This window comes from Devosia psychrophila (assembly GCF_000971275.1).
GTDB lineage: Bacteria > Pseudomonadota > Alphaproteobacteria > Rhizobiales > Devosiaceae > Devosia > Devosia psychrophila.
In genome coordinates, this window is sequence record NZ_LAPV01000129.1 from 114,865 (window position 1) to 168,809 (window position 53,945).

The 53,945-nt window shown below is 60.8% G+C and carries 62 protein-coding genes and 1 pseudogene (2 of these 63 only partly in view); 23 read left to right on the plus strand and 40 right to left on the minus strand.

Annotated elements, in window-relative coordinates:
* A protein-coding gene (locus tag WH91_RS12755; protein ID WP_046171386.1) for a transglycosylase domain-containing protein crosses the window boundary here: on the plus strand, nucleotides 1-162 show its 3' end. Its footprint begins 555 nt before the window's first position; only the last 162 of its 717 coding nucleotides appear in the window; its start codon lies beyond the left edge, outside the window; the stop codon is at nucleotides 160-162.
* Here WH91_RS12755 and WH91_RS12760 read toward each other — a convergent pair.
* Nucleotides 159-686, minus strand: coding sequence for a gamma-glutamylcyclotransferase (locus WH91_RS12760; protein WP_244542351.1), 528 nt, complete (start codon nucleotides 684-686; stop codon nucleotides 159-161). The two genes, WH91_RS12755 and WH91_RS12760, sit on opposite strands and share 4 nt — an antisense overlap.
* A gap of 184 nt (nucleotides 687-870) precedes the next feature.
* Here WH91_RS12760 and WH91_RS12765 point away from each other — a divergent pair, with 184 nt between their 5' ends.
* Complete coding sequence (locus tag WH91_RS12765; protein WP_046171388.1) at nucleotides 871-1,842, plus strand: DUF2125 domain-containing protein; 972 nt, start codon at nucleotides 871-873, stop codon at nucleotides 1,840-1,842.
* A 187-nt stretch (nucleotides 1,843-2,029) separates the two neighbouring features.
* Here the strand turns inward: WH91_RS12765 and WH91_RS12770 are convergent, their stop codons facing one another.
* The 3 genes from WH91_RS12770 to WH91_RS12780 all read right to left on the minus strand — a co-directional run bounded on the left by WH91_RS12770 (nucleotide 2,030) and on the right by WH91_RS12780 (nucleotide 5,059).
* Nucleotides 2,030-3,001 carry a prephenate/arogenate dehydrogenase family protein gene (locus tag WH91_RS12770; protein WP_046171389.1) on the minus strand — a complete coding sequence of 324 codons (972 nt, stop codon included), beginning with the start codon at nucleotides 2,999-3,001 and terminating at the stop codon, nucleotides 2,030-2,032.
* Nucleotides 2,998-4,098 carry a histidinol-phosphate transaminase gene (hisC, locus tag WH91_RS12775; RefSeq protein WP_046171451.1) on the minus strand — a complete coding sequence of 367 codons (1,101 nt, stop codon included), beginning with the start codon at nucleotides 4,096-4,098 and terminating at the stop codon, nucleotides 2,998-3,000. Before hisC ends, WH91_RS12770 begins: the two co-directional genes overlap by 4 nt.
* A gap of 229 nt (nucleotides 4,099-4,327) precedes the next feature.
* Complete coding sequence (locus tag WH91_RS12780) at nucleotides 4,328-5,059, minus strand: class I SAM-dependent methyltransferase (RefSeq protein ID WP_046171390.1); 732 nt, start codon at nucleotides 5,057-5,059, stop codon at nucleotides 4,328-4,330.
* A gap of 104 nt (nucleotides 5,060-5,163) precedes the next feature.
* Between WH91_RS12780 and gloB the strand changes: the two genes are divergently transcribed.
* A complete protein-coding gene (gloB, locus tag WH91_RS12785) occupies nucleotides 5,164-5,931 on the plus strand; it encodes a hydroxyacylglutathione hydrolase (RefSeq protein WP_046171391.1) in 768 nt (255 codons plus the stop codon).
* A gap of 157 nt (nucleotides 5,932-6,088) precedes the next feature.
* Nucleotides 6,089-6,340: a hypothetical protein gene (locus tag WH91_RS12790; protein WP_046171392.1), complete on the plus strand. Its 252-nt coding sequence runs from the start codon at nucleotides 6,089-6,091 to the stop codon at nucleotides 6,338-6,340.
* Between the two features lie 98 nt (nucleotides 6,341-6,438).
* On the opposite strand, the gene WH91_RS12795 is transcribed toward WH91_RS12790, so the two are convergent.
* Nucleotides 6,439-6,891 (minus strand): hypothetical protein, encoded by a 453-nt coding sequence (locus tag WH91_RS12795; RefSeq protein WP_244542352.1) that lies wholly within the window; start codon nucleotides 6,889-6,891, stop codon nucleotides 6,439-6,441.
* A gap of 116 nt (nucleotides 6,892-7,007) precedes the next feature.
* On the opposite strand from WH91_RS12795, the pseudogene WH91_RS26140 reads away from it, so the two are divergent.
* Nucleotides 7,008-7,277, plus strand: a pseudogene (locus tag WH91_RS26140) (IS30 family transposase); the annotation flags it as partial.
* 172 nt (nucleotides 7,278-7,449) lie between these two features.
* Here the strand turns inward: WH91_RS26140 and fumC are convergent.
* The 6 genes from fumC to ftsE form a co-directional block, all read right to left on the minus strand.
* Nucleotides 7,450-8,850, minus strand: coding sequence for a class II fumarate hydratase (fumC, locus tag WH91_RS12805; RefSeq protein WP_046171394.1), 1,401 nt, complete (start codon nucleotides 8,848-8,850; stop codon nucleotides 7,450-7,452).
* Nucleotides 8,851-8,970: 120 nt separating this feature from the next.
* On the minus strand, nucleotides 8,971-9,150 hold the full coding sequence (gene rpmF, locus WH91_RS12810) for a 50S ribosomal protein L32 (protein ID WP_046171453.1): 180 nt from the start codon (nucleotides 9,148-9,150) through the stop codon (nucleotides 8,971-8,973).
* Between the two features lie 340 nt (nucleotides 9,151-9,490).
* Nucleotides 9,491-9,829 (minus strand): hypothetical protein, encoded by a 339-nt coding sequence (locus WH91_RS12815; RefSeq protein WP_046171395.1) that lies wholly within the window; start codon nucleotides 9,827-9,829, stop codon nucleotides 9,491-9,493.
* A gap of 129 nt (nucleotides 9,830-9,958) precedes the next feature.
* Entirely contained in the window at nucleotides 9,959-10,768 is an 810-nt protein-coding gene (locus WH91_RS12820; RefSeq protein WP_046171396.1) for a lysophospholipid acyltransferase family protein, read from the minus strand.
* Nucleotides 10,769-10,988: 220 nt separating this feature from the next.
* Nucleotides 10,989-11,918: a cell division protein FtsX gene (locus WH91_RS12825; protein WP_046171397.1), complete on the minus strand. Its 930-nt coding sequence runs from the start codon at nucleotides 11,916-11,918 to the stop codon at nucleotides 10,989-10,991.
* Nucleotides 11,911-12,573: a cell division ATP-binding protein FtsE gene (ftsE, locus tag WH91_RS12830; protein WP_046171398.1), complete on the minus strand. Its 663-nt coding sequence runs from the start codon at nucleotides 12,571-12,573 to the stop codon at nucleotides 11,911-11,913. Before ftsE ends, WH91_RS12825 begins: the two co-directional genes overlap by 8 nt.
* A gap of 228 nt (nucleotides 12,574-12,801) precedes the next feature.
* Between ftsE and WH91_RS12835 the strand changes: the two genes are divergently transcribed.
* Both WH91_RS12835 and WH91_RS12840 read left to right on the plus strand, forming a co-directional pair.
* Nucleotides 12,802-13,785, plus strand: a complete 984-nt coding sequence (locus WH91_RS12835; protein WP_046171399.1) for an MJ0042-type zinc finger domain-containing protein — start codon at nucleotides 12,802-12,804, stop codon at nucleotides 13,783-13,785.
* Entirely contained in the window at nucleotides 13,785-14,195 is a 411-nt protein-coding gene (locus WH91_RS12840) for a response regulator (RefSeq protein WP_046171400.1), read from the plus strand. The genes WH91_RS12835 and WH91_RS12840 overlap by 1 nt, the downstream gene beginning before the upstream one ends.
* 40 nt (nucleotides 14,196-14,235) lie before the next feature.
* On the opposite strand, the gene lysA is transcribed toward WH91_RS12840, so the two are convergent.
* The 3 genes from lysA to argH form a co-directional block, all read right to left on the minus strand.
* Nucleotides 14,236-15,495, minus strand: a complete 1,260-nt coding sequence (gene lysA, locus WH91_RS12845) for a diaminopimelate decarboxylase (RefSeq protein WP_046171401.1) — start codon at nucleotides 15,493-15,495, stop codon at nucleotides 14,236-14,238.
* Nucleotides 15,496-15,674: 179 nt separating this feature from the next.
* A complete protein-coding gene (locus WH91_RS12850; protein WP_158409561.1) occupies nucleotides 15,675-16,394 on the minus strand; it encodes a gamma-glutamylcyclotransferase in 720 nt (239 codons plus the stop codon).
* Between the two features lie 82 nt (nucleotides 16,395-16,476).
* The gene (argH, locus tag WH91_RS12855; protein ID WP_046171402.1) at nucleotides 16,477-17,925 is read right to left on the minus strand and encodes an argininosuccinate lyase; all 1,449 of its coding nucleotides are present in this window, start codon (nucleotides 17,923-17,925) and stop codon (nucleotides 16,477-16,479) included.
* Between the two features lie 22 nt (nucleotides 17,926-17,947).
* Here argH and WH91_RS12860 point away from each other — a divergent pair, with 22 nt between their 5' ends.
* A complete protein-coding gene (locus WH91_RS12860; protein ID WP_046171403.1) occupies nucleotides 17,948-18,610 on the plus strand; it encodes a TlpA family protein disulfide reductase in 663 nt (220 codons plus the stop codon).
* On the opposite strand, the gene WH91_RS12865 is transcribed toward WH91_RS12860, so the two are convergent.
* Together WH91_RS12865 and WH91_RS12870 are read right to left on the minus strand one after the other, a co-directional pair.
* Nucleotides 18,607-18,828: a hypothetical protein gene (locus WH91_RS12865; protein ID WP_046171404.1), complete on the minus strand. Its 222-nt coding sequence runs from the start codon at nucleotides 18,826-18,828 to the stop codon at nucleotides 18,607-18,609. The genes WH91_RS12860 and WH91_RS12865 overlap by 4 nt on opposite strands.
* A 17-nt stretch (nucleotides 18,829-18,845) precedes the next feature.
* Nucleotides 18,846-19,028 (minus strand): putative motility protein, encoded by a 183-nt coding sequence (locus WH91_RS12870; protein ID WP_046171405.1) that lies wholly within the window; start codon nucleotides 19,026-19,028, stop codon nucleotides 18,846-18,848.
* A 205-nt stretch (nucleotides 19,029-19,233) separates the two neighbouring features.
* Here WH91_RS12870 and WH91_RS12875 point away from each other — a divergent pair, with 205 nt between their 5' ends.
* Entirely contained in the window at nucleotides 19,234-20,364 is a 1,131-nt protein-coding gene (locus WH91_RS12875) for a GGDEF domain-containing protein (protein WP_046171406.1), read from the plus strand.
* Nucleotides 20,365-20,389: 25 nt separating this feature from the next.
* On the opposite strand, the gene WH91_RS12880 is transcribed toward WH91_RS12875, so the two are convergent.
* Genes WH91_RS12880 through WH91_RS12890 form a run of 3 tightly spaced genes read right to left on the minus strand, consistent with a single transcriptional unit; the run spans nucleotide 20,390 to nucleotide 22,291 of the window.
* Complete coding sequence (locus WH91_RS12880; RefSeq protein ID WP_046171407.1) at nucleotides 20,390-20,986, minus strand: cob(I)yrinic acid a,c-diamide adenosyltransferase; 597 nt, start codon at nucleotides 20,984-20,986, stop codon at nucleotides 20,390-20,392.
* Nucleotides 20,987-21,040: 54 nt separating this feature from the next.
* The gene (locus tag WH91_RS12885; protein WP_046171408.1) at nucleotides 21,041-21,241 is read right to left on the minus strand and encodes a twin transmembrane helix small protein; all 201 of its coding nucleotides are present in this window, start codon (nucleotides 21,239-21,241) and stop codon (nucleotides 21,041-21,043) included.
* Between the two features lie 6 nt (nucleotides 21,242-21,247).
* Nucleotides 21,248-22,291, minus strand: coding sequence for a LysR substrate-binding domain-containing protein (locus WH91_RS12890; RefSeq protein ID WP_143078083.1), 1,044 nt, complete (start codon nucleotides 22,289-22,291; stop codon nucleotides 21,248-21,250).
* Between WH91_RS12890 and WH91_RS12895 the strand changes: the two genes are divergently transcribed.
* Nucleotides 22,238-23,185, plus strand: coding sequence for an NAD-dependent epimerase/dehydratase family protein (locus tag WH91_RS12895; protein WP_046171410.1), 948 nt, complete (start codon nucleotides 22,238-22,240; stop codon nucleotides 23,183-23,185). The genes WH91_RS12890 and WH91_RS12895 overlap by 54 nt on opposite strands.
* On the opposite strand, the gene gluQRS is transcribed toward WH91_RS12895, so the two are convergent.
* Nucleotides 23,182-24,039 carry a tRNA glutamyl-Q(34) synthetase GluQRS gene (gene gluQRS, locus WH91_RS12900; protein ID WP_046171411.1) on the minus strand — a complete coding sequence of 286 codons (858 nt, stop codon included), beginning with the start codon at nucleotides 24,037-24,039 and terminating at the stop codon, nucleotides 23,182-23,184. The two genes, WH91_RS12895 and gluQRS, sit on opposite strands and share 4 nt — an antisense overlap.
* Before the next feature lie 13 nt (nucleotides 24,040-24,052).
* On the opposite strand from gluQRS, the gene WH91_RS25420 reads away from it, so the two are divergent.
* From WH91_RS25420 to WH91_RS23485, 6 genes are all read left to right on the plus strand, one after another.
* Entirely contained in the window at nucleotides 24,053-24,232 is a 180-nt protein-coding gene (locus WH91_RS25420; protein WP_244542353.1) for a hypothetical protein, read from the plus strand.
* The gene (locus WH91_RS12905; protein WP_244542354.1) at nucleotides 24,233-24,712 is read left to right on the plus strand and encodes a DNA-3-methyladenine glycosylase family protein; all 480 of its coding nucleotides are present in this window, start codon (nucleotides 24,233-24,235) and stop codon (nucleotides 24,710-24,712) included.
* Nucleotides 24,709-25,368: an alpha/beta hydrolase gene (locus WH91_RS12910; RefSeq protein WP_046171412.1), complete on the plus strand. Its 660-nt coding sequence runs from the start codon at nucleotides 24,709-24,711 to the stop codon at nucleotides 25,366-25,368. Before WH91_RS12905 ends, WH91_RS12910 begins: the two co-directional genes overlap by 4 nt.
* Nucleotides 25,369-25,456: 88 nt before the next feature.
* Nucleotides 25,457-26,014 (plus strand): HNH endonuclease, encoded by a 558-nt coding sequence (locus WH91_RS12915; RefSeq protein ID WP_046171413.1) that lies wholly within the window; start codon nucleotides 25,457-25,459, stop codon nucleotides 26,012-26,014.
* A 61-nt stretch (nucleotides 26,015-26,075) separates the two neighbouring features.
* Nucleotides 26,076-26,330, plus strand: coding sequence for a type II toxin-antitoxin system ParD family antitoxin (locus tag WH91_RS12920; protein WP_046171455.1), 255 nt, complete (start codon nucleotides 26,076-26,078; stop codon nucleotides 26,328-26,330).
* Nucleotides 26,330-26,620 (plus strand): type II toxin-antitoxin system RelE/ParE family toxin, encoded by a 291-nt coding sequence (locus WH91_RS23485; RefSeq protein WP_074797412.1) that lies wholly within the window; start codon nucleotides 26,330-26,332, stop codon nucleotides 26,618-26,620. Before WH91_RS12920 ends, WH91_RS23485 begins: the two co-directional genes overlap by 1 nt.
* On the opposite strand, the gene WH91_RS12925 is transcribed toward WH91_RS23485, so the two are convergent.
* The 12 genes from WH91_RS12925 to WH91_RS12980 form a co-directional block, all read right to left on the minus strand.
* Complete coding sequence (locus tag WH91_RS12925) at nucleotides 26,617-27,126, minus strand: disulfide bond formation protein B (protein ID WP_052952820.1); 510 nt, start codon at nucleotides 27,124-27,126, stop codon at nucleotides 26,617-26,619. The two genes, WH91_RS23485 and WH91_RS12925, sit on opposite strands and share 4 nt — an antisense overlap.
* A 76-nt stretch (nucleotides 27,127-27,202) precedes the next feature.
* Nucleotides 27,203-28,039: a DUF72 domain-containing protein gene (locus tag WH91_RS12930; RefSeq protein WP_046171414.1), complete on the minus strand. Its 837-nt coding sequence runs from the start codon at nucleotides 28,037-28,039 to the stop codon at nucleotides 27,203-27,205.
* 24 nt (nucleotides 28,040-28,063) lie between these two features.
* Nucleotides 28,064-28,354, minus strand: coding sequence for a DUF6958 family protein (locus WH91_RS12935; protein WP_046171415.1), 291 nt, complete (start codon nucleotides 28,352-28,354; stop codon nucleotides 28,064-28,066).
* 529 nt (nucleotides 28,355-28,883) lie between these two features.
* Nucleotides 28,884-30,044 carry a transposase gene (locus tag WH91_RS26145; RefSeq protein WP_158409562.1) on the minus strand — a complete coding sequence of 387 codons (1,161 nt, stop codon included), beginning with the start codon at nucleotides 30,042-30,044 and terminating at the stop codon, nucleotides 28,884-28,886.
* 246 nt (nucleotides 30,045-30,290) lie between these two features.
* On the minus strand, nucleotides 30,291-32,063 hold the full coding sequence (locus WH91_RS12945) for an ABC transporter ATP-binding protein (RefSeq protein WP_244542355.1): 1,773 nt from the start codon (nucleotides 32,061-32,063) through the stop codon (nucleotides 30,291-30,293).
* A complete protein-coding gene (locus WH91_RS12950) occupies nucleotides 32,060-33,004 on the minus strand; it encodes an acetamidase/formamidase family protein (RefSeq protein ID WP_046171416.1) in 945 nt (314 codons plus the stop codon). Before WH91_RS12950 ends, WH91_RS12945 begins: the two co-directional genes overlap by 4 nt.
* Nucleotides 32,994-34,610, minus strand: coding sequence for an ABC transporter substrate-binding protein (locus tag WH91_RS12955; RefSeq protein ID WP_046171417.1), 1,617 nt, complete (start codon nucleotides 34,608-34,610; stop codon nucleotides 32,994-32,996). Before WH91_RS12955 ends, WH91_RS12950 begins: the two co-directional genes overlap by 11 nt.
* Nucleotides 34,611-34,636: 26 nt before the next feature.
* Nucleotides 34,637-35,557, minus strand: a complete 921-nt coding sequence (locus WH91_RS12960; protein ID WP_046171418.1) for an ABC transporter permease — start codon at nucleotides 35,555-35,557, stop codon at nucleotides 34,637-34,639.
* The gene (locus WH91_RS12965; protein ID WP_074797415.1) at nucleotides 35,554-36,465 is read right to left on the minus strand and encodes an ABC transporter permease; all 912 of its coding nucleotides are present in this window, start codon (nucleotides 36,463-36,465) and stop codon (nucleotides 35,554-35,556) included. The genes WH91_RS12960 and WH91_RS12965 overlap by 4 nt, the downstream gene beginning before the upstream one ends.
* Nucleotides 36,446-37,048, minus strand: coding sequence for an ANTAR domain-containing response regulator (locus WH91_RS12970; protein ID WP_046171419.1), 603 nt, complete (start codon nucleotides 37,046-37,048; stop codon nucleotides 36,446-36,448). The genes WH91_RS12965 and WH91_RS12970 overlap by 20 nt, the downstream gene beginning before the upstream one ends.
* Nucleotides 37,045-38,271, minus strand: a complete 1,227-nt coding sequence (locus WH91_RS12975; protein ID WP_248305820.1) for a transporter substrate-binding domain-containing protein — start codon at nucleotides 38,269-38,271, stop codon at nucleotides 37,045-37,047. Before WH91_RS12975 ends, WH91_RS12970 begins: the two co-directional genes overlap by 4 nt.
* A 399-nt stretch (nucleotides 38,272-38,670) precedes the next feature.
* Nucleotides 38,671-39,708 carry a helix-turn-helix transcriptional regulator gene (locus WH91_RS12980; protein ID WP_046171421.1) on the minus strand — a complete coding sequence of 346 codons (1,038 nt, stop codon included), beginning with the start codon at nucleotides 39,706-39,708 and terminating at the stop codon, nucleotides 38,671-38,673.
* 298 nt (nucleotides 39,709-40,006) lie between these two features.
* Here WH91_RS12980 and WH91_RS12985 point away from each other — a divergent pair, with 298 nt between their 5' ends.
* The 6 genes from WH91_RS12985 to WH91_RS13010 all read left to right on the plus strand — a co-directional run bounded on the left by WH91_RS12985 (nucleotide 40,007) and on the right by WH91_RS13010 (nucleotide 46,154).
* Entirely contained in the window at nucleotides 40,007-40,861 is an 855-nt protein-coding gene (locus WH91_RS12985; RefSeq protein WP_046171422.1) for a sugar phosphate isomerase/epimerase family protein, read from the plus strand.
* Nucleotides 40,858-42,369, plus strand: a complete 1,512-nt coding sequence (locus WH91_RS12990) for a sugar ABC transporter ATP-binding protein (RefSeq protein WP_046171423.1) — start codon at nucleotides 40,858-40,860, stop codon at nucleotides 42,367-42,369. Before WH91_RS12985 ends, WH91_RS12990 begins: the two co-directional genes overlap by 4 nt.
* Nucleotides 42,366-43,346, plus strand: a complete 981-nt coding sequence (locus WH91_RS12995; protein ID WP_046171424.1) for an ABC transporter permease — start codon at nucleotides 42,366-42,368, stop codon at nucleotides 43,344-43,346. The genes WH91_RS12990 and WH91_RS12995 overlap by 4 nt, the downstream gene beginning before the upstream one ends.
* Nucleotides 43,343-44,329 (plus strand): ABC transporter permease, encoded by a 987-nt coding sequence (locus WH91_RS13000; RefSeq protein WP_046171425.1) that lies wholly within the window; start codon nucleotides 43,343-43,345, stop codon nucleotides 44,327-44,329. Before WH91_RS12995 ends, WH91_RS13000 begins: the two co-directional genes overlap by 4 nt.
* 76 nt (nucleotides 44,330-44,405) lie before the next feature.
* Nucleotides 44,406-45,533 (plus strand): substrate-binding domain-containing protein, encoded by a 1,128-nt coding sequence (locus tag WH91_RS13005; RefSeq protein ID WP_046171426.1) that lies wholly within the window; start codon nucleotides 44,406-44,408, stop codon nucleotides 45,531-45,533.
* A gap of 57 nt (nucleotides 45,534-45,590) precedes the next feature.
* A complete protein-coding gene (locus WH91_RS13010) occupies nucleotides 45,591-46,154 on the plus strand; it encodes a cupin domain-containing protein (protein WP_046171427.1) in 564 nt (187 codons plus the stop codon).
* Between the two features lie 238 nt (nucleotides 46,155-46,392).
* Here WH91_RS13010 and WH91_RS13015 read toward each other — a convergent pair whose 3' ends face one another.
* The 8 genes from WH91_RS13015 to WH91_RS13050 form a co-directional block, all read right to left on the minus strand.
* Nucleotides 46,393-46,992, minus strand: coding sequence for a hypothetical protein (locus WH91_RS13015; protein WP_046171428.1), 600 nt, complete (start codon nucleotides 46,990-46,992; stop codon nucleotides 46,393-46,395).
* Nucleotide 46,993: 1 nt separating this feature from the next.
* On the minus strand, nucleotides 46,994-47,473 hold the full coding sequence (locus WH91_RS13020; RefSeq protein ID WP_046171429.1) for a heme-degrading domain-containing protein: 480 nt from the start codon (nucleotides 47,471-47,473) through the stop codon (nucleotides 46,994-46,996).
* 2 nt (nucleotides 47,474-47,475) lie between these two features.
* A complete protein-coding gene (locus tag WH91_RS13025; protein WP_046171430.1) occupies nucleotides 47,476-48,234 on the minus strand; it encodes a sugar phosphate isomerase/epimerase family protein in 759 nt (252 codons plus the stop codon).
* A 27-nt stretch (nucleotides 48,235-48,261) separates the two neighbouring features.
* Nucleotides 48,262-48,741, minus strand: a complete 480-nt coding sequence (locus tag WH91_RS13030; protein ID WP_046171431.1) for a VOC family protein — start codon at nucleotides 48,739-48,741, stop codon at nucleotides 48,262-48,264.
* 70 nt (nucleotides 48,742-48,811) lie between these two features.
* Nucleotides 48,812-50,059 carry an ABC transporter substrate-binding protein gene (locus tag WH91_RS13035; protein WP_046171432.1) on the minus strand — a complete coding sequence of 416 codons (1,248 nt, stop codon included), beginning with the start codon at nucleotides 50,057-50,059 and terminating at the stop codon, nucleotides 48,812-48,814.
* Nucleotides 50,060-50,081: 22 nt separating this feature from the next.
* A complete protein-coding gene (locus tag WH91_RS13040) occupies nucleotides 50,082-51,176 on the minus strand; it encodes an ABC transporter ATP-binding protein (protein ID WP_046171460.1) in 1,095 nt (364 codons plus the stop codon).
* Between the two features lie 5 nt (nucleotides 51,177-51,181).
* Complete coding sequence (locus WH91_RS13045) at nucleotides 51,182-52,114, minus strand: carbohydrate ABC transporter permease (protein WP_046171433.1); 933 nt, start codon at nucleotides 52,112-52,114, stop codon at nucleotides 51,182-51,184.
* Nucleotides 52,111-53,004, minus strand: a complete 894-nt coding sequence (locus WH91_RS13050) for a carbohydrate ABC transporter permease (RefSeq protein WP_046171434.1) — start codon at nucleotides 53,002-53,004, stop codon at nucleotides 52,111-52,113. The genes WH91_RS13045 and WH91_RS13050 overlap by 4 nt, the downstream gene beginning before the upstream one ends.
* Before the next feature lie 188 nt (nucleotides 53,005-53,192).
* Between WH91_RS13050 and WH91_RS13055 the strand changes: the two genes are divergently transcribed.
* Nucleotides 53,193-53,945 carry the 5' portion of an aldo/keto reductase gene (locus WH91_RS13055; RefSeq protein ID WP_046171435.1) on the plus strand. Its footprint extends 63 nt past the window's final position, so 753 of the gene's 816 nt are visible here — the first part of the coding sequence; it begins with the start codon at nucleotides 53,193-53,195; its stop codon lies off the right edge, out of view.

A 53,945-nucleotide genomic window follows, 5' to 3' on the forward strand; every position in this document is an offset into this window, starting at 1 on the left:
AGGGCGACGCTGCTTGTGACGGCTCTGCCCAATCCGATGTTGCGGCAGCCGGGGCGGCCATCGCAGGGCATGCTGCGTATCGCTGGGATCATCGAGGGGCGGGTCGGCGAGTTTGGCCAGCGGGCGAGTTGTGTCGGAGAGAGTGGGCGGCTGTCGCTCTAGGCCGCTTCGTCCTTGGCCAGCAGATCGGCCAAGGCCATCAATTGCCGATCGCGAATGCCCAACTCGCTCAGATGTTTGGCGGTATTCAGTACATAGTCGATATTGCGGCCGGACAGGCCTACGCCGGCACGGACCATAGCGAGTTGCTGGTCGAGATCGAGGCGGCCGGCGAATTGTTCGTGGCGTTCGTCGACGAGGAAGGCCAACGCGCTGATGGTCCTGCCATCGGCGAGACGGACCGGGCGCATCACGTCGCGATAAACCGCGGTGACCTGTTCGCGCTGCTGCAGGTATGCGCGAACCTGGGCCCAATGGCTATCTGCGACTTCGAACACCATGCCGCGGCAGGAGCCGCCGCGCGCCAGCCCGAACACCAGCCCCGGTTGCTCGACAGTGCCGCGATGATGATGCGAGACGATGGAGAGGCTGCGATGGGCGCCTTTGAGCAAGCCCTGCTGCGCTGAAACATGGGCAAAGCCGGGGTTCCAGATCAGTGATCCATAACCGAAGACCCAATGGGTCACTGTATTTTCCAAATCGTGCATCGCCTCAACCTGAACAGAAACCTAGGCAAGCCTGCGGCGGCAAGCAATCGCCTGCCTTGGGTATGAGCCTTGCGATCCTAAAGCCACCCGAATTTACCCGTGATGAATGACGGGGCCGCCACCCCTCTTTAGTCCGCCTGCCGGGAAAGGTAAGACTGCGGCCATGAAGAAACGAATCATCATACTCGGCTCGGTTGTCGTTGCGCTCATCGTGCTGTGGAGCACGGCCTGGTTTGTGCTGGCTGGCGTGGTCAAGCAGAACATCGAGGCACTGGCTTTTGCCGATGGAGTCACGACGCCTAGCCTCTCCTGCGAGACGCTCAGTGTCGGCGGTTATCCGTTCCGCTTCGATGCCGATTGCGTCAACGCGAGGATCGTCAGCGGCGATGTGCTTGCCGAAGTCCCGGGCATTCGCGCCAGCATTCGTGTCTATGCACCAACCCATCTGCTGGCATCGGCGCTGGGGCCGGTGCAGCTCAATGATAATTTTACCGGCACGCGCAATAGCGTGACCTGGTCGACGCTGGAAGCCAGCCTGCGGCTCGATGACTGGCGCATTGCGCGGGCTTCGATCTCAGGCAAGGACGTGGTGTGGAGCGATACGCTGTTTGGCGATGCGGTGATCGCGCAAAGCCCGCTGGTAGAGCTGCATCTGTTCGATATTCCCGAGCAGCTCGATGCCGAGCGGCAGACCGCGGCGCTGGCGCTCTATGGGCGGGCGCAAACCCTCGCGTGGCCGGGCCTGACGCTGACCGATGCCAATGCCGAGGTCCAGCTCGAGATGAGCGGCCTGCCCGACGATGTGCGGGCTTGGGGTGATCCGACAGTGCTGGCTAGCATCCAGCAAGCCGGCGGCAAGCTCAACGTGGTCTCCATCCATGCGACCGACGCAGATGCGACGCTGGATGCGTCTGGCGAGCTGATGATCGACCCGCAGGCTTTGCTGGAAGGCCAGGTTTCGGTCAATTCGAGCGGCGTCGCCGAGCGGATCGGCCCGATGATCGAAGAGCCATGGCGCACCCTGGTGCTGGGCACGCCGGGACCTGATGGCTTGCACACCAACCAGCTCAATTTCAGGGCCGGGGCAGTGTTTTCGGGGCTAGTACCAATCGCAGCGGTGCCGCCGCTGTATTGATAGGCTGGGTGTCCGCTATTCACCTCTCCCCTGAGGGGAGAGGTCGGCGCGAACGCGCCGGGTGAGGGGTTCAGCGCCTGGTTTGACCATATTTCCGCAACCGGTCTCTGAACCCCTCACCCCACCCTCTCCCCTCAAGGGAGAGGGGGAGATAGAGCTTCTGGGTCAGTGGCAATCTCAATCCGCCTTAAGCGTCTTCGCCGCCATCGTGCTCGCGCACAAATGCAATATCCGGCACTGGTGCTGTTTCATGCGGGCGGCCAAAGTCGGCGGCGGCGGTTTCCTGGCCGGCGGAGATGATCGAGCGGCGGATGGCGCGGGTGCGGGTGAACATGGCTTCAAGCGCTGGGCCGTCCCCCGTGCGCACGGAGCGCTGTAAGGCCGACAAATCCTCGGAAAAGCGGCCCAGCATTTCCAGCACGGCATCGCGATTGGTCAAGAAAATGTCGCGCCACATTACCGGATCGGAGGCAGCAATACGGGTGAAATCGCGGAAGCCCGAGGCCGAGAACTTGATGACTTCGGACTGGGTGGCGGCTTCCAGATCAGCCACGGTGCCCACGATGTTATAGGCAACGAGATGGGGAATATGGCTGGTGATGGCCAGCACCATGTCGTGATGGGTCGCGTCCATGCATTCGACCTGGCTGCCCATGGCACGCCAGAAGCTTGCAAGTTTTTCGGTCTTTGCCGGCTCGACCTCGGGACCCGGCGTCAGCACGCACCAGCGGCCGGTGAACAGTTCGGGGAAGCCTGCAGATGGACCGGAATGCTCGGTGCCGGCCAGCGGGTGGCCGGGAATGAGGCTAATGCCGGCTGGAACCAATGGGGTCAGGGTCTTGACCACATGGCCCTTGACCGAGCCCACGTCGGAGAGGATCGCGCCCGGCTCCAACGCTGAAGCAATGCTCTTCATGACGCTTTCATAGGCGCCAATCGGGGTGCAGATAATTACCAGGTCGGCGCCGCGCACGGCTTCGGCGGCCTCGAGCGTATAGATGTCACCCAGCTTGAGGTCGCGGGCTTCGTCCAACGTTTCCTGCTTGCGGGTGGCGATGGAAATGACATCCACCAGACCCTGCCGCTTGGCGGCCAGCGCGATGGACGAGCCGATCAGGCCGATACCGATCAGGGCCAGCTTGCGAAAGTGAACGCTCATGCGACTTTGACCAATGCGTTGAGAATGCCGGCGACGCCGCGCATCGCCTGCTCGGAACCGATCGAAATGCGCAACCCATCCGGGATGCCATAGGAGGCGCCGATCTCGCGCACGATCAAGCCGCGATCGCGCAGCGTCTCGAAGGCCAGTGTTGCATGTTCGGCATCGGGAAACAGCACCATGACGAAATTGGCCTGGCTGGGAATGACGCGGAAATGGTTCGAGGCGTCGAGCTCCGCGGTGATCCAGTCGCGCCACTGGGCGTTGTGCGCCTTGAGCCTGTCGTTGAATTCGCTGTCGCGCGCTGCGGCGGCACCGGCCAATTGGGCGGGCAGGTTAACGTTGAACGGGCCGCGGATGCGGTTGATGGCATCGACGACGTGATCGGGGCCGACCATCCAGCCGATGCGGGCCGCAGCCAGGCCCATCTTGGAGAAGGTGCGAACCATGACGACGTTGCTGGCCTCGCGTACGAGGTTGGCGCCGGTGGTGAAGTCCTCGGCCGTGACATATTCCGCGTAGGCATTGTCGATGACCAGCATGATATCCTGGCGCAGGCCGGCATGCAGGCGGCGGATTTCGGCGTCCGGCAGGTAGGTGCCGGTCGGGTTGTTCGGATTGGCCAGCCAGATGATTTTGGTCCTGGGCGTTACCGTGGCAAGGATCGCATCGACATCGGCGGTGTAGTCATCCTCGTCGACCATGACGATGCTGGCGCCGGCCGCCTTGGTGATGATCGGATAGACCGAAAAGCCATAGCGGCTCATGATCGCCTCGTCGCCCTGGCCCAGATAGCATTGGGCGAGCAGGTGCAGCAGATCGTCCGAGCCGTTGCCGCAGACGATCAGTTCGGGATCAATGCCATGCACTTCGCCTAGCGCAGTGCGCAGGATTTTCGAGGTGCCTTCGGGATAGATGTCCAGCGTATCGGCTACGGAGCGAAAGGCCGCGATGGCCTTGGGGCTGGCGCCAAGCGGGGACTCGTTGGATGACAGCTTAATATAGCTGCTGCCCGGCGCGCCGGACTTGCCGGGCACGTAGGGCGCAATATCGAGAATACCGGGCTGCGGAATAGGGCGGATAGGAGCGTCGGACATGATGCCATTTCTGGGCGGAAAAACCGCGCGGACCATAGTCAAAGTAAGACGGGAAGGCAAAGCGGATGTTGGAAAGACCGCTGGCGATCCAGTTGACACCCTCCCCCTTGCGGGGAGGGTCAGGGAGGGGGATGTTTAGCACCCTATGTAGGGGCCAGCCGCCACCCCCACCTAGCCTCCCCCGTCAAGGGGGAGGTACCGTGCGGTGGTACAACAGAAGTCTGCGATTTCAGACCTGCCGGGCAGTCGCGGTGTTCATGCTGGGGACGCGGACGAAGCGTTCTTCGCGTTTGCGGCGGGCGATGGCCGGGAAGGCCTCCTTGCGGGCGCGGACGCAGATGACCCCGCTCATGGCGGGGGCCAAGATGCGGCCGGCGCGCTCGAACAGGCGGGTTGATTTGAGCACCAGCGAGGACTGCACCGGTGGCAGGAACAGACCATCGCGCCAAGCCTCTGGCACGAAGCTGTGGTCGCGCAACAGCTTGTCGAGCTGGCCGCCGGAATAGGGATTGCCCTGGCCGAAGGGGGTGTTGTCGCGCTGGGCCCAGATACCGCGACGACGCGGCACGACGACGATCAACTGGCCATTCGGCGCGGTGATGCGCCAGAGTTCGCGCATCAGCTCCTCGGCATCGGCGACATGCTCGAAGGCATGAATGGCGATGGTCAAGTCGACGGCCGCGTCGGTCAGTGGCATTTCCAGCGGATCGCACAGCACGGTGTGGGATGGACCCTCGCGCGGCCAGGCCGATGCGCCTTGGCGGGCCGGCATGAAGGCCAGCACGCGTTCGGCTTTTTCCAGCGTGAAGCGCAGATAGGGCGTGGCGAAGCCGAGGCCCAGCACGCGCTTGCCGGAAACGTCGTCGGCCAGGCCCATGACCTGTTCGCGCACGAGGGTGCGCGAAATGCGGCCCAGCGGCGATTTGTAGTAGGCGATGAGGCGCGTGACGTCGGCTGTCATGACTTCAACTCTGCCGGTTTCCCAGAGACTTGTCCAACTGGCTGGTTGTCATGTGGAACCTGCACCCCTAGCTATCAAGTTCTGCAGTTTGAAGGAGCATTGCCGTGAGTCTGATCGTCGACGTATTTCCCGCGCGCAGCGATAATTTCGGTTACCTGGTGCATGACACTGCAACGGGCCGCACTGCCGCCATCGACGCGCCCGAGGCCGCTGCGATCAAGACTGCGCTGCTGCATCGCGGCTGGACGCTGAGCGATATCTTCATAACGCATCACCATATCGACCATGTCGAAGGCATTGCCGAGCTCAAGGCCGAGTTTGGCGTACGTGTCGTCGGGCCGCGTGCCGAGGCCGACAAGATCGCCGATCTCGATGAGCTGGTGGCCGGTGGCGATACTGTGATGCTGGGCGAAACGACGTTCAAGGTTTATGACGCGCCGGGCCATACGCTGGGGCACATCGTGTTCCACGACAAGGCGGGCAAGCACCTGTTTACCGCCGATGCGCTGTTCTCGCTCGGCGTAGGCCGCATGTTCGAAGGCACGCCGGGTCCAATGTGGGAAGGCGTCAAGGCCTTACGCGATTTGCCGGACGATACGCTGGTGTATTGCGGGCACGAATATACCCAGAGCAATGCGAAGTTCGCCCTGTCGGTGGATCCGGACAATGTGGCGCTGCAGAAGCGGGCAGCCGAGGTAGATGCGCTGCGGACTGCGGGCAAGGCGACGGTCCCGTTCCTGCTGGGCGAGGACAAGGCTGCTAACCCATTTTTGCGAGCCGACGATGTGGGGCTAGCCAAGCATTTTGGACTGGAAGGCGCATCGCCTGCCGAGGTGTTCGCGGTGATCCGCAAGGACAAGGATACGTTCTGACCGCCCGCCTGCGGTAACCATTTCGCGCTTTTGGGAGCTTATACGTTAACAAAACGTTAGCATCTGGCACACGGATTGCCCCTTATAGGGCATAGGGCCAGATGATTTGTCTCGTTTCGAGACAGGCTGGCCCGCTTTGAGACAGAGCGAGGCGAAGATGGCCGATTTCGAGACAAAGCCAATGGCGCAATTGGTGCCGATCACGGCGCCGGGTGGCAAACCGTCACTGTTGCGCAATCCGACCGCCGCTGCCTTCGTCAGCCAGTTGCTGGCCGAGCGCGCCAACCTGGCGCCACAGCGCGCACGGCGGCGCGGCACTGCGGAGGGTGCCATTGGCGCTTATTCCGCAGGCGCGCGCGTTGCGATCAAGCGTATGCCTATAGGGTATCGGACGTCGATCGTCGCCTAACGCTCGTCGCGAACGTTCAGATCGCTCGCTGCGCGTTAGATCTTTGTTTGACGCATGTCTTTGTCCCGAAACCGGCGGCCACTTTCGGGAGACATGCTTTAGCTCATCGTGACGTCGCGGCCGGCGCTGGTGATGGAGACGGTGAAACCGGCGACGACGTCGATCAGCGACATGACCATGAGCAGGAAGAATACCGAGCTGGCGGCGGCTCCGGCGAGCAGGAACTCGATCAGGAAAGCCACGAACAGGCCCATCGAGAGCATGTGCTCGATGATCGAGGTACGGCTGCTGTTAGTCGATTTCAGCACTTCGATAAACAGGCAGACAATGCCGATGACCAGCAGAAAGTCGCCGGCCGTGATGGCCCAGGGCGTGCCGGAAACCATGGGAATGGTGAAGAGGCCATTGGACCAGCCCAAGGGCGAGCCGCCAAAGAATAGAAACGCTGCGATATTGTAGAGCACGAAGGGCACGACCAACAGCGGCGGAATGAACAGGCCACGCTGGCTGACGCGATTGCCATGCGGTGGGATGTAAACGGTCTCGGTCATGGCACGGCTCCAGTGTGGTTGGGCGCACCATGCCAGAGCGGGAAGTGGCCGGGAAGGCCTGGTGAGTTCAACCGGTCATTGCAACACCATTAATCTGGAAGGATTGGAGGTGTAGCATGGTGACGTCACGGATCCGGTTTACTTCAGCGCAGAAGGCCGAGCTGTCGGAGCGATGGAAGCAAGGTCAGAGCATTTCATCGGTCTCGCGGTCACTGGATCGCCGGACCAAGGGCGGCGTTCAGCGGATCGTATCCTTGCATGGTGGCATTGCTCCGCCAGCAAGGCGTAGAGCGGCCTCAGCGCTGGAACTGGGGGAGCGCGAAGAGATCTCTCGCGGGATTGTGGCGGGCATTGCCATCCGTGCTATTGCACGAAGCTTGGGGCGACCCGACCCCTTCGGGGCCACCCTCCCCACAAGGGGGAGGGATAAGGAAGTGCTGGGTCATTTGGTCTGGCGCCTCCCTCCCCTGAATGGGGAGGGATCGAGGGTGGGTGATGGGGGCCACAAAGGCCCGTGGTAAACACTGACCTCGACGGGCGAGGGTTAGAAGTGCGGAGCTATTTTTTGAGCTTGAGCGGGCCGACCATTTGTTCGGGCTTTACCTCGGCATCGAATTCTTCGCCGGTGAGGAGGCCGAGCTTGACGGCTTCTTCGCGGAGGGTGGTGCCGTTCTTGTGGGCGGTCTTGGCGATTTTGGCGGCGTTGTCATAGCCGATCTTGCGGTTGAGCGCGGTGACCAGCATCAGCGACTTGTCGACCAGTTCCTTGATGCGGGCGCGGTCTGGCTCAATGCCGATGGCGCAGTTGTCGTTGAACGACTTGGCCGAATCGGCCAGCAAGCGGACCGACTGGAGAAAGTTGTAAGCGATGACCGGTTTGAAGACGTTAAGCTCGAAATTGCCCTGGCTTGCCGCAAAGCCGATAGCGGCATCGTTGCCCATGACCTGAGCGACAACCATGGTCATGGCTTCGGACTGGGTCGGGTTGACCTTGCCCGGCATGATCGATGAGCCGGGCTCGTTTTCGGGGATGGTGATTTCGCCGAGGCCGGAACGGGGGCCGGACGCCAGCCAGCGCACGTCATTGGCAATCTTCATGAAGGCCACGGAAAGCTGCTTTAGCGCGCCCGAGGTGCCGACAAAGGCGTCGTGGCCGGCCAGCAGGGCGAACTTGTTGGGGCCGGTGACGAACTCGTGGCTGGTGAGGCCTGCGATTTCCTTGGCGACGGCGACCGCGTAGTCGGGATGGGCATTGAGGCCAGTGCCGACGGCGGTGCCACCGAGTGCGAGTTCCCGAAGCTGGGGCAAGCTGACCTTGATGGCGGAGACGGCGTAATCGATCTGGGCGACCCAGCCGGAGATTTCCTGACCCAGGGTCAGCGGGGTCGCGTCCTGCAGGTGGGTGCGGCCGATCTTGACCACATCCATGAACTGTTCGGACTTGGCATGCAGCGTGTCGCGCAGCAGCTTTACGCGCGGGAACAGATAGTTCTCCAGTGCCTCGACGGCGGCGATATGCATGGCCGTGGGATAGGTGTCGTTGGACGACTGGCTCATGTTGACGTGGTCGTTGGGATGCACGGGCTTCTTGGAGCCCATGGTGCTGCCGGCCATCTCGATGGCGCGGTTGGAGATGACCTCGTTGACGTTCATGTTGGACTGGGTGCCCGAACCAGTCTGCCAGACGACGAGCGGAAAGTGGTCGGCCAGCTTGCCGGCAATCACCTCGTCGGCGGCGGCGATGATCAGGTCGCGGGTGGTTTCATCGAGTAGGCCGAGCTTGTGGTTGGCAAGCGCCGCGGCCTTTTTCAGCACGCCGAATGCGGTGATGATCTCGGTCGGCATCTTCTCGCCGCCGATATCGAAGTTCATCAGGCTACGGGCAGTCTGCGCGCCGTAATATTTGTCGGTGGGCACTTCGATGGTGCCCATGGTGTCCGATTCAACGCGCATGCTCATAAAGTCACTCCCGGATTGGCCGCGTCACAAGCGGCGAACAAAGCAAAACGGCCAACCCTGGTTAGAGGATCGGCCGTCGCAATAGCAGAAAGCAGGGCAGAGCGCGCCCCGTCTTTCGAATTACTTCTTGACGTTCAGGACCTGACGACCGCCGTACATGCCGGTCTTAAGGTCGATGTGGTGCGGACGGCGCAGTTCGCCCGAATCCTTGTCTTCGACAAAGGATCCTGCAGCGAGTGCATCGTGCGAACGGCGGAAGCCGCGCTTCATTGGCGAGGTCTTGCGTTTTGGCACTGCCATGGTCGGTACTCCGAATTCAATATCGTTGCGCCGCCGAAAGCGGCCCAGAGAGTTCATCTCTGAAGGGGTTGACGGGGTCTATAGAGGAAGAGACAGAGCTTGGCTAGGGGATTTTGAAAGAGTCGAGGCCGGCAATTTCCGGCGATCCGGCCGAGTACCTCCCCCTTGTGGGAGGGATCAAGGGGTGGGCTAATCTTCCCGCACTACATGTGAAGAAATACCCCCGCCCTGCTCGATCACGGACTTGGCACGCTAAGTCCTGTCTCGCGTCCCTCTCCACAAGGGGGAGGGAGCTTGACTGCAATTTCAGTAGAATCCAAAGGACAGTTCAGAAAAGACATCAGGCCGCTTGCGCGTGCAGGGGTTCGGCCCCTTCAAGATCCCAAATGATGCTGAGCCGCTCGGCAGTGCCGACGGAAAGCACGCGAAAGACGCGGTCGGCGCAATCGAGCGCCAGCCGGAAACGCGTGCGGCTCATCGGATCGGCGACCAGTTCAGCGGCCGAGCCAACCCACATGACGTGGCTACCCTTGGCGAGGAGGAACAAGTGCGGATCGCTCATGCCGAAATGCTCGAGATTTTCGCTGAGCAGATCATAGGTCTGGCCCGAGCGTCCCTGCCAGTTGCTGTGACGGCCAAAGCCGTGAACCAGAACGTTGTTTTCTACAATTCCAGTCATTTCACGCCCCGTCCCCGACATGTGTCTAATGAGAACAAAATTAGAACAAAACACGATGGGTGTCAAGTGCCACACTAGACAACATCTAGATGTATGTTCCCGTTCGCCATTCACGTCAACATGTAGTGGTTATTGGCGGGTAGCCCTCGCTTGGCGGACCGCGTCAACTCTCGCCTGAAACTCGGGACTCAACGGGTGGCCAAGGCCGCGATCGACGGCGTCTAGAATCATGTCATTTGAATTGTCTTCGATGGCGGATTTGAGGCGTTCCATGAAAACATCGGCGGTAAGGCCGGCTTCGATTGGGGGCAAGAACTTGCCCTCAGCAGTGCCTGGCCAGATCAACAGGCTGTTGCGGCCCCAGAACAGCCCCGAGTTCAGTGCGACCGGCACGACAGGAACATTGAGCTCCAAATAGAGCCGCACGATGCCCTGACGGTAGTCGGGCTTTGCCAAGGCCGCCTTGCGGGTACCTTCGGGGAAAATGACGATGCGGCAACCGCGGTCGACGGCGGCGTGGGCCTGGGCCATCATCAGCGGAATGGCCTCGGCGCCCTTGCGGCGGTCAACCTCGATGCAGTCGAGCGACCTGGCGGCCCAGCCAAAGAAGGGAATGCGCATCAGTTCCTTCTTGACGATATAGGCAGGACGACCTGCATGGGGAAAAATGGCGAAGACGTCCCAGTCGCTCTGATGCTTGCTGGCGATGATACAGCCGCCCTCGGGGATGTTTTCCTGGCCCGTCATTTTCGTTTTAACGCCGGCCAAATAGCGAACAAGTTTCAGGCTGGAGCGGCACCAGTATCTGGCAATGGCCGAGCTGAGCGGCGTACGGCCGCTAATGAGCGCAATAGTGCCAAGGGTGATCGCCACGAGTGCGGTCTGGCCGATGAAGAAAATATAGAAAACCGCGGTGCGCAGGGCTTGCAGGACTGCCATGAACCTCTCCAGCGACGGGGCGCCGCATCCTGCCTCTTAATAGGCAAACGGCAACTTGGCGAGGGTGTTCCCGGTTCAGAGCCCGTTTTGAAATTCTACTCTGTCGGCCATCTGCCGCGGTCTTCTGCGCTTCCGGTGCTCACCTACCTAACGTACGCTGCGCTCCGGTTCTCGAAAACCACGGCATCTGACTCGCCACAGCGAATTTCCAAACAGGCTCTCAGGAGGTTTCGGCGAGAAAGCGGCGCACGGTGACACGGGAGGTGATGGCGGTCAGTCCGGCAATAACCGGAACGACCGCCGCAATGCCGATAATGCCGGCGAGCCCAAGGGCGAAGCGGCCAAACAGCACGCCGACCTGGGCTCCGGCTTCGCTCGACAGCATGCCCCCTGCGGCGGTGCCGACGGCCGCAAAAAACAGCAGCGCGGCGACCGTGCCGACAAGTCCGCCTTGCAGACCGATGGACAGAAATCGCCCCTGGAATTCGCCGGCGATGAACTTGTTGGATGCGCCGATATAGTGAAGCACGTCGACGATTTCGCGATTGGTCGCCATGGCGCCACGGGTGGCAAAAACGATGGCAAGTACCGTGGCGGCGCCAATCAGGATCAATACCAGCAGGCCCGAAACGACGATGGTGCCGGCCATGGTGTTGAGCTGCTGCCGCCAGGCAGCATGGGTATTGAGGCTGGCTCCGTTGATGGCGCCGAGATTGCGCTCAAGCCCTTCGATATCGGCATCGACCGGATCGGCGAGCTGTACCACGACGAGGCGGGGAATTTCGATGGCGGTGAGGTCCAGACCTGCGCCAAGCCAGGGCTCAAGCAGGGCCTGGCTTTCCTCAATGGTCAAGGCGCGCGCCGAGGCGACGCCGGGGGTGGACTGGGCCAGCGAGACGGCCGTGCGCAGATTGCTCTCCATGACCTCGCCCTCGACGGGGCGGATCTGGATGGTGACCTCGCGGCCAACATCGGATGACCAGGCGATGGCCGACTTTTGCACCAGGACCACGCCGCCTAGAGTGACGGCCGAGAGAAAGCTCATGATGGTTATGAGCAGCAGCAGAGTTCGGCCGGCGACGCTCTTTTCGGGAACGATAGGGGCAGCGCCCTTGCGAGGGGGAATCAGCGAACGGATGCGCTCAATCATGGATCACCAACTCGCCCTTGGAGAGCAGCATGCGCGGATAGTTGAACTTGTCGAGCAAAGGCAACTCATGGGTGGCGAGAATTATGGTCATGCCCAGGGTGCGGTTGAGTTCGGCAAACAGATGGACCAGCCGGCTCGACAGGTCCGGATCGACATTGCCAGTCGGCTCGTCGGCCAAGAGGACTTTGGGGCGGGCGATGACAGCGCGGGCAATGGCAGCACGCTGCTTCTCACCGCCGGACAGCAGCGAGGGCAGGGCATTCATGCGCTCGCCCAGGCCGACCCACTCAAGCAATTCGGTGACATTAGGGCGATATTCGCTTTCGGGCTGGCCCAGCACGCGCAGCGGCAAGGCCACATTCTCGAACGTCGTCAGATGGTCGAGCAGGCGAAATTCCTGGAACACGATGCCAATATGGCGCCGCATCTGCAGCAGGCGATCATGGGTCAGATCGCTGACATCCTCGCCAAACATGGTGACCTGGCCGCGGCTGGGTTTCAGCGACAGCAGCAGCAGGCGGAGCAGGCTGGTCTTGCCGGCGCCGGATGGCCCGGTGAGGAAATGAAACGAGCCGGGCTCGACGGAAAAGGTCAGGTCCCGCAGAATTTCCGGACCATTGCCATAGCGCAACCCGACATTGGAAAATTCGATCAAGAGGTCAGGCTCCCGGAAAGGTCCGCTTAGGGGCGAATCAGGTGTTACGCCTATCATAACAGCCCTGAAGGCAGCACGCGCATGGTGGCGGTCATGGGCGGGATCAAAGCGGCACAAATGTGGTGGATTGTCAGGGCAGTGCAGTGGAGGCGATCGGAGTTTGAGGAGTTTTAACCCCCGGTCGATAGTATCGGCCTTCTGTAACTGAGTCCCAATCCGTCTGGCCCGATGATCATCACCTGTCCGCACTGCCAGACCAAATATCAGGTGACCTACGAGGCCATCGGATCGGTTGGTCGTAAAGTGCAGTGCGCGCAATGCCAGAAGGCCTGGCAACAGCGGGCACTGGAAAAGGAAGTCCCGCCGACGCCAGAGCAGAAAAAGGCTTCGGAAGCGATCGCCGAAGATGGTCTCGACGACGCCATGGCGGCTGAAGAGCGGACGGTGAAGGACGAAGCGGCGCGGTTCATGGCGCTGGAAAAGGCCGCCGAGGAAGCTCAGCATAGAGCCGCGGCAGCCAGCAAGGTCGACACGGCAGTGTTGCGCAAGCGGCAGAAGGATTTTCGACGCCGCCAGAGTGCCATGGTGGCCGAATTGCCGCTGGCCAAGTTGCGGCGCAGCCTGCGCATTGGCGGCACGTTGATACTCGTTGGCATTGTCGCAACGGGTTATTTCGGGCGCGTCATGGTGGTGGAGAAATTCCCCGCCATGGCTGGCGTCTATGCGGCGGTGGGGCTTGGCGTCAATGTCGTGGGCTTGGATTTCTCCAATGTCAGCACGCTGCAATCACTGCGCGACGGCAAGGAGGTGCTGTCGGTCTCGGCCCAGATCGTCGGGCTGATGTCAGAGCCGGTGAGCGTACCGGCCGTGGTGGTAACGCTGCTCGATAGCCATGGCCAAGGCATCTATGAATGGAGCGTCACCCCGGCGGTGCGCGACCTGATGGCGGGCGAGCGGGCGACATTTGATACGCAACTGACCATGCCACCGGGTGATGCTGCCAGCCTGCGGCTGAGTTTTGCCGGCGGCCAGGGCATACCCCTGGTCTCAGCGGGGGCGTCGGCGGAGGGCGTGGCAAGCCCGGGCGAACACGAAGCTGCACCGCCGACCCGACATGCCGTAACGGGTGAGCCGGCTGTTCAGGCCGAAACAAATGAACATACGGCGGCCCCCGCCGTTAGCGAACACACTAATGCTCCGGAGCATCATTGATGGCCCGAATTCTGGTTGCCGAAGACGATCCATCGGTGCGCGCCTTTGTGGTGAGCGCCCTGACGATGAAGGGTCACGAAGTCATTGCCGAAGAAGACGGTGGTCTGGCGGCCGAGACCGCCGACGCCGAAAACGGCCGGTTCGAGCTGCTGCTGAGCGACATCAAGATGCCGATCATGGATGGAATCGGGCTGGCGCTGCATGTGGCGGCGAAGTTTCCTGATATCATCATCGTGCTGATGACCGGCTTTGCCGACCAGCGCGAGCGGGCCCATGGGCTAGATGCGCTGATCTACGACGTGATCACCAAGCCGTTCACGCTGGCCGAGCTGTTGCAGAAGGTGGATGACGCGCTGGCGGGCAAGCCCGTTGAGGTGCTGTCGCTCGGGCGGCAGGCTCGGGAAGAATAACGCGCTCTTCACCTCTCTGCCAAAGGGAAAGGTGAGAAAGTCAGAGCCAGTCGGGCACGCTATCCAGAGCGATCAGTTCATCGATCGACTTGCGGGGCCGGATGACGTGGAAGCGGTCGCCATCGACCAGCACTTCGGGGACCAGCGCCCGCGAATTGTAGGTCGAGGCCATGACTGCTCCATAGGCACCCGCGCTCATGATGGCCAGCAGGTCGCCCTCCTTGACGCCGGGCATGGTGCGGGCCTTGGCCAGGTAATCCCCCGTCTCGCACACCGGGCCGACGATATCGGCAGTGATCGGCGCAAGGTTTGAGTGATTGACCGGCACCACGTCGTGATGGGCCTCGTACAGCGTCGGGCGGATCAGGTCGTTCATGGCCGCGTCGACGATAACGAAATTGGTGCTGCCTTGCTTCACATACTCGACCTTGGTGACGAGAATGCCGGCATTGCCGACCAGCAGGCGACCGGGCTCGATGATCAAGGTGCAGCCGAGCTGCCCGATCTTGTCGCGCACCACGGCAGCATAGGCGCTGGGCAGGGGCGGCGCCGTCTCGTCGACATTGTAGGGAATGCCGAGGCCACCGCCGACATCGACGTGGCGAATATCGTGGCCATCGGCCTTGAGCGCAGTCACCAGTTCGGCCATCAGGCCAAAGGCGGTGCTGAAGGGTTCCAAATCAGTAAGCTGGCTGCCGATGTGCATGTCGACGCCGACGGCTTCGACATTGGGCAGTTCGGCGATGCGGCGATAAACGTCGCGAGCCCGCGCGAAGGGAATGCCGAACTTGTTCTCGGCCTTGCCGGTGGAAATCTTGGCATGGGTGCGGGCATCGACGTCGGGGTTGATGCGGACGGAAACGCGGGCGGTGAGGCCCATGTCGGATGCGACCATGGAGAGGCGTTCGAGCTCGGGCTCGCTCTCGACATTGAAGCACTTGATGCCCGCCTGAAGCCCCCGGCGCATTTCTGCAATGGTCTTGGCGACCCCGGAAAACACGATCATGTCGGGCTTGATGCCAGCGGCAAGGGCGCGTTCCAACTCGCCGAGCGAGACCACGTCGGCGCCAGCGCCTTCCGAAGCCATCAGCCTGAGCACGGCCTGGTTGGAATTGGCCTTCATGGCATAGGCGAGGAGCGTTGGAATGCCCTCGAACGCCGCCTTCACCACGCGCACATGCCGGCGCAGGGTGGCGCTGGAATAGACGTAGAACGGCGTGCCGACCTTGGCGGCGAGCTCGTTCAGGTTGACGTCCTCGGCATAGAGAGTGTCGTCGCGATGGGTGAAATGGTGGACCATTTTGCTCTCGAACTGCCCACACCCACAATGTCACCCCGGCGAAGGCCGGGGCCCATCCTGAGATTGGGGGATTGGTAGCACCTCAGGATGGGTTCCGGCCTGCGCCGGAATGACATCGAGAGGGCTGATGACTTCGGGATAAATCCCTAGTGCAAGCGCCGTTGAAACGGAAGCGAGAGTTAGTGATCGGGCTCATAGGCGGCCTCGATGCGGTCGGCGACGAGGGACTGCAGCTGCCATAGATGGGGATCATGAATGCCCATGTCTTCGAGGTGCTGCACGGTGGCATAGAGGTATTGGGCCATCGAGCCACGCGAGCCGACGGCGGTGGCCAACATATCGGCGATCTCGCCCATCGAGAGGCCCGAGACATAGCGGCCGGAATGGCGGTCGATGCAGAAGGTGATGGCGCGGATGATCCGGTCGCCGGATTTGACATTGACCCAGCGCGGCGGGAAGGGCGAGGGCAGCCAGCCCATTTCGCGTTCCAGCAGCTTGGTCATGTTTTCGTCGAGCTGGCCGGTGGGAAGGCGATACAGCACGCCGTTGCAGGCGCCGCCGCGATCGAGCGCCAGCATCAGGCCCGGATTGGCGTCGGAGCCGCGAAAGCGGTTGTTCCAGCCAAGGCAAAAGGCGCGATGCCAGCCGCGCACCAGGCCGGTGCGCATCTCGACGAAGTCGCAGGCCGGTTTCCAGATCAGCGAGCCATAGGCGAAGATCCAGACCTCGTCATGGCCACGGTCAGGGCCAAGCAGGGTATCGATGGCCTGGGCATGGTCATCCGGCGTTGCCGCGTGCATCCCGGCAGGCGGAGGCGGCATCTCGTCGGACGGATCGTCAGCCTGTAGATAGCCGACATGGCGCTCGGTGAGGCGCATTTGCCGGGAATGTTTAGCCAAAGGACGCTCCGTGATCCCCTTCCCCGCGAGGGAGAAGGTGGCGCATGACGCCATGCCAAGAACGGTGGCTTATTCGCCTACTTCATTCAACCCCGCCGTCGCCATGGCCGCCATGCTTTTTCCTGGCGAGGGGCTTTGGCTCGTGCGACACGCCGGTGAGTTCGGTCTTCCAGCGGGCGGCCTGGAACAGGACGTTGGCCGGGGCTGTGCCGCCGTAGGACTTGCGGGCGGCGACCGAAGCCTCGACCGTCAGCACCTTGTGGATGCGCGAATCGATGCGTTGGTCGACGAACTTGAAGTCCTCGATGGTCAGGCCTTCGAGGCCACAGCCCTTCTGTTCGGCGAGCGCGACGATGGTACCGGTGATGTGGTGGGCATCGCGGAACGGAATATTGAGCTCGCGCACCAGCCAGTCGGCGATATCGGTGGCGGTGGAAAAGCCGGCGGCGGCCGAGATGCGCATGCGCTCGCGATTGGGCGCCATGTCGCCGACCATGCCGGTCATGGCGGCGAGGGACAGCGACAGGGAATCCAGCGCGTCGAAGGCAACTTCCTTGTCTTCCTGCATGTCCTTGGAATAGGCCAGCGGCAGGCCCTTCATCACGACGATCAACGAGGTCAGCGCGCCGAGGATACGGCCGATCTTGGCGCGTACCAGCTCGGCGGCGTCAGGATTGCGCTTTTGCGGCATGATCGAGCTGCCGGTGGTGAACTTATCGCTAAGGCGGACGAAGCCGAACTGGGCCGAGGACCAGATTACCATTTCCTCGGCGAAACGCGACAGGTGCATGGCGCAGATCGAGGCAGCGGCGAGGGTCTCGATGATGAAATCGCGATCGGAGACGGCGTCGAGCGAATTGGCGGTGGGCCGGTCAAAGCCGAGCTTTTCGGCGGTCATCTGCCGGTCGATCGGATACGGCGTACCGGCGAGCGCGGCTGAGCCCAAAGGCGATTCGTTGAGACGCTTGCGGGCGTCGAGCAGGCGGCCGGCGTCGCGACCGAGCATTTCGACATAGGCCAGCAGATGATGACCAAAGGTCACCGGCTGGGCGCTCTGCAAATGGGTGAAACCGGGCATAATGGTCTCAGCTTCTTCCTCGGCCTTGGTCACCAGCGCCAGTTGCAGCGTGTGAACCTGGACCACCAGCGTATCGATGGTATCGCGGACATAGAGCTTGAAGTCGGTTGCAACCTGGTCGTTGCGCGAGCGTGCGGTATGCAGACGTCCGGCGGCATCGCCGATTTTTTCGCGGAGACGGCTCTCGACATTCATGTGAATGTCTTCAAGCGCCCGCGAGAACGTGAAACGGCCGCCCTCGATTTCGGCCAGTACCTCGGTTAGACCCGATACGATGCTGTCGCGGTCTTCCTGCGTCAGAATGCCCGTTTCGGCGAGCATTGTGGCATGGGCGATCGATCCGGCAATATCCTGGCGGAACAGGCGCTGATCGAAGCCGATCGACGCGTTGATTTCTTCCATGATGGCGTCGGGGCCGGTGGCAAACCGTCCGCCCCACATCTTGTTGCTCATCGAATACCCCGGAGACTAGTTCATGACCGATACGCACGCGCCCCGCCCCGGAGCAACGAGCCGGGTTCGGCTGTGGATCATCCTGGGCTTGGCTGGATTGGCGCTAGCTATAGCGGCGTGGGTCATGCTCGGCAATGCCGGGCAGGCAAAGGAATGTCCCGTGCAGAACGAAGCCGCCACGGCCATCGGCGATGCTGCAATGGGTGAGCTGGCGGCGCTGAATGGCACGGGCGAAGGGCGTGGCTATGCGACCATGGCGTTTAAGGACGCGGCCAGCGCGGACATGACGATCGCAGATTTCAAGGGCAAGGCGTTGCTGGTGAATTTCTGGGCCAGTTGGTGCGTGCCGTGCCGCGAGGAAATGCCGGCGCTCGATGCGCTGGCGACGAAATACAATTCCGACGCCTTCATGGTGCTGCCGATCAATCTCGATATCGGTGCCAACGGGCTGGAAAAAGCACAGGCGTTTCTCGATGACAATCAGTTCGCCAACCTGCCGCTTTACGCGGACAATACGTTCGCGGCCTTTGAGCGGCTGAAGCAGCAGGCGGTGGCCATCGGACTGCCGGCGACATTGGTGCTGGACCAAAATGGCTGCGAGCTGGCGGTGCTGCAGGGGCCGGCGGAGTGGAACACGCCGGATGGCGAGCGGGTGATTGCGGCCCTGCTAGGGCTCGGCGCCTAGATCAGCTTGTCCACGACGGCGCCGGAGCTGAGGGGCAATGCGTCGGCTTCGCCGGTCGGGCTGAGCTGTGCGGCCTTGTGCTGTTCGTCATCGACGGCATTCATCAGCTTCAGGCGCAGTTCGGCGACCTTGAGCAGCGATGCGTTCTGGGGTGTTCCTGATTGATCGACCATGCGGTTGATCATGACGCTTGGGCTGATTCCGAGAGCATTGCTCATCGCGCATCCTCCTGTGGTCAGGCGAGCTTGTTGACTTTCGCGCCCTGACCGGGCGGTGGGGCCGAAAGCGCCGTCTGCATCAGCGTTTCCAGCAGGTCGGTCTGCATTTCGTGGGCTTTCTTGAACACCGCAACCTGCATGCTGGTTTGCAGCTTGCTCGAGTTCATCGCAACCACTTGCATCGTAAGGTCGCTATTCATGATGGACCTCCTGTGCTGACAGCACGCTGCCACGTTAGGAGCAAGGTGTGAACAAAGACTTGGCCGGTCATGTCATTTTGATGAAATTTGTCGCTTAAAACTGCGCATTAACTGTGCGGCAAGGAGAGCAGCCCACAAGGATAGTAACACCACTGAGCCCTTACTTTTTCAAGGGCAGATAGAAGCTTAGATTGCCAAAGGGCGCATGAACCATATGCTTGTCCAGGAACTTGTAATCGCCCTGATCCACGGCATCAGCTTGCTGGCGCTGCTGGCGATCTGTTTTGGCCAGGTGGAACGGCAATATTGGCTGCGCTCGTTGCGATCCTTAGTGCAAGGCCTGATCTTTGGCTGCGGTGGCGTCATTTCCATGATGGCACCGGCGCGGATCGGCGATGGCATCATTGTCGACGCTCGGGCGCTGATCGTGGCTTTTGCCGCGGCATTCGGCGGCTGGCCGGCGGCTCTGGTGGCCGTGGCAATCAGCGGCACGTACCGGCTGTGGCTGGGCGGGCTTGGGGCTACGCCCGGCGCTGCGGGAATAGCCGTTGCGGCCTTGCTGGGTCTGGGCTGGCGCTATTTTCTGCGACCCAAGACGCCCATCAAGGCGCGTCATCTGGTGGTGCTGGGGCTCGTTGTCTCCTTTTATCTCTTCACGGGCATCGTCATGGGCTATTCGACGATGACGACTCTAATCGCCATTATTGCACCCTACATGGTGGCTGCCTCGGTGTTTGCCTCTGTGCTGCTGGGTCTGTTCGTCGATCGCGAGCTCAACCAGATCGACCGGGAGCAATCCTGGAAAACCCGCGCGTTGACCGATACGCTGACGACCCTGCCGAACCGGCGCGCCTTCGAGCGTGGCATTGCCGGCCTGCGGCTTGAAAACAAGGAATCGGCGCTGCTGATCCTTGATCTCGACCATTTCAAGCTAGTGAATGACACCCATGGCCATGCGGCGGGCGACTATGTGCTGCAGCAGGTGTCGATGATCCTGCGTGCCAATATGCGCAATAGCGATTTGCTGTCACGGCTGGGCGGAGAAGAACTGGCGGTGCTGCTGCCCGACACTGGGACGGTCAAGGCGCAGGAAATTGCCGAGCGGTTGCGCAGCGCCATCGAGAGTCTGGATATTCAGTGGGAAAGTCACACCATTAAGATTACTGCCAGCTTCGGCGTCTCGGTGGCTCCGGGTGCAACGCCTAGCAATGAGCTGTTCATGCAGGCCGATGCGGCGCTTTATGCCGCCAAGCGCAATGGCCGCAATCGGGTGATGCTGTCCGGCGTAACGCTGTTGAGCCCGACTATGAGCCTTGGTTCGCAGTCGGGCCATTGATCGACCCGGCGCCCGACCGCGCGGCTTAACCGCCTTTTTTCACATCGCCATAATTGCCGGGGACCCAGAGCACGTCCTTGGCGCCATTGTTGTTGGCGACTCGGGACAGCACGAACAGCAGGTCCGACAGGCGATTGAGATAGCGCAAAGCCTCGGGGCTGGTGTCGGTCTCGGTGGTTGCCAGTTCGGCAGTGATGCGCTCGGCGCGGCGCGTCACGGTTCGCGCGAGATGCAGCGATGCTGACAGAGGCGTGCCGCCGGGCAGGATGAAGCTATTGAGCGGCGCCAGATCGGCATTGAAATGGTCGATCTGCTTTTCGAGGAACTCGGTCTGGACCGGGCGAATGCGCAGCGAGGGATAGTCCGCATCCGAAGCATCGGCGCCTGGCGTTGCAAGGTCCGAACCGACGTCGAACAGATCGTTCTGGATGCGGCCGAGGATCATGTCGATCTTGGGCATCGAACCGGTATGAACGCGGCACAGGCCGACGCAGGCATTGGTTTCATCAACCGTGCCATAGGCTTCGACGCGCAGGTCGAACTTGGCCCGCCGCGGGCCGCGCACCAGACCCGTGGTGCCGTTATCGCCAGTCTTGGTATAGATGCGATTGAGCTTGACCATTAGCTGGGCATGACCTTTTCAAAAAACCGGCAACCACTATTTTGGGTCGTGCCTTTACCCGCGCGCGCCACCGAAGAAGAACAAGGCGCCCATCAGCAGGATCAGCGCGATGGCCTGGCCGATGACGCGCAGCCGCATGAGGCGCTGGCTGGTATTGCCCGGCCCGCCCTTGAGCATGTTCCACAGTCCCATACCGAGCACGACGATGACAAACAATAGGGCGAGGGCAATGGCAATATTGAGAATGGTCTGCATGGAATCCTACCGGAAGGTGTACTGGCCTTTGATATACGCATCGAGGCCCTCGGCCAGAGCATCATAGATGGCACGAATCCGGTGCGACGTGAACAATTCCCTGTGTGTGGTGAGCCAGACTTCGAGCGGCGGAATATTGAGCTCGATCGGCAGGGCAATCATGCCGGGCGTGTCGCGCACCAGGCTCGCCTGGGCAAAACCGACGCCAAGCCCGGCGCACATCAGCGACCACAGCAAGGGCTGGTTGTCAGTGCGAAGCCGGAAATGATCACGCGTCAGTTTCATTCCTAGCTTCTGGGCGTGGGCGATGATGCCGTCAAAGCGGTCGAAGCCGATCATGTCATGGGTGAACAGGTCTTCCACGGTCATCGGCGTGCCCCGGCGGGTCAGATAGTCGCGATGGGCGGCCGGTACGATGGCAATGTCGCCGAGGCGCTTGGTCACCAGTTCGAGCTGGGTAGGCCGGAACATGCGGATGGCGATGTCCGCCTCGCGCAGCAGCAGGTTTTCGGTTGAATCTGACGGGACGATTTCGATCGCGATGCCCGGATGGCGTGCGCGAATGGGCAGCAGCAGTTGCGGCAGAACGTGGTTGGAGATGATATCGCTGGCAGTGACGCGGACGGTGCCGCCCAGGGCATCCTGCGCGCCTTCGGCCATGATGGCGGCTTCAGCGAGCGAGGATTGGGCGCGAGTGACCGGCTCGTAAAGGCGCAGTGCGGTACTGTTGGGCTTGAGGCCGCTGAGGCTGCGTTCGAATAGGGCTATGCCCAGATCGGCTTCGAGCGTTTCAATGTGGCGACCGACTGTCGGCTGGCTGATGCCGAGCTCGCGCGCGGCAGCGGAAAGCGAGCCATTGCTGACAACCGCCACGAAACTCCGCCATAGCGCCCAATCTGGCTCTCTATTCATAATTGAATGTTTAATCTCCAAATTCAAGCAATACCGAAACGGTAGTGAATAGATGATGCTGTGTCCGTCAACAAGGAAACAGCGATGAGCAAGGGTAATGTCACGGTTCTGGGGATCAATGGCCATATTGGCCATCATGCTGCGCAGGCGTTCCACGATGCCGGCTTTACGGTGAAGGGGTTTGGCCGGACCAATCGGCTGCCGATCTCGGGTGTCAGTTTCGTGCCGGGTGATGCGGGCAGTCTTGAGGATCTGCAGCAGGCGATTGCCGGCGCTGACATCGTCGTCAATGCGCTGAACCTGCCCTATGACAAGTGGGACAAGGGCCGCGCCGAAGCGCAACTGGCCACGGTGATTGCCGCCATGGGCGACAGTGGCAAGACGCTGATGTTCCCTGGCAATATCTACAATTACTCCGCCAGCGACAGGCGGGTCGTGCCTTCAACGCCGCAGCACCCACAAACGCCACGCGGCGCTATCCGGGTGCGGCAGGAAGAGATGCTGGCTGCAGCCTCAGAGGCAGGAAAGTTCCGGACCATCATCATCCGGGCCGGAGACTTCTATGCGCCCAATACCGTGGGTGACTGGTACGACCAGGCGATAATGATGGATGCCCGGAAGGGGAGAATTCATCGCATGGCCGATGCCGACCTGGGCCATGCCTGGGCTTATCTGCCCGATCTGGGCCGGGCTTTCGCAACGTTGGGAGAGCAGCGCGAGACGCTGGGCGCCTTCGAGACCTTCCACTTTGCCGGGCATTACGTGACGCATGGGGCGCTGATGGGGGCTATCCAAAAAGCCTCGCCGGCTCCGCTCAAGGTGGTGCCTTTGCCCTGGATCGTGCTGTACGCCATGGGTCTGACCAGCGGCGTGATGCGCGAAGTGGTCAAGATGCGCTACCTTTGGAACAATTCGATGGAACTGGTCGATCCCCGGCTTGAGGCGATGCTGGGACCGGATTTCGGAACGCCATTCGAGGTGGCGGTGGCCGCGACGGTGGCGCCGTTCTTGAGCCAGAAACTTGTGGTCTAAAGCCCGACGGCACGCCGCACATCCTCCGGCGTCCAGCCTTTGGCGCGCAGGTCGGCCAAGCCTTCCGAATTGCGCGTTTTTGCAAGCTTCTTGCCGTCGTCGTTGAGGATGAGCTTGTGGAAATTGTAGATGGGCGAGGGCAAGCCGAGTAGCATTTGCAGCAGCGCATGGATGTCGGTCGCGGCTTCCATGTCGCGCCCGCGGGTGACATGCGTGATGCCCTGCTCCGCATCGTCGACCACGACGCTGAGGTGATAGCCGGTCGGCATGCCTTTGCGCTGCAGCACCACATCGCCCCAGCGCTCGGGCCAAGCGTGACGGATCTGCGGGCGGTCGGTGATCAGCGGGCCGACCACGGAAAAGGTCAACATGCCAACGCGGTCCATTGCCTTTTCAACGTCTAGCCGGAACTGCACGGGGTCGCCGCGTTCTAGCCGCTCGATCTGTTCACCGCGTTGCATGTGCCGGCAGGTGCCGGGATAAAGCGGCGCGCCGTCGGGGTCGTTTCCCTCGGAAGAAGCGGCCAGTTCAGTGCGGCTACAGAAGCAGGGATAGAGCAGGCCTTGGTCGCGCAGGTGATTACCCGCATCGGCGTAGATATCCATGCGCTCGGACTGCAGCATGACAGGTTCGGGCCAGCTAAAGCCGAGCCAATGCAGGTCTTGGAAAATCGCGGCGACAAATTCGGGTTTACTGCGTTCGAGATCGATGTCTTCGATGCGCAGCAGCGCTATGCCGCCAAGCTGGCGGGCGGCGTTCCAGGAATAGAGCGCTGAGTAAGCATGGCCGAGATGCAGCCTGCCATTGGGGCTGGGTGCAAAGCGAAGGACTGGTTGTGAGAGTTTTTGCGACACCGGGCATTTCTACATGAGCCAAATCCTGCCGTCACCGCGCATCGACAGCGCCGAAGCGATTGCCGCCCACATCGAATTGCTGGTGGAGGTCGATCCGCGCCTGGTCGCGGTGCGTGACTTTGCCGGACCGGTGCAGCCGCGCATCAACCCGTCGGGCTTTGCAGGCATCGCCAAGGTGATCACCGGACAGTAATTGTCGGTTACCAGCGCCTCCGCGATCTGGGGCCGGTTCGAGCAATTGCCGGGCGCGCTCGATCCCGTGACCTATTTGGCGCTGAGCGAAGAAGCGGTGCGGGCGACGGGGTTTTCTGGCAGCAAGTTCCGCACCGTACGGGTCATCGCCGAGGCCATTGCCGCGGGGCAACTCGATTTCACCCAACTCGAAACGCTACCTGCGGAGGATGCAGTCCACTATCTGGTGGCACATAAGGGAATCGGGCCGTGGACGGCCGAGGTCTACCTGATGTTCTGCGCCGGACATCCCGATGTGTTTCCCGCCGGCGACCTGGCCTTGCTGAAAGCTGTGCAGCATGGGCTCGGGCTTGACGCGCGGCCGAGCATCAAGGACATGATCAGCATCGCTGCCGGCTGGGCGCCGTATCGCTCAGCGGCGGCTTTGTTGTTCTGGCGCTATTTCGCGGTGATGCGCGATCGAGAAGGAATTTTGCTGTGACCAAGCTATCCGGCCCCATGTTGCTCCCCACCTCGGGCGTCGCGCCCAAGCAAGCGGTGGTGTTGCTGCATGGCTATGGCAGCAATGGCGAAGATCTGATTGGGTTGGCGCCGCACTGGCGCAGCGCGCTGCCCGATGCGCTGTTTGTGGCGCCAAATGGTCCCAACCAAAGCGACGGATTTGGGGATGGCTATCAGTGGTTTGAGATCGATTTCACCGGTGACCGGCTGGCTGCGCGCCAGACCGGCGTGATCAGTGCCCGGCCGATCCTGATGCAATTCCTAGAGGATATGTGGGCGCAGACCGGCATTTTACCTAAAGACACGATACTGGCCGGCTTCAGTCAGGGCGCCATGATGGCACTGCATGTGGGGCTGTCACTGGAGACGCCGCTGATGGGCGTCATCGCCTTTTCGGGCGCGTTCCTGCCGCCAGACGGCTTTGACGAACCCGGCCGCGCCAAAGTGCCCGTTTGTATCATTCACGGCGATATGGATGACGTCGTCAGTCCCGACTTCAGTGCAGACGCGGACGCGGTCTTGCGGCAAGCGGGCTATGACGTGAGCTATCATGTCACCGAAGGCGTTGGCCACGGCATCGCGCCGGATGGGCTCGAGTTTGCCACGCAGTTCATCGCCCGCGTTTCACAAAAATAACTGGCAGACGCCCGCTTCACAGGCCTGACATATTTGGCCTAGTATAAGGGGCTATGGACTTACTCGATTCCCGTTCCGGGAGACTCCAGTGACCATCCACGTGTCGCCCGAGTCCTGTCCCGCACTAGTACTGAACGCCGACTTCCGGCCGCTCAGCTACTACCCTTTATCCCTATGGTCCTGGCAGGACGCTATAAAGGCGGTGTGCCTCGATCGGGTTAATATCGTATCGCTGTATGACACGGTGATCCATTCGCCTAGCTTCGAGATGCGCCTGCCCAGCGTGGTATCGCTGCGGGATTATGTGAAACCGGCGCGGCGTCCGGCATTTACCCGCTTCAATGTCTTCCTGCGAGATCGTTTCCAGTGCCAATATTGCGGCAGCAAGGATGACCTGACCTTTGACCACGTCATCCCGCGCTCCAAGGGCGGACAGACGACCTGGGAAAATGTGGTAGCGGCTTGCGCACCCTGCAACCTGCGCAAGGCCAACCGGATGCCAAGCGAAATCCGCATGTTTCCTTACCAGACCCCGTATCATCCGACGGTGCATGACCTGCACAACAACGGCCGGGCCTTCCCGCCGAACCATCTGCACCAGAGTTGGCTGGATTATCTCTACTGGGATATTGAACTGGAGCCTTAGTCCTTGCCGGACAAGCATCCAATAACTATTATTGGTGCTGTTCATAGGCAGCAGGCGAATGATGGCCATCAGTGCAGAACTTGGCGAGAACCTTGAAAAGGTCGTAGCCGACCTGGTCGAGAACGGCCGCTACAATTCCAAGAGCGAGGTTTTACGCGAAGGCGTGCGCCTGGTGCAGGAGCGCGAGGCGCGGCTGAAGGAATTGCAGGACTCCATTCAATTGGCGACTGCGCAGATCGATGCCGGTTTAGGCTTATCCGAGGCGGAAGTGTTCGATGAGCTTGAGCGGCGTTATTCGGACGATAGTGGGCATTAATGCCGCTCATCATATCGCCATTTGCCCGGCAAGATCTTGAGGAAATTGGTGCATTTATTGCGGCCGACAATCGCACAAGAGCGCGGACCTTCAACCAAGAATTACGGCAAGCCTGCCGGACCCCGACGCGCGAGCCAAATCGCTATCCGCTGGACCCAGACCTCGGCACTGGAGTGCGAAGGCGAGCTTATGCAAGTTACCTCATTTTCTATCTCGTGCGCGGAGAACACACCATCATCGTGTTACGCGTAGTGCATAGCGCAAGAGATGTGCGACAGTTGTCCTTTTAGCCCCGCTTGTGCCGACGCGTCTGTGCCCAGATCGACATTGCAAGCAGCGCCATGATGGCGACTGAAATCAGCGCATTATAGCCGGCTAGCGAAATGCCAAGGAAGCGAAACTGCACGACGTCGCAGCCTATGACGGGGGTCAGGTTGTCGAGCGAGCTGAAATCCATCATTTCGCCCACGCCGGTGCAGGCAGTTGGGCCGGGCCAGAAGCCCCATTCGACGCCCGCATGGTACGTGCCCATAGAGGCGCCCCAGACGAAGATGGCGGTGACCACGGCCATGGCGATGTACCAGACTGCCAGTGGCAGGCGGTTCCAGGTGACCAGCACGGCCAGCAGAATGGGCAGGCCGTAGTAATAGGGGAGGCGCTGCTCGAGGCAAAGCTCGCAAGGCACCAGCCCGCCGATCAGCTGCGATCCCCATACAGCGGCAATAGTCGCTAGCCCGAGCACAAAAGCAAAGCCCGCCAATTTCTTGTCGAGCGGATGAAGGATGGATGCAGCCATGCTGGGAACTCTTGGGTGACGCTGTGGCTGGATAGACCGCGGTTGCGGCAAATTCCAGCGGGGAACGGGCTTGTGATCAGTCGCTCGGCAAGGCGATACCTGTGGCCTGACGCAAGGCAATCGCACTGGCCGGGGCGTGCAGTTTGTCCTCGTGCACGAAATAGGCAAACACATCCTTGCCCGCATCGGCCCATGCATTGGTAATGTTTGCCCAATCGGCGATATCGTCTGCGCCATAGCCTTGCGCATCACCACGAGCGGGTCCCTGCAGGCGGCAATAGGCAAAGTCGGCTGTCAATTCGCGCGCAGGGTTTTCGGCAGTGTCGGCGATGACACGGGCCACATTGTGCTCGGCCAGCAGCGCATTTACCTCGGGGTCGTCGAAGCTGGCGTTGCGCATCTCGATGGCGTGGCGAATGGGACCAACGCCGGTTATGTCAAGGAATGGCGTGGACTTCAGGCGCTCGTCCGCCTTGCCGGCCTGCGTAACATAGTCCGCGGTGGTCTTGGGCAGCATGGACAGGAAGGCACTGAGCACGCCGCGGTCATAGCTGAGGTTGGGAGGCAGCTGCCAGACGAAGGGGCCGAGCTTGCTGCCAAGGGCCAGTGGGCCGGAGGCAAAGAAATTTGCCAGCTCGGACTCGTAGTTCTTGAGCCGCTTGATGTGGGTGACCAGTTGCGGACCCTTGATAGAGAAAACGAAGCCATCATGGCTTGCCTCGCGCGCCCATCTGGCAAAGCTTTCAGGCTTCTGGTTGGCGCGGAAAGTGGCGTTGATTTCAATGCTGCCAAGGCGCGAACTGGCGTAGGCCAGCTCCTTCTTTTGCACGAGGCCTTCGGGAAAAAACGTGCCGCGCCAGGGTTCGAACACCCAGCCAGCGGTTCCGGTGCGTATCAATCCTTGGGTGCTCACAAAACCACTCCCTCGGCGGCTGGGCTACAAAAGGAAAAATCGCGCGGGCTTCTTGAGCGTCCGGCCGATAATGCCTTTGGCTTCCAGATCCAGCTGAACCCCTTTTCGCCACCACCCGGCCGCAGCGCCGTCCGGAAAGTGCACCTGTGACAGGATGGGCTCGATCAGGGCACGAATTTCAGCGTCGGTCAGGCCAGGCCTTCCGGTCGGAAGCACGGCCAGATAGGCCTCACGCATTGCAGCAAACTTGTTCGCATCCACCCGCGTCACCTCACCCGGCGTGAGCACGCTTTCCATTTCGTAGACGCGGGACATTGACCTATCTCCAAGATTTCCGGCTGTTGTACACCAGCTTGGCCACTTAGCATATCAGTCTGGTCTACCTAGAAAATGCGAAGGTCGGGCAGTGGAATATCCAAGGGCCCGACCTTTGATGTAGTCACCTCAAACCTTCTATCCAACGGGGCCAAAAGCTCTTTTTTACAGACGGTTGAAATGTATCTTACTACCCCAAAAGGTCCGCCGCCCAGGTCGCAGCTCTAACGCAAACAAAAAGGACCACGCGATCCCGCGTGGTCCTCTGATATGTCATGGCGGCTTCAGCTACAGTATACAGCGCCCCAAATTTTACGAGTCGAGTGGCAAGCCTCGGAGGCTTTCTACTTCGGACCTGCGATAGAAGATGGAGGTGGTCCCACTAAGTTTGGTGCCAGGGATGCTAATTGCGGCCGTCAGTCCCATGCGGAAAGCGTTCGCACGTTACGATCTAAAACCAGCAAGCGTCTTGCCCCTCTAATCGATAAGTACGGATCGCCAAAAGCTTCGACTGCTACGCGATCGAAAATCAAAAAGGGCTTTGTCTGCCAGGGCAGATCCGGCCGAGCAGCATCTCCCCCTCTGCATGAGTTAGAATTCGAAACAAAATATAGAATACCTTTTCAATCAGCTCGCAACATTGGGTATCACGCAACCGGTACTTGGCGAGATGTTCTGGCAGACGGGGTAAGACGCTGCGAGCTCTTTGGCGGACTCGCACCCCTTCGCGTGGCTCAATCAATAATTGTTCGAATTGTGCAGCGCCGTGACCCAGGAGGTCAAAACCCGCTGCACGTCGATCCTTTCCAGCGATGACGCCGACATGCGGGCGCTGCCGCATCAGATCGTGGCCCGCGGAGTGGCAAATTTGGGTCACCGCTTCCAGCGAGATTTTGTCCAATAAGGCAGACTCCTTGGCAGCAATTATCCCGAGCCTCGAAAGCACGTAGCGCTGGAAGTCGTCGATCTTCGTGTACACAGGCTGGATGCTGTGCAGCTCGTCGAGTAGCAGGCTGGTCTGGTAGCCCGGGTCCAACCTCGGCACGTCGAGCTGAGGACCCCTAAGCGAGATTAGAGCGACGCCATGATCGAGACAAACGTCGACGACGGCGGCAGTCCATTCGGCTCGACCGGTAACCACTTGATCAAGCGCGGTTCCCGGCCATGCGGCTATTGAGCCCATCGCACAGCGCGGACAAATCCGTATTACGGAGCGCGGGTTGACCTTCGTTTCTAGCATCGTACCGTTGAGGACCATCAGATGCCGATTGATGCGTCTTGGCGTCCAACGGATGAGTTTATCGCCGTCGGCGCCGTCATACCTGCGAAATGGCGCACAGCTTCGGGATCTCCGTGCTGGATAGCACGAAGGTTGAGACCGTAGTCTCTGCAGAATTCTTTTGGTGTCCGGCAACCGAAGAACGCGGTCACCCTGCCGCTCCAGCTTCCGGCTCGAGGTCAGCTGATGCAGGTACCCATAGACGTAGTGCTTGAGCATCGTGCCCGGCGCGTAGCCGGGTCTGCTGGTCGATGCGGGCTGGACGCGGGCGAAGCCGAGTTCGGCCAGATCCAGTTCATCGGCAAAGGCATCGATGATGCGAACTGGGTTATCCGCTTCCACATTGTCTTCGAGACACGCCGGCAGAAAGCTCGCCTGCTGTCGGTCAGCAACTTCAACGAAACGTCCCATCTGGCACGTCCGAAGCAGTGCCACATCATAGCATAATCAGGAGTTTTCACACAGCCTCCACCCCATTGACGACCCCTAGGCAAAGGCCGGCGCAGGGCAGGTAGGGCCGGCAGCGGGTTGGCTGCTTTGGCTGTACGTAGAAATGATAGTGGACCTTCTCTTCAGGAGTCACCCATCAAAACCCAGATTGCGTTACATGATCCTTCGCCGCCCTACGGCAGTGGCGTGCAGTTTCGCCTTTCAGCACTAGATGGCCGGTTCCGCGACGAGATGACCGGCACCGACATCGCGATAGACCGCTGGTTGGGGTTCATAACGAACCGAGTGCACTGAGCTAGGCAACTCGCCCCCGAATGGCACGTAGCCGCGGCGGTGACGCAACGGGTCGGGAACGGGGACTGCCGCCATCAGCTTGCGGGTATAATCGTGCTGCGGGTTTTCGAAGATTTGCGCGCGCGTGCCAATTTCAACGAAGCGCCCCATATACATCACCGCCACCCGATGGCTGATCTGCTCGACCACGGCCATATCATGCGAGATGAAAAGATAGGCGATCCCCGTTTCGTTCTGGATGTCCTGCATGAGTTCTAGGACCTGTGCCTGGATCGTGACATCGAGGGCCGAAACGCTTTCGTCGGCGACGATGACTTTGGGTGAAAGTGACAGGGCACGCGCAATGCAAATGCGTTGGCGCTGGCCGCCGGAGAATTCGTGCGGATAGCGGGATGCTGCTTCCGCGGGCAAACCGACGCGCCGGAACAGGTATTCGACACGGTCAGTCAACTCGCTCCCTTTGGCGAGACGGTGGATTTTCAGGGGCTCTGCGACGAGTTCACCCACCCGCATGCGTGGATCGAGTGAGGCATACGGATCTTGGAAGATCATCTGGATATCGCGGCGGATCGGCTTCATCTGGTCGGGCCGCAGGCCCGCGATGTGAGTGCCGTTGACGCTGATGTCGCCGGTATAGGGCACCAGATTAAGCAGCGCCCGGCCAGTCGTGGACTTGCCGCAGCCGCTTTCGCCCACCAAAGCCAGCGTCTCGCCCGCATGAAGGCGGAACGAAATGCCCTCGACCGCATGCACGCGTTGATTGACCTGGCGCAGCAAGCCGCCGCGCAGGTCAAAACGCACGGTCAGATTGTCGACAGCGACGACCTCCCTGGCACTGTTCGGCGGTTGATTGGCGCGCCTCGGCAAGCTGGTGCCAGCCATGGCGCCGAGGCGCGGAACGGCCGCGAGCAGCGCCTTTGTGTATGCCTCGCGAGGGGCATTGAAAATGTTGCCCGCCGTTCCTGTCTCGACTTGGCGGCCGTCTTTCATTACCAGCACATGGTCGGCCATTTCCGCAACCACGCCCATGTCGTGGGTAATCATGATGACCGCGGTACCGGTCTCCTGCTGCAGCAGGCGGATGAGACTTAGAATCTGCGCCTGAACGGTGACGTCGAGCGCCGTGGTCGGCTCGTCGGCGATCAGGATATCCGGCTTTTGGCTCAGAGCGATGGCGATCATCACGCGCTGCCGCATGCCGCCAGAGAGCTCGTGCGGATACTGCGTCAACCGCCGCGCTGCCTCCGGGATCTGCACCTGATCGAGCAGGTGAAGCGCCCGGGCCCTTACTTCAGTTGCGGACAGCGTGGCGTTTGCCGTGATCGCCTCGAATAGTTGGCGGCCGATGGTCAAGACCGGGTTGAGCGACGTCATCGGCTCCTGGAAGATCATGCCAATCTCGCGACCGCGAATGAGGCGCATTGCATCCGGAGCCAGACCGAACAGGTCGCGCCCTTTGTACAAGGCAGATCCGGAAGCGACGCGCGCCATGGGCTGAGGCAGCAGGCCCATGAGCGAGAGCGCGGTCATGGATTTGCCCGAGCCCGATTCCCCGGCAATGCAGAGAGTCTTGCCGCGCTCGAGCGTGAAGCTAAGCCCGTCTACTACGCGCCGCGGTGCAGAGGAGGACGCGACCTCGGTGACGAGGCCGCGCAGTTCGAACAGTGTGGCAGCTTCGGCAATCACTCGAATACGATCCTTGGGAAGTAGAAGCTCACCACCCAGTTGGGCATATCGACGATTTCGGAAATCCTGAGATCGCCGCATACCGAGCAAAGCATGTAGGCCTCCTCGGCAGAAAGGCCGTATTGGCTGCCTAGCAAGTCGATCATGCCGGAAACCGCGTCGCGCGCGCCCGACATCAAGTCGGACCCGATGCCGGTTGTAACCTCGTAGCCCTTGGCATCGAGATGGCTGGTCACCGGCCCGGACGTGGTGAAGCGCGGCATGGCAAGGTTGGCGCCCTTTACCAGCTCGAACTTGAGCGCCACGTTCATCTGGCTCTCCATGGCGGTTCCGCAAACTTCGCCATCGCCTTGCGCCGCATGCGTGTCGCCCACCGAGAACAGCGCGCCCTCGACTTCGACCGGCAGGTAAAGCACCGTGCCCGTGGTGAGATCGCGGATATCGAGATTGCCGCCCACCCGGCGCGGCGGTACCTGGGAGTGGTTCCCGGGTGCCGCCGGAGCCACACCCATTTCACCGCAGAACGGCTTCAACGGCACCTTGCCGTTCTTGGAGAAGGCAGCCGGCGTCATGCTGACCTTGTCATAGCTCCACAGCGTCAGCGCCGGATCCTTGAACTGGTCCGCCAGCAATCCAAAACCGGGAATATTGGCGGTCCAGCCAAAGCCGGAGGGCTCGAAGCCCTCCATAGTGATTTTTAGCGCGTCCCCGGGCTGGGCCCCATCGATATAGATGGGGCCTGTGACCGGATTAACCTTGGAAAAATCGAGCGTCGAGACGTCGGCCACGGTGCTGCCGGGCGTGAAGTGTCCGGCGCCGCTGTCGAGACATTCGAAGTAAACCGATGATCCCGGTGCGATCCTCTCGACGGGCAGGATCGAATGATCCCACCCGAAGTGATGGTTTACCCGGTGTATGGTGTAGTCGCAGTTACTGCACATTTTTATCAAACACATAGTCGTAGTTGACGGGAATGTGGACGGGATCGACGAAGATGGCGTCCGGGCCACCCAGGCGAGCCGACTTCATGGTGAAGCGCTGTTCGTTGAACACCGGCACCCAAGGTGCGTCGGCCATCACGCCCATGTAGACGTCGCTCCACGCCTTATAGCGATCGGCCTGCTTTGCGGGGTCGATCATCGAGTCAGCGGCAGTCGCCATGGCGTCGAGGTCTTCGTTGCAGTATTTCGACCAGTTCCAGCCGCCGTCTGCAGCGCCGGAGCAACCGAGGATTGGACCGTAGAAGTTGGATGGATCCGGGAAGTCGGCGATCCACGCCATGCCGCCCGACCAGATCATCGGTGCAGTGCCCGCGCCGCCCGCCTCGATGACGTTAGCCTGTGCCAGAGAGAGGAGTTCGACAGTGATGCCGATTGCTGCCAGATCCTGTTGGATAGCCTGGGCGATACGTGGATTGGGATCGACGTTGTAGACGTAGAGTTCCGTCGTGAAACCCTCGGACAAGCCAGCCTGCGCCAGCAGAGCCTTGGCGCCTTCGACATCGTATGGGATACCCTCGTAGCCTTCGGTGTAGCCAGGCATGGTGGGGGGCAGTGGCTGGTTGGCAATCACGGCGCGATTGTTGATGATCCGGACAATGCGCTCCTTGTTGATGGCCATGTTGATGGCCTTACGTACGTCCAGATTGTCGAACGGCGGAATGGTCACGTTCAGCGTGATATAGCCGGTCTGAAGCTGGCCACCCTCGATGATCATGTCCGCATAATCCGGGTTGTCCTTGACCTCGAGGAACTGCGCGGGGGGAATGCCATCGCCCAGCACGTCGACTTCACCGTTTTGCAGTCGCAGCAGTGCCACCGTCGGCTCTTGGCCGATCTCGAAAACGATCTCGTCCATCTTGGGGACGCCGGCTTTCCAGTAGTCGGCGTTGCGAGCGAAGACGAGCCGCTGACCAAGGGTCCATTCGGCAAGCGAATAGGCGCCGGTGCCGACCGGGTGCTTGCCGAAATCGGCGCCGAACTCGTCCACCACTTCCTTTGGCACGATCGAAGAGAAGTTGAGCGCTACGACATGGAGGAACGTGGCGTCAGGGCGGGTCAGCTTGATCTCGACCGTCAGCGGATCAACCGCGGTAACGCCAGACAGGCCCTTTGCCGAGCCGTCCGATGCTGCGTCGAACCCTTCTATCGAGACAAAAAAACCGGCGCCCGGACTCTGCGTTGCAGGATCGGTAACACGGTCGAGCGAGTATTTGACGTCCTCGGCGGTCATTTCGCGACCGTTGTGGAATTTAATGCCCTGGCGCAGCTTGAACGTATAGGTCAGGCCGTCGTCTGAAATGGTGTAGCTTTCGGCCAGGTCGGTGGTGAGGGTCGAGGTGCCCGGTTCGTAGTCCATCAAGCTGTCGAACAGCGACTTGATCATCGACCAGTTCTGCCAATCGTAGCCGATGGCAGGATCGAGCGTGGCGACATCGTCCTTGTAGGTGACGATCATCGAGCCACCCTGCTTTTCGGCCTGGGCAAAAACCGGGGATGCCATAGTCATGACGGCCAGGGCTATTCCGGATAACAGCAATCTACGCATGCTTGGTCTCTCCTTGGTTGGTGTGGTCAGCGCAACTTGATGCGCGGATCGATGAGCGGGGCGACGAGGTCGGCAACGAGGTTGCCGATAACGATGGCGCAGGCCGACACCAGCGTGACGCCCATGATGATGGGAATGTCGACGCGCTGGATCGCCTGCCAGGCAAGCTGGCCGATACCCGGCCAGCCGAAGACGCTTTCGACCACGACTATCCCGCTCATGAACATGCCGATGTCGATGCCGATCATCGCAACGATGGGCAGGATGGCGTTGGGGATGGCGTGTCGGAACAGCACGATGCGACCGCGCAGGCCCTTCGATTGAGCGGTGCGGATGTAATCCTGCCGCAGCACCTCGATCATGGTCGAGCGCATCATCCGCGCATACCAGCCGGCGCCGAGCAGTCCCAGCGTCAGCGAGGGCAGCACCAGATGAGCGAAGGTACCGTAGCCGCCAATGGGGAACCAGCCGAGCTTTACGGCAAAGACGTAGAGCAGCAGGATGGCTATGACGAACTGCGGCGCCGATACGCTGATAAACGAAAACACCATCAGCAGGTTGTCTACCCACCCGCCCCGTCGCACCGCAGCCACGACACCCATGGTCAGGCCAATGGTCAGCTCGCAGGCAATCGCGCCGACCATAAGCAGCAGGCTCGCTGGCAAACGCGCCGCGATCAGCTCGGAGACTTCGCTTTTCTGCAGGTAAGAACGGCCCAGATTACCGGACAGGAGATTGCTGAGATAACGCCAATACTGCTCCCAGAGCGGCAGGTCGAGACCGAGTTGGCGACGGATGTTTTCGACTGTTTCAGCCGTAGCACTGCGCCCGGCGATCTGTCGAACCGGGTCAGCCGGCAAAAGGTAAAGCAGAACAAAGGTCACCACACTGATGCCGAGGAGGATCAGCGCCGCCTGGCCCAGCCGACGGGCGAGATAGCCGATCATGCCGCCCTCCCTTGCTGGGTCGGATCGAGAATGTCGCGCAGTGCGTCCCCAAGAACGTTGAAAGCCAGCGATAGCAACAGGATGGCCGCGCCGGGAATGAACACCAGCCAGGGTGCTGTCGCGAAATAGGTCTGGTTCTCGAAGATGATGTTGCCCCAACTCGGCGTCGGCGGCCTGACGCCAATGCCGAGAAAACTCAGTGTCGCCTCTAGCAGTACGGTGGTGGAGATGCCCAGCGTGGCCCACACGATGATGGTCGAAACCAGATGCGGCAGGATATGGCGCCACAGGATCAGCATGGACCCGGCGCCCAGCGAGCGCTCGGCCTCGATAAATTCGCGCTCCGACAGGGACCGCGTTTCAGTATAGAGCACGCGGGCGATCTGCACCCAGTTCACCATGGCAATCACGAGCGCCACGATCCACAGGCTGGGGCGGAATATGGCGGCAAGGACGATGGCCAGCAGCAGCGCCGGGAAGCTCATCATCAGGTCGGTGAAGCGCATCAGCACGGCGCCCACAATGCCGCGGAAATAGCCGGCCGTGATACCGACAAGCGATCCAATGATCACTGCAAGGCCGTTGGCGACGACGCCGATGATCAGTGAAGTTTGCGCCCCGACGATCAGCCGGCTCAACAAGTCACGGCCAAGCAGGTCCGTGCCGAACCAGAACTGCCCATTGGGCCCAAGCGGCGCGCCTTCGAGCGTCAGGCCCTCGAAATACTGCTCGTTCGGGTCATGCGGTGTCAGCACCGGCGCAAACAGGGCGGCCAGCACTACCACCGCGATGATGATGATCCCGACCACTGCCATAGGTCGATGGAGCAGGCGCCCGAAGACAGATTGCGCCCGGATCGGTCGTGTAGGGCCGCTGGGCTCGCCCAGTTCAGGAACGATGATGGACATGGCCCGCCCTCAGTTCGTCCACGATCTGCTCGGCCATGGCTTCGATAGTCAGTCGCGCCGTCATTGCCTCGCGGCGGAGCTGAGCGTAGGCCGCCTCAGCCGGCATGTTGCCTTGCAGCATCAGGCAGGCCGTCGCTTCGGCAATAGCTTCGCGCTGCTCAAGCCGAGCCCTCAGTGCATCCAGTTCGCTATGCATGGCTGCCCGTCTGGCGAACGACTCCGAGGCAATAACCAGCGCCGTAAACACCCCACCACTGCCAACTGGTTTCAGCAGATGCGCGTCAGCTCCCAAGCTTATCGCCCAAGCCAGGCGACCGGGTGCCTCAGAGCCGATAAGCGCAATGGCCGGCAATGGAGCTTGTCCGTGCTCCCATGGAAACTGCTCATCATGGCCCAAATCCACATCGAAAAAAATCAGGTCAGCGCTGCCCGCAGCGCTGGCCGAAATCGTAGGCCAGCAGGTGTCGCAAAAGATGCCCAGCTGTGCCAATTGCCTTGTTATGGCGTCCACCACGGGATGGGGGCGATGCAGGATCAATGCCTTTTTGCCGTCGAAATTGGGCGTGTAGGCGGGCCGGGTCATTTCACCACCCGCAGATGGGAAGCGTGCGGGGCGGACCGGGTCGCCACATGGGCCAAATAAGGGTCTGGACGGATCGCGACGCATTGGTCAGCCACGATCTCGAAACCCGCAGAGGTGGCCCGTGCGATGCGCGGCGTCAAAACAGCATGATTATTGGAGCGTTCGATCTCCATCGGACCGAAAGGAGCCGAGACCGCACGGCCCGCCACCGCGCCGAGCACCGTCTTGGTATCGTCGGTGCCGGTTGCCGACAGCCCGGCTGCCAGCAGGTGAACTGCCGCATAGGCCTGCGCGAAGAATGCCGACACATGTTCCGTCTCAGGCGCCAGGCGGGCCACCACGCCGAGAAACTGCTGGTTCTCTTCGGTGGCTAGATTTTGAAAGTACGGCGAGACAGCAATTTGACCCTCTGCCGCAGCGCCAACCTGTGCCAACTCGGGTTCGGAGAAGTTGCAGCTCAAGACCGGCCTCAATGCCGCCTGGAACGACGAGTCCGCCCGTCCAAGCTCGGCATATGCCTTGAGAAAGGCATAAGAAGAGGGCCCGATAAGTGTGTTGAGGATGAAGGAGGGGCGTTTGAGACGGATTTCCTCGATGATCCGGTCCACATCGACGTCGCCGAGGGGAACGTAACGCTCACCGGCTACACGCCCGCCGGCCGCCTCCATGGCATCACGGGCAATGCGGCTGGTTTCCCAACCCCAGATGTAATTGGATCCCACCAGGTACCCGTCCGCACCGAACCGCGGCAGCGCGAACTCAAGCAATGGCAGCACATGCTGGTTGGGGCAGGCGCCGAGGTAGATAACCTGCTCATGCGCCTCAAAGCCCTCGTAGGGGCAAGGATACCAAAGCATGGTGTTGCTTTTTTCGAGCAACGGAATGACTTCCTTGCGGCTCCACGAGGTTGTGCATCCTATAATGTGCCTGGCGCCCGACGTAGCGACGATGTCAGCGGCCAGAGCGGCATAGTTCTCCGTCGCACCCTGAGGATCCCGAACTTGGGCTTCGAGCACAAAGTCATGCTGACCACTGGCGTTGATCTCGTCGATGGCCAGAATTGTGCCAGCCAGACCTTCCGCGCCAATGGCGGCATAGGGCCCGCTAGCTGAAAACAGCACACCTATCGCTACTTTACGGCCTCGCAGCGCCATTCTTCCATCCAACACAAAAAGCCCACCAAGGAACCCGGCTGTGTTCCAAAGTGAGGCGCAAATGCCCATATATGACTATCGATTTGTCCAATCATGTCGGCGCTAGGCAAACGAGTCAAGAGCACCGCTCGTAATTTGTGCAGGTTGCCTGGCTGCTCTATTTGGGAGCAAATTTAGAGACGAATCCTTCTTGGTGGTCAGCAACGTCGGTAGGGTTCCTGACGTATGCTCCCTGGCACTGCCAAACTTGTAAGTGGGTTCAATGCCGTAAGGCAGTGCACCTCAGCCGGAAAGTAGCTTTCGACCTTATTCCCGACATAGGAGCCCTGTGAGCAGAATCCTGAAAGCTGCCGTGTCAGGCAAATGAATACGATCGCCTGAAAGGCTTATGGAGTGGACCTGATGCCGTCAATTTGCCATGCGGAATGGTGGTCGGACGCAGTGGGAATTCGTAAAAGGGCCAGGTGTTTAGCCCGCCAGAAGCTGAGGTTGGCGGCGAACGTCCAGGGGTGAGATGCCGAAGCGGCGCTTGAAGCAGGTGGCAAAATATTGGCTGGAGGAAAAACCGCAGTCGTAGGCCACGGTGGTCACCTGCAAGGCTGGCTGCGCTGCCAGCATGCGGCGGGCGGCTTCGAGGCGGATCATCTGGAGGTAGCGAACCGGCGTCGTGTTGGTCAGCGACAGGCAATGCTTGCTGAATTGGGTGCGCGACAGGTTGCACTCGGCGGCCATGTTTTCCAGCGTCCAGTCTTCGTCGAGGGCATGGTTGAGGCGCTCCAGGAATATCTTCACAGTGCGCTTGGACTGGGCCAAGGCTTCAGTTAGGGCGGGCGCCTGGGCCTCGAGTTGCTGCATAAAATGCATCAGCATCATGGAGATCGTGAGCCGCAGGCGGATTTCGCCACCCTCAATGTCATTGGTGGCGACGATGTTGGCGATCTGGTGGAAATCGTGAGCGACCTCGCGCGAGGCCTGGTAGTAGGGCTCCTCGTTTTTGGACAGGAATTCGGTCAGCCGTTGCTGGTCGCGTTCAGGCCAGGCAAGCCAATTGGGCCATAGCCATTGCTCGTGCGGGCGTCGGGTACCCATGTCGAACAGCACCCAGACGATCTGGCTGGCGACGACATTGGGGTCGCCGAAGGCATGCAATTGCCAGGGGCGCACGACGAACATTTGTCCCTCGCGTAGCTCATACCGCTCCCCGTCAAGCGTCAATGTGAGACGTCCGCGTGCCACATACGCGATTTTCACGCCCTCATTGCAGTGAAGTTTCAGACCCCAATCTTGCGGCTGGGTCGCGTCCCATCCGCCGACCGAGCAGACCTGCGGTAGTGCATCGCCAAGGTCGCGTCCGGGATAGCCGCGACGGGTCCAGGCGCTCAGGGTCACCTTGCCTGCAATCGAGGCATCCAGCAGATCCTTGCAATTCCCCGCATAGAGCAGTGCTCCGGGCTCGCGGAAAACGGCAGGGCGGGTCGCGCCCAACTCTGGGTGCCTGGTATCCATCACATTCCTCCCGCTGTTCGAAATTTACCGGCGCGGTATTTCGAACGCATGCCTGCCGATTATGGGCGAGTATTTCGCTACGGCTTGAGCAGGTCTCAGCCTAGGGAGAGATGAGCCACAAAGTCAACATTTGCGGGAGTGGCCGAAGCTGGGGCAAACCGGCGATTGCTCAAGATGCGTCAACATTACTAACGTTCAAAAATTGCTACGCGGTTGAAGAAGAATGCATTGTGCACGAAACGCATCCCGGAACACCTGGGGCAGTAGAGGCCCGCCATAGGCGGCCGTAGGGAGAGTTATGCAGGTCGGCATCAATTTGCTGTGCCTTAGCGGCTTTATAGACGAGCAGCATCTGGGTCAGCTCAGGCGCCTCAAGGAACTCGGCTATGATGGTGTCGAAGTGCCGGTGTTGCGTGGTGGCCCGGAGCATTACGCGTGGCTTGGACGCGAGCTCGATACGATAGGGCTGCGGCGCACGTCGACCTCGGTCATTCCATCGATCGACGCAAATCCGGTCAGCAGCGACGCGGCTGTTCGCAAGGCGGGAATACAGCATCTCGACTGGGCGCTGGATTGCGCCATTGCGCTGGGTTCGGAAAGCGTCGGCGGCCCGTTCCATGCGCCTATCGGTCATTTCACCGGCTCGGGGCCGACGCCGGACGAATTGCGCTATGGGGCCGAGGCGCATCACGCCTTGGCCGAACGGGCCAGCACCAATGGGATTTATCTCAGCCTCGAACACCTGAACCGGTTCGAGACCTATTTCCTCAATACCATGGCCCAGGCTCGGACCTATGTGCACATGGTCGATCACCATGCTTTCCGCATCATGTACGATACGTTCCACGCCAATATCGAAGAACAGAACCAACCTCGCGCCATTGCAATGCTCGGCAAGGACATGGGCGTGCTGCATATTTCCGAAAACGATCGGGGCATTCCGGGTCGTGGCCATATCGACTTTGCCGAGATATTCTCTGCGGTGCGGGGCACAGGCTATGACGGCTGGGTGACGCTAGAAGCCTTTGGCGCGGGACTGCCGGAACTGGCGGCGGCGACGCGGGTGTGGCGGCCATTGTTCCCAGACTTTGAAACGCTGTTTTCCGAATCCATCAGCTTCATTCGGCGCGGCTGGGCGGAGGCGGCTCCATGAGTGCTGCGCCGGTCATCGAGATGGCCCACATTTCAAAGGCCTTTCCCGGCGTTAAGGCGCTGAGCGACGTCAGCTTTGCCTGCCATGCGGGCGAGGTGCACGCGCTGGTGGGAGAAAATGGCGCGGGCAAGTCGACACTGATCAAGATTTTGTCGGGGGTCTATGTTCCTGACGCGGGCAATATCCTGCTCAATGGCCAGCCGGTTGCCGTCAAGCATCCGGTGGAGTCGCTGAGGGCTGGTATTTCGGTGATCTACCAGGAATTTTCGCTGCTGCCTGAACGTACGGTGGCGCAGAATATCTTCCTCGGGCGCGAAACGCTGCGGAACGGCATGCTGGACATGGCCGCGATGCGGGCGGAAACGCGGCGCGTGCTGGACCTGTTCGGGGCCGGAGCCCGTGTTTCGCCGGATGCCTTTGTCAGCGACCTCGATGTCGCCACCCAGCAAATGGTGGAAATCGCCAAGGCCATTTCGCTCGATGCCCGCGTCGTGGTCATGGACGAACCCACTGCCGCATTGAACGAAGCCGAATGCGAAGTGCTGTTCCAGACCATCGACAAGCTGCGCGAACGCGGCACTGCGGTAATCTACATTACCCATCGCATGCGCGAAGTCGCCCGCCTGGCGGACCGCGTCACGGTGCTCAAGGATGGCGAAGTGGCGGCGCGCTTCGACATGCCTCCTGTCCCCGAAGCCGTGGTTCACGCCATGGTCGGGCGCGATATCGCCGACTTTTATGCGCCGTCCGCCACGGAAGCGGAAATCGGCAATGTGGTGCTGGCTGTGCAAAATGCCGGCAATGCCGTGCTGCGTAATATCAGCCTCGAACTGCGGGCGGGTGAAATCATCGGTTTTGCCGGCATTCAAGGCGCCGGGCGCGTGGCTCTAGCCATGGCGATTTTTGGGCAAATGCCGTTTACCAGCGGCTCGGTGACGCTGAACGGCGCTAATGCCAATTTTTCGCATCCGCGCGACGCTATCCGCGGCGGCATTGGCCTGCTGCCGGGCGATCGCAAGGCCGAGGGCCTAGTGTTGATGCAGTCGGTGCGGGACAATGGCATGCTGACGTCTCGCGCCTTCGGCAACCTCGCCGCCAGCCATAAGTCCAACACCCACGTGAACCTTTCCAGCATGGACGGCCTGCTCGACCGGATGCAGGTCAAGGCCGCGTCATACGAACAGGACATCAAGTTTCTCTCGGGCGGTAACCAGCAAAAGGCCATCGTGGCCCGCTGGATTGCGCTGAAGCCGAAAGTGCTGATTTTCATCGAGCCGACGCGCGGCATCGACGTCAACGCCAAGGCCGGTATTTATCACTTGATGCGCGAACTGGCCCGCCAGGGCACCGCCATCATGATGATATCCTCCGACCTGCCCGAAGTGATCGGCGCGGCGGACCGCATCCTCGTAATGCGCTCCGGCAGCATCGTGGCGGAATTTGCCAATGGCGCGGCCGAGACCGACATCATGCTGGCGGCAACCGGCGAGACCGAGGTGGCGGCATGAGCGATATCGCTAACCCGCCGCGCTTTACGTTCCGCTTCGAGCGCTGGGCACCGGCTTTACTGCTCGGCTTCGCGCTGCTGGCCTATGTCGGAATTGCCGTCGGCACCGGGCAGACGCAGTATCTGACTTTCGACAACCTGATTTCGATCCTCGGCCGCTCCATAGCCCTAGGCATTACTGCTGTCGGGCAGACGTTCGCCATTTTGGTTTCCTCGATCGATCTTTCGGTCGCCAGCCTGATCTCGGCAACGGCTGTGCTGGCGTCTGTGGTGATGAACGGCAACCCAGCGATGATCGCGCCTGCGGTTGGCGCGGTGCTGGCGTTGGGGCTGGTGGTCGGCCTGATCAACGGCGTGCTGATAGCCCGGCTCGAGATCAATCCGCTGATCGCAACGCTGGGCATGAGCCTGATCATCCAGGGCTGTCTTTCGGCGTTCGTGTCCAATTTTGTCGGACAGGTGCCGGTGGAGTTCCAGGTATTTGCTTATGGAACGATGGGCAGCGTGCCCTTCAGCCTGGTGTTCCTGCTGGCGCTGGCGGCGGCGGCCTGGTTCGTGCTGCGTTTCATGCGGTTTGGCTCCGATATCTATTCGGTGGGCGGCAACAAGGATGCGGCGCGGGTTGCCGGTATCAAAACCAGCCGCGTCATCATCGGCGCGCATGTGGTGTGCAGCCTCTGTGCGTCAATCGCCGGGCTCTATCTCGCCAGCCGCCTGCGCTCAGGCGCGCCATGGATCGGCAGCGACGGCGTCTATGACCTTGAATCCATCGCCGTGGTCGTCATCGGCGGCACCGTTCTGGCGGGCGGTCGCGGCGGTATCTGGGGCACCATGGCGGGCGTGATGATCTTCTCGCTCATCGACTCGATCTTCAATCTTGCCGGCGTGGACGCCTTCGCCAAGCAGGTGCTGCGCGGCATCATCATCGTCGCGGCCGTCGCCTTTTACACGGTGCGTTCCAAGAGGTTGGCGGCATGACCGACAATACCTTGCCACAGGCAGATCGACAGAAGCGGCAGCTGCCGCAGGTCAATCCGGTGTATTTCGTGCTGGCGGCGCTGATCGTCGCCATCATACTGCAGAACCCTGCCTTCGTGGAGCCGACCGGCTACATGAACTTCCTGAAGCGCGCGGCGCCACTGGCGATCCTCGCGGCGGGGCAAGTCTATGTGATCGTCTCTGGCGGCTTCGACCTGTCGGTGGGCTCAGTGATCACGCTGGTCGTCGTGGGCTCGTCGATGCTGCTCAACAATGATCCCAATGCGACGTGGTGGGTGATCGCGGTGATGTTCGGCATCGGCATCGGTGTCGGGCTGATCAACGGGCTGGTCGTCTGCTATCTTAAGGTGCCGTCGCTAATTGCCACCCTGGGCATGATGATCACGCTCAATGGCGTCGCCTTCATGTGGTCGGGCGGCGCACCGCGCGGTTATCTCGCCGACAGCTTCCGGTTTTTTGGACGGTATAATTTCACCGACCTGCCTGTGATCCGCATCCTGCCGGTGGCCGTCATCGTGCTGCTGGTGCTCGGCTATGCGCTGTATTGGCTGATGCATCGCACCAATCTGGGCCGCATGATCCATGCCATCGGCGATAATCCGCGTGCGGCAAATCTCGCGGGTGTGCCGATCAACCGGGTCCGCATCATCGCCTTTATCGTCTCGTCGCTGAGCGCCGTCGCGGCCGGCATCATGCTGGGCGGCTTTGCCGGTGTCTCGACCGATGTGGGCATCGGTTACGAGTTGCAGGCGATCACCGCAGCCGTGCTGGGCGGGGCGTTATTGCTCGGCGGGCGCGGTTCGGTGCCGGCCACCATCGCCGGAGCCCTGACGCTTTCTGCCATTTTCACGCTGCTGAACTTTCTGGGGCTGCCACAGCCGGTGCGCCAGATCGTGCAGGGGCTCATCCTGATTGCCGCCGTGGCCATTGCCGTGCAGCGGCGCAAGCATACCGGGCGGTGACGCTCGGCAACGACATTCGCGCACAGGGAGGAAATCTTGCGCGAACGACGAAGATGAACCCTAAGGGAGGATGACTATGAAGAAGATACTGGCCCTGGCGCTCGCCGCAGGCCTTGCACTGACCGGGGGCACCTTTGCCCAGGCCCCCAATTTCGATGATCCGGCGGAATTTGCGCGCCAGAAGGAATTCCTAACGGCAACGCCGATGGGCCCTGAGGGCATGCCGTGGGAGCAATATCTGGTCGAGACGATGAAGGACACGGCTGCGTTCAAGAAGAACGGCCCCTATACCGTCTGCTTCTCCAATGCCGGCGTGAACAACCCGTGGCGCGTGGTCGGCTGGACCAACATGCAGGAAGAAGTAAAGCTCCACCCCGAAATCGGTGAGCTGATCCATGTCGACGCAGAAGGCTCCGACGACAAGCAGATCGCCGATATCGACGACCTGCTGGCGGGCGGCAAGTGCTCGGTCCTGATCGTTTCGCCCAATACGACCGCGGCGCTGACCCCGGCCGTCGAAAAAGCCTGCGCCGTGCTGCCGGTCATCATTTTCGACCGTGGCGTCAACACCGATTGCCCCGTCACCTTCATCCACCCAGTCGGTGGCTATGGCTTCGGCATCCAGGGCGCCCAGTTCATCGCCGATAACGTGAAGGCAGGCGGCAACGTGCTGATGCTGCGCATCCTGCCCGGCGTCGACGTGCTGGAAACCCGCTATTCGGGTGGCAAGCATGTGCTTGAAGATGCCGGTCTCAACATCGTCGGTGCCGAATTCACCGATGGCGACAATGCCAAGACCAAGTCGATCGTCGAAGACTATCTGGCGCGCGGCAAGATCGACGCGATCTGGATGGATGCCGGCGCGACCGCCGTCGCCGCTGTGGAAGCCTTCGAAGATGGTGGCTACGACATGCCGGTGTTTGTTGGCGAAGACCAGCAGGACTTCCTGCAGAAGTGGAAGGAGCTGGGCCTGACCGCCATCGCGCCAGCCTATCCGTCCTATCAGTGGCGCACCCCGATCATTGCCGCTGTGCGCACCCTCAAGGGTGAGGCCGTTCCGAGCCCGGAATGGATCCTGCCGCAGCCGGCGATCACCCAGGCCACGCTGGATAGCTTCATCAATACCGATATGCCCCCGCTGCACTACGCTCTGTGCGGTTGCGAAGGCATGGCAAACTACCCTGCTGCCTGGGGCGGCAAGTAACCGAGCAATGGGGCGTCCCTCACGGGGCGCCCTTCTTTTTGGCACAGGAGGAAACCGATGAGCACTACAACGCCCGAGCAGCTCTGGTCCAAGCCCAATGGCATGCTGCCAAACAGCCGGTTTCCACTATTGATCCATCGCGGCGGTATTGCAGGCGGCGGCGAGACAGCAGTGATGGAGCGGTTCCAGTCCAACGGCTGGCTCAATAACTGGCGCTATCCCGGCATCTACACCTATCGCCATTTCCACTCGACAAGCCATGAGTGCCTCGGCGTCGCGATAGGCTGGATGGACGTGGAATTATTCGGCCACGGCGGCACGCGCCACAAGGTTTCAGCGGGCGATGTCATCGTCCTGCCGGCCGGCGTGTCGCATAGCATGGTCGATCAATCCGAAGACATCATGGTGGTCGGCGGCTACCCCGAAGGACGCGACTGGGACACCATGCGCGAGGACCACATCAATGAAGCGCTGCGCCGCGACGCCGCCAAGCGGATCATGATGCTGCCAATCCCAGCCCGCGATCCTGTCACCGGGCAGGTCATGCGCGAATGGATCGACGCACCATCATCGGTCGATGCGGGACTGAACGATTTCAGGGATGGGCTTGACCCGGTCTAGGCCAGGTGTGGGCTAGATGCCGGCCAAGCGGACCCCGAAACGCCAATCTCGGGTCTGAAAGCAGAACATTGTTGAGCCGGCTATGTCCGATTTGGCTCGCCGATGGCGAAAAGCTGACTGTCTGCAATCCACCCCACCCCGTTTCAGACATTCATCTCGCCAGATTCATCCCCTCAAAGCTGCCATTAGGGACCGGGCTGCTAGTGTGCTCGGCGTTATGGCCGGCGTCTTGCCTTAGCTAATTAGAATGCGGACTACCGTTACTAACCGTTGCCGCACTGACTTCCAGGCCATCCCGGAAGGCATTTAGATCGGCGTCAACCGAAGACGGTGCATCTAGCCAGTGCTTCATAGCAGTTCCGGTTGCGGGATCACGGGCTGGAATTGGGAGCATCATGATGCGTTTGACGGCATCGCGGCGCAGGTCTTCGGTCAGGTGGTCATGGCGCATGTTGTCCCAGTCGCGGCCCTCGGGATACCCGCCGGCCATACTGACGTCATCGGAGTGACCGACCATCATGTGCGACACACCGGCCGGCATCACGATAATGTCCCCGGTACTGACGCGCAGGATAGGGCCGCCACCACCAAAGATTTCCACATCCATCCAGCCCCGAGCAACCCCAAGACACTCATGGGTAGTGGAGTGGAAATGCCGGTAGGTATAGACGCCAGGGTAGTGCCAGTTGTTCAGCCAGCCATTTTCCCGAAACCGCGAGACGACACGCTCTTCGCCTCCCGCCGGAATGGCCAGGCGGTGCACCAGCAGCGGATAGCGGCTGTTCGGGATCATACCATTCGGCTTGGACCAGAATTGCTCGGTTTTGCTGGTCGTCATCCTATTTCACTCCCGGGTCAGGCAACATCAGGCTCTCGATGGCGCTGACCACGAGATCGTGGTCCTCAACATCGGGCAAGCCACTCACCGCGGCTGCTCCAACGACCCCGACACCCCGCACCACTATGGGCACGGCCCCGCCGCTGGCCGCGAAGTCGGCGCCGGGCAGGCGAAAGCGGTCATGGAAGTTCCAGCCATGCTGCTCGCATTGCAGGCGCATGTAGAGCGAGCTGCGATGGAAACGAAGCGCAACGGCCCGCTTTCGCCGCGTCCAATCCGGATTGTCCGGCGTGGCGCCTGGCAGCAGGGCGAAAAACACCACGGTATTGACGTGGCTGACTTCGATGGCGACCGGCAATGAACGCGCACTCGCCTCGAGCTGCATCCTGAGCCCTAGGGCCCACGCTGTCGCATAGTCGAAGCCCGTCAGTTGCAGCCGCTCCTGTTCACGTTCGAGATCGGCCAGGCTCGGCGTCATCATGACTAGACCCCCAAGGCCTTGAGGTGGTCGATCGAGCGCTGTGCAAAACGCTGCCAGTCGCCGGGATTGTCGTGTTCGGTCACGATGTGATCAGCCTTGGTCCGGTGGAACAGCGGCACCAGGGCGGACCAGTCGATGATGCCGTCGCCGGTCGCGGTCCAGCCATCGTCGACCGTGGTGCCTTTGGGCGCCGTGTCCTTGGTCTGGATGGCAATGATGCGTTCGGCGTAGCGCTGCAGTTCAGCGGCCGGGTCGGCACAAGCCCGGGTGATCCAGCCGCAGTCGATTTCGAACCACACATCCGGACCGCCAGCCTCGAAGATATGGTCGATGGGCCGGGTACCATCGGGCAGCGGGACATATTCGAAGTCGTGGTTATGCCACGCGACCTTGAGCCCGTGCGGGGCTGCCAACGCCGCGCCTTGCCCCAGCTTGCGTCCCAGTTCTTGCCAATAGTCGGATGTATTGCTGCGCTCCTCTGCCGTGACATAGGGCGGTATCATCACCTTGGCGCCCAGGGTCAGGGCAATGTCGATGAAGCGGTTCGGCTCCTGCACCAGCCCGGCCAGCGGCATATGAAAACCATAACAAGCCAGGCCAGCGTCATCTAGCTGGCGCCGGAACAGTTTTGGATTAGCCTCGTAAGCCGGCAACCATGGCTCGATGGCGTCGTAGCCCATCGCCTTGAGCACTGGCAATTGCGCTGCCAGCGGCGGGAAATTGCGTGAGGAGTAGAGCTGGTAGGCGACGGGGTAAGTCATGATCAGGCCTGTGAATTCGGACGTCTTTTAAGGCTGGGCTTCCTTGTCCTTGTCGAACTCGAGCAGTTCCACCATCACGCCGAGGTCCTTGACCGTGTCGTAATAGGCATAGCGGCCGTGGCTGCCGTCGAATTCGCCGCGTTGCAGCAGCTTGTGGCCCTTGGATTCGAGATAGGCATCGCGCTTGGTGAGGTTTCGGGTGCGGAAGGCGATGTGGTGGCAGCCGGGGCCCTTTTGTTCGAGCAGGTCGCGCCAGGCGCTTTTTTCCGGGCCAGGCTGCAAAAACTCGACATCGATATTGCCGAACTTGAACATCATGATGCGGCAGCCCACGTCAGCCGGCTGGCCATTGTAGATCGCCTTGGCTTCTTCAGGTTCGGCAGCCCGGCCTTCGGTCGGCATCGGCTTGCCGGTCAGGTCGGAAAACCACTCGGCGGATTTGACGACGTCGTCGGTGACAAAGCAGATCTGCATCACTTCGTCTTCATCAAGCAGGCGCTTGTCCATTTTTTCGGTCCTTTGCTGTGAGGGAGGCCGGCGGCCCAGACGAGTCGCCGGCCCAGGGAGGGACTCGTAATCAGCCCAGGATGGTGTCGTAATTTTCATGCATCTGGGCGATGGCGTCTTCGACGCTCATGTTGGGATCGCTCCAGAAGTTGAAAACCACATTCCAGATCGAATCCTGCCAATCGGCGTCGGCAGTATTGTGCGGGTTCTGCACCTGCTGAGCGGGGTCTTCGAGAATGGAAAGCACCTTAGTCGAGCAGGCATCCAGGCTTTCGGCCGGCGCGTCCAAGCGGACCGGGGTCGAGCCCTTGGCTGCAGCGAACTTGGCTTGTTCACCCGGATCGAGCACTTCGGCGGCGAAGTCGAGTTCAGCTGTCTTGACGTCATCGGCAGTGCCGCCGAGCAGGCCCCAGGCGTCGACCGTGACGACGACGGCCTGCGCACCGGGGATTTCGATACAGCCGAAATCGGTGCCGGCGACCTTTTTGGCGCCAAGCCATTCGCCCTTCATCCAGTCACCATGAATTTGCATCAGCGCCTTGCCGGTGATGACCTCGTTGGTGGTCTCGTTCCAGGGGCGGTTCTGCGCCTCGGGACCCGCCTCATTGGCAAACAGGCGCAGTGTTTCGAGGGTCTTGGCAAAAGCTGGATCATCGAGCGCCGTGGGATCGACTTCCTCGCCGTAGATCCGTTTGTAGATGTCGGGGCCGGCGACGGCCGCGACCAGCGCATGGGTCAGGTAGCCGACCTGAAATGGCTGGCTGCCGACTGCAAGCGGGGCATAGCCGGCGTCGCGGATTTTCTGGAAATCGGCGAACATCGCATCGACAGATGTCCAGGCCGTGGGATCCACTCCGGCCGCCTTGGCGACTTCCATGTTGTAATAGACCATGCCGTCGATATGGAGCGCCTGCGGCACCTTGACGATTTCGCCATCGACCGAGATTGAGGCAGCGACGGCTGCAGGGAGCTTGTCGACGATGCCCTGTTCGTTGAACCACTGCGTCAGCGGAAATCCAAGTCCCATGCCGGCAATGTCGCGATAGACGCCGGGATTGGATTCCATGAAGACGTTGGGTGGTTGACCGCCGGTGATCAGGCTCATCAGGTTGACGTTGGAGCCGGTATCATGCGGGATGGCGATGTCGGTCCAGGTATGGCCCTTCGCTTCAAGGCCGGCCTTGATAACGTTGAGGGCTGCAATTTCAGGCGGCGCAGACCAGCTGTGGTAGATGACCAGATCGGTCGCCATGGCACCAAACGAGGCGGTGCTGAGCAACAGGCCGGCGACCAAGCCGGCAAGTCTTTTGGTAGACATCGTTCTCTCTCCCTTGTTGTTCTTACATTCTCTGCCCGGTACGGGCGTCGAATAGGTTGGCCTTGCCCTTGAGATAGCTGACGGTCATGGATTGCCCGGGCGTCAGCTTCGCTGCGGCGTCAGGCTCGACGCGCAGGGCAAGCAGATCGTTTTCGAAGGTGAAATAGGCGCTGGCATCGGGGCCGGTGCGCTCGGCGTATTGCACCGGCACGGTGAAGGTGGCGGCGAACGGACCATTGGCCGTGAGCACGAAGTGTTCCGGTCGCAATCCGGCGATGACTTCGGCGCCCTCTTGCGGCGGCGTGATGAACGGATAATCGGACACGTCGAAGCGAACGCCTGAGCCGAACACTGCCTCGACCTTGGCGCCAGCGAGGCTGAGCCTGGCCTTGCGCAGATTCATGGCCGGCGAGCCGATGAAACCGGCGACGAACAGATTGGCCGGGCGTTCGTAGATTTCGTCGGGGGTGCCGAACTGCTGGATTACGCCGCCATTCATCACCGCAATCTTGGTGGCCATGGTCATGGCTTCGATCTGGTCGTGGGTGACGTAGACGATGGTGGATTTAAGCTGATCATGTAGCTTCTTGATTTCGAGCCGCATCTCGGTGCGCAGCTTGGCATCGAGATTTGAAAGCGGTTCGTCGAACAGGAACACGCCGACATTCTTGACCAGGGCCCGGCCGATGGCGACGCGCTGGCGCTGGCCGCCCGAGAGCTGGCCGGGCTTGCGGTGCAGCAGCGGCTCGATCTGGAGAAGTTTCGCCGCCCAGGTGATGCGCTGTTCGATCTCGTCACGTGGCAGCTTGCTGGCCGACAGCCCGAACTTGAGATTTCCGTGCACCGTCTTGGTCGGATAGAGCGCGTAGGACTGGAACACCATGGCGAGGCCGCGATCCTTGGGATCGAGATCGGTCACGTCGCGCTCGCCGATCATGATGCGGCCGTCGGTGACGTCGAGCAGGCCAGCCAAAAGGTTGAGCAGCGTGGTCTTGCCGCAACCGGAGGGGCCGAGCAGGACGAGAAAGTCGCCGTCGTCTATGCTGAGGTTGAGGTCATCGAGGACCTTCATCAAGCCGTAGTTCTTGGTGATGTGCTCAAAGCTGACGCGTGGCATATCGATCAACCCTTGATGGCGCCGGCGGTAATGCCCTGGACGAAGAGCTTGCCGACGAAGAAATAGATGACGAGGGGTGGAATGGCGGTAAGCAGGGCCGCGGCCATGTTGTCGTTGTAGCGGACCGTGCCGGTCGAAATGGTGATGAGGTTGGCCAGGTTCACCGTCATTGGCTGGGCGCCCATGCCGCCAAAGGTCACGCCGATCAGGTAATCGTTCCAGATAGAGGTGATTTGCAGGATCAGCACCACGATCAGGATATTGCCGCTCATGGGCAGGACGATCTCGAAGAAGATCTTCCAGAACGATCCGCTATCCATGACGGCAGCGCTCATGATCTCCTGCGGAATATCCTTGTAGTAATTCCGGAAGATCAGCGTCAGCACCGGCATGGCCAGCACCGCATGGATAATCGCCACGCCCCAGATGCTGCCATAGACCTTGAGCGTGGCGGTCATCGAGATCAGCGGGAACATGATGATCTGGAACGGCACGAAGGCGCAGATGAAGAGGATGAACAGGAATGGCCCGGCCCATTTGACGTTCCACAGCGCCAGCGCATAGCCGGTGACGATGGACAGCCCGATCGACAGGATCAGCGAGGGAACAAGGATAAAGACCGAATTCCAAAACCCGACCTTGAGCCCCTCGCAGCGCGTGCCCGAACAGGCCGAGTTCCAGGCATGGTCCCAAGCCTCCAGCGTCCAGATATTGGGCAGCGCGAACATGGTGCCTTCGCGAATCTGGTCCATCGTTTTGAACGAGGTGACCACCACTACATAGAGCGGGATGCAGAAGAACAGGGCGCAGATGGAGAGGAAAACAATGACGGCGACGGAACGGCCGGTAATGGCCTTCTTCTTGCGCGGGAAATACGGTGCGCTGCGGACGGCGATATCGGCGCCGAGGGCTCTCTGGGCCATGGTCAAGTCGTTCATTTGGCTGCTCCATGGCGTTGCTGCTGCCAAGCCGTCAACATCACCAACGGCAGGAAAATTACGGCGGTGATCAGCAGCATCAGCACGGCTGCTGCCGAGGCAAATCCGAGATTACCCTTGGCCGACAGCGCCTGGATGGTGAAATAGGCCGGTACATAAGTTGACTGGCCGGGACCACCATTGGTCATGGCGACGATGACGTCGTAGGCCTTGATGACGCCGAGCGAGAGCAGGATGGCACAGGTGACGAAAGTGAACTTCATCATCGGGATGATGATTTCGGTATAGAGCCTGAACAGGCCGACGCCATCGAGCCGCGCGGCGCTCCAGATTTCCGAATTGATGGATTTAAGACCTGCCAGCATCAGCGCCATATAGAAGCCGGCACTCTGCCAGACCGAGGCTAGAATGACGCCATACATCGCGGTCTCGGGCCGGGCGAGCCAGCTGGCATTGACCCAGGTCAGGCCGATGGAATGGATGAAATGCTCGGCGCCCAGTTCGGGATTGAAGATCCAGCGCCAGGCGGCGCCGGTCACGATCAGCGAAATGGCGAGGGGATAAAGAAATACCGTGCGGAAAATGCTCTCCCCGCGCTTCTCGCGGTCGATCATGGCGGCGAGAATAAAGCCGAAGACGATGGCGAGCGCACTGCCAAGACCCAAGACAATCAGGTTTTGCAGCGAAATCAGCCAGGCGTCGTCGTTGAACAGGCGCTGATACTGCCGGCCCCATTCAGACCAGTCGATAGCGTAATCCGGCAGCCGGCGGCTGCGGGTCAGCGACAGATAGACGGTCCACAGGATGGCACCAATGAAGGCTACCAGCGTCACCAGTCCAGCCGGCAGCAATGCCAGTTGGGGTGACCATCGGCTCCACCGAAAGGTCATGCACGTCCTCCCTTACACGTCGCGGCGGATTGATCCGCTCTTCGTCGTGACGACCCCTTGCGAGCCGTATTATCGTTAAACTTGATTTATGCCGTTCCATCCGTCAATAGATTTTAGCTTGGTGATTGGATGTTTTAACCGTTGGCTGCTGGTGGACTGCGATGCGTGACTGCGTGGGAGGACAAAATATGAAGCTAAATCAGGATAATATCCCCAAAATGGGGTTCGGCACCTATGACCGAAAAGGCGAGGCCGGAATTTCCGCTATTCTGGTGGCGCTCGAAACGGGCTATCGCCATCTCGACACCGCCCAAGACTACGGAACCGAAAAAGAAGTTGGTCAGGCTGTGCAGCGTTCGGGCCTGGACCGTGACGATGTGTTCCTCACCACCAAAATTGCTAACGGCAGCCTTGGCAAGGGCGCTCTGATCCCATCGCTGCGGGAAAGCCTTGATAACCTGCAGATCGATCAGTTGGATCTGACGCTGATCCATTGGCCATCGCCCAATAACGCAATCGCGCTGCCGGTGTATATCGAGCAACTGGCCGAGGCACATGCCATGGGCCTGACTCGCATGGTCGGAGTTTCCAACTTTACTATCGCCCTGCTCAAAGAGGCCCAAACTATCCTCGGCGACCTGCCGATCGCTAATAATCAGTTCGAACTCAACCCGTTAATGCAGAACAAAAATCTAGCAAGTTATTGTAAAAACACAGGAATCTCCGTTACATGTTATCTGCCGATTGCCCGCGGTATCCTGGGTGACGTTCCCGCCATCGCCGAAATCGCCGCACGTCACGATGCCACGCCAGAGCAGGTGGCCTTGGCCTTCGAGTTCGCCAAAGGCTACATCGCCATTCCAACCTCCAGCAAAGCCGAGCGCATCTGCAGCAATTTTCTGGCAACGAAATTGACGTTGTCCGAGCAAGACATCAGCGCC

What these genes read in the sequence shown, in the direction of transcription:
- WH91_RS12765 (WP_046171388.1), top strand. Translation starts at nt 871, where the DNA reads ATGAAGAAACGAATCATCATACTCGGCTCGGTTGTCGTTGCGCTCATC.
- WH91_RS12770 (WP_046171389.1), bottom strand. Translation starts at nt 3,001, where the DNA reads ATGAGCGTTCACTTTCGCAAGCTGGCCCTGATCGGTATCGGCCTGATC.
- hisC (WP_046171451.1), bottom strand. Translation starts at nt 4,098, where the DNA reads ATGTCCGACGCTCCTATCCGCCCTATTCCGCAGCCCGGTATTCTCGAT.
- WH91_RS12780 (WP_046171390.1), bottom strand. Translation starts at nt 5,059, where the DNA reads ATGACAGCCGACGTCACGCGCCTCATCGCCTACTACAAATCGCCGCTG.
- WH91_RS12790 (WP_046171392.1), top strand. Translation starts at nt 6,089, where the DNA reads ATGGCCGATTTCGAGACAAAGCCAATGGCGCAATTGGTGCCGATCACG.
- WH91_RS12795 (WP_244542352.1), bottom strand. Translation starts at nt 6,891, where the DNA reads ATGACCGAGACCGTTTACATCCCACCGCATGGCAATCGCGTCAGCCAG.
- fumC (WP_046171394.1), bottom strand. Translation starts at nt 8,850, where the DNA reads ATGAGCATGCGCGTTGAATCGGACACCATGGGCACCATCGAAGTGCCC.
- rpmF (WP_046171453.1), bottom strand. Translation starts at nt 9,150, where the DNA reads ATGGCAGTGCCAAAACGCAAGACCTCGCCAATGAAGCGCGGCTTCCGC.
- WH91_RS12815 (WP_046171395.1), bottom strand. Translation starts at nt 9,829, where the DNA reads ATGACTGGAATTGTAGAAAACAACGTTCTGGTTCACGGCTTTGGCCGT.
- WH91_RS12820 (WP_046171396.1), bottom strand. Translation starts at nt 10,768, where the DNA reads ATGGCAGTCCTGCAAGCCCTGCGCACCGCGGTTTTCTATATTTTCTTC.
- WH91_RS12825 (WP_046171397.1), bottom strand. Translation starts at nt 11,918, where the DNA reads ATGATTGAGCGCATCCGTTCGCTGATTCCCCCTCGCAAGGGCGCTGCC.
- WH91_RS12835 (WP_046171399.1), top strand. Translation starts at nt 12,802, where the DNA reads ATGATCATCACCTGTCCGCACTGCCAGACCAAATATCAGGTGACCTAC.
- WH91_RS12840 (WP_046171400.1), top strand. Translation starts at nt 13,785, where the DNA reads ATGGCCCGAATTCTGGTTGCCGAAGACGATCCATCGGTGCGCGCCTTT.
- lysA (WP_046171401.1), bottom strand. Translation starts at nt 15,495, where the DNA reads ATGGTCCACCATTTCACCCATCGCGACGACACTCTCTATGCCGAGGAC.
- argH (WP_046171402.1), bottom strand. Translation starts at nt 17,925, where the DNA reads ATGAGCAACAAGATGTGGGGCGGACGGTTTGCCACCGGCCCCGACGCC.
- WH91_RS12860 (WP_046171403.1), top strand. Translation starts at nt 17,948, where the DNA reads ATGACCGATACGCACGCGCCCCGCCCCGGAGCAACGAGCCGGGTTCGG.
- WH91_RS12865 (WP_046171404.1), bottom strand. Translation starts at nt 18,828, where the DNA reads ATGAGCAATGCTCTCGGAATCAGCCCAAGCGTCATGATCAACCGCATG.
- WH91_RS12870 (WP_046171405.1), bottom strand. Translation starts at nt 19,028, where the DNA reads ATGAATAGCGACCTTACGATGCAAGTGGTTGCGATGAACTCGAGCAAG.
- WH91_RS12875 (WP_046171406.1), top strand. Translation starts at nt 19,234, where the DNA reads ATGAACCATATGCTTGTCCAGGAACTTGTAATCGCCCTGATCCACGGC.
- WH91_RS12880 (WP_046171407.1), bottom strand. Translation starts at nt 20,986, where the DNA reads ATGGTCAAGCTCAATCGCATCTATACCAAGACTGGCGATAACGGCACC.
- WH91_RS12885 (WP_046171408.1), bottom strand. Translation starts at nt 21,241, where the DNA reads ATGCAGACCATTCTCAATATTGCCATTGCCCTCGCCCTATTGTTTGTC.
- WH91_RS12895 (WP_046171410.1), top strand. Translation starts at nt 22,238, where the DNA reads ATGAGCAAGGGTAATGTCACGGTTCTGGGGATCAATGGCCATATTGGC.
- WH91_RS12890 (WP_143078083.1), bottom strand. Translation starts at nt 22,291, where the DNA reads ATGATGGCCAATATGGCCATTGATCCCCAGAACCGTGACATTACCCTT.
- WH91_RS25420 (WP_244542353.1), top strand. Translation starts at nt 24,053, where the DNA reads ATGAGCCAAATCCTGCCGTCACCGCGCATCGACAGCGCCGAAGCGATT.
- WH91_RS12920 (WP_046171455.1), top strand. Translation starts at nt 26,076, where the DNA reads ATGGCCATCAGTGCAGAACTTGGCGAGAACCTTGAAAAGGTCGTAGCC.
- WH91_RS23485 (WP_074797412.1), top strand. Translation starts at nt 26,330, where the DNA reads ATGCCGCTCATCATATCGCCATTTGCCCGGCAAGATCTTGAGGAAATT.
- WH91_RS12925 (WP_052952820.1), bottom strand. Translation starts at nt 27,126, where the DNA reads ATGGCTGCATCCATCCTTCATCCGCTCGACAAGAAATTGGCGGGCTTT.
- WH91_RS12935 (WP_046171415.1), bottom strand. Translation starts at nt 28,354, where the DNA reads ATGTCCCGCGTCTACGAAATGGAAAGCGTGCTCACGCCGGGTGAGGTG.
- WH91_RS26145 (WP_158409562.1), bottom strand. Translation starts at nt 30,044, where the DNA reads ATGGGACGTTTCGTTGAAGTTGCTGACCGACAGCAGGCGAGCTTTCTG.
- WH91_RS12950 (WP_046171416.1), bottom strand. Translation starts at nt 33,004, where the DNA reads ATGTGCAGTAACTGCGACTACACCATACACCGGGTAAACCATCACTTC.
- WH91_RS12955 (WP_046171417.1), bottom strand. Translation starts at nt 34,610, where the DNA reads ATGCGTAGATTGCTGTTATCCGGAATAGCCCTGGCCGTCATGACTATG.
- WH91_RS12960 (WP_046171418.1), bottom strand. Translation starts at nt 35,557, where the DNA reads ATGATCGGCTATCTCGCCCGTCGGCTGGGCCAGGCGGCGCTGATCCTC.
- WH91_RS12965 (WP_074797415.1), bottom strand. Translation starts at nt 36,465, where the DNA reads ATGTCCATCATCGTTCCTGAACTGGGCGAGCCCAGCGGCCCTACACGA.
- WH91_RS12970 (WP_046171419.1), bottom strand. Translation starts at nt 37,048, where the DNA reads ATGACCCGGCCCGCCTACACGCCCAATTTCGACGGCAAAAAGGCATTG.
- WH91_RS12975 (WP_248305820.1), bottom strand. Translation starts at nt 38,271, where the DNA reads ATGGGCATTTGCGCCTCACTTTGGAACACAGCCGGGTTCCTTGGTGGG.
- WH91_RS12980 (WP_046171421.1), bottom strand. Translation starts at nt 39,708, where the DNA reads ATGGATACCAGGCACCCAGAGTTGGGCGCGACCCGCCCTGCCGTTTTC.
- WH91_RS12985 (WP_046171422.1), top strand. Translation starts at nt 40,007, where the DNA reads ATGCAGGTCGGCATCAATTTGCTGTGCCTTAGCGGCTTTATAGACGAG.
- WH91_RS12990 (WP_046171423.1), top strand. Translation starts at nt 40,858, where the DNA reads ATGAGTGCTGCGCCGGTCATCGAGATGGCCCACATTTCAAAGGCCTTT.
- WH91_RS12995 (WP_046171424.1), top strand. Translation starts at nt 42,366, where the DNA reads ATGAGCGATATCGCTAACCCGCCGCGCTTTACGTTCCGCTTCGAGCGC.
- WH91_RS13000 (WP_046171425.1), top strand. Translation starts at nt 43,343, where the DNA reads ATGACCGACAATACCTTGCCACAGGCAGATCGACAGAAGCGGCAGCTG.
- WH91_RS13005 (WP_046171426.1), top strand. Translation starts at nt 44,406, where the DNA reads ATGAAGAAGATACTGGCCCTGGCGCTCGCCGCAGGCCTTGCACTGACC.
- WH91_RS13010 (WP_046171427.1), top strand. Translation starts at nt 45,591, where the DNA reads ATGAGCACTACAACGCCCGAGCAGCTCTGGTCCAAGCCCAATGGCATG.
- WH91_RS13015 (WP_046171428.1), bottom strand. Translation starts at nt 46,992, where the DNA reads ATGACGACCAGCAAAACCGAGCAATTCTGGTCCAAGCCGAATGGTATG.
- WH91_RS13020 (WP_046171429.1), bottom strand. Translation starts at nt 47,473, where the DNA reads ATGATGACGCCGAGCCTGGCCGATCTCGAACGTGAACAGGAGCGGCTG.
- WH91_RS13025 (WP_046171430.1), bottom strand. Translation starts at nt 48,234, where the DNA reads ATGACTTACCCCGTCGCCTACCAGCTCTACTCCTCACGCAATTTCCCG.
- WH91_RS13030 (WP_046171431.1), bottom strand. Translation starts at nt 48,741, where the DNA reads ATGGACAAGCGCCTGCTTGATGAAGACGAAGTGATGCAGATCTGCTTT.
- WH91_RS13035 (WP_046171432.1), bottom strand. Translation starts at nt 50,059, where the DNA reads ATGTCTACCAAAAGACTTGCCGGCTTGGTCGCCGGCCTGTTGCTCAGC.
- WH91_RS13040 (WP_046171460.1), bottom strand. Translation starts at nt 51,176, where the DNA reads ATGCCACGCGTCAGCTTTGAGCACATCACCAAGAACTACGGCTTGATG.
- WH91_RS13045 (WP_046171433.1), bottom strand. Translation starts at nt 52,114, where the DNA reads ATGAACGACTTGACCATGGCCCAGAGAGCCCTCGGCGCCGATATCGCC.
- WH91_RS13050 (WP_046171434.1), bottom strand. Translation starts at nt 53,004, where the DNA reads ATGACCTTTCGGTGGAGCCGATGGTCACCCCAACTGGCATTGCTGCCG.